Source organism: [Mycobacterium] manitobense (assembly GCF_025821665.1).
Lineage (GTDB): Bacteria > Actinomycetota > Actinomycetes > Mycobacteriales > Mycobacteriaceae > Mycobacterium > Mycobacterium arseniciresistens.
The window spans coordinates 1-54,808 of the sequence record NZ_JACKSJ010000257.1 but is presented as its reverse complement, the minus strand read 5'-3'; the positions used below and the strand labels follow the sequence as shown (position 1 = coordinate 54,808).

The window sequence follows — 54,808 nt, the reverse complement described above, 5'->3', positions numbered from 1 at the left end:
CTGCTCAGCGTCGCCGTCACCGGCCTGGTGCTGGCACTGATCGTCGCCGCGGTCGGCGTCACCTACCTGAAGGACCGCAGCGACGCGATCACCGTGACCGCCCAGTTCGACAGCGCGGCAGGGGTGTACGTCGGCAACTCGATCGCGGTGCTCGGGATGCCGGTGGGCAAGGTCACCGAGATCACCCCCAAGGGTGGCTACGTCGAGGTGCGCTTCACCGTGGACGGCGACGTCAAGGTGCCCGCGGACGCGATGGCCGTCACCGTGTCCAACTCGATCCTCACCGACCGCCAGATCGAGCTCACCCCGCCCTACCGCGACGGCCCCACCCTGCAGGACCACGACACCATCGGTCTGAACCGGACGAAGACGCCGGTGGAATTCGCGCGGGTGCTCGACGTCCTCGACAAGCTGTCCACCTCGCTGCGCGGCGACGGCCGCGGCGGCGGCCCGGTGGCCGACGTGGTGAACGCCAGTGCCGCGATCGCCGACGGCAACGGCCAGGACATGAAGACCGCGCTCGACGAACTGTCGAAGGCGTTGCGGCTCAGCGCCAGCGGCGGCGAACAGACGCGCGACCAGCTCACCACCATCGTGCGCAACGTCAGCTCGCTCCTCGACGCCGCCGCACGCAACGACGCGACCCTGCGCGACTTCGGCAGCACCATCGGTCAGCTCAGCCAGATCCTCGCCGACGAGAACCTCGGCACCGGCACCACCGGCCGTCAGCTCAACGAGGTGCTGAAACAGGCCGGCGAGGTGCTCGACACCCACCGGGACGCGATCAAGCAGATCGTGCGCAACGGCGACACGACCGTGACCACCGCCGTCGAACACCAGCGTGACCTCGCCGAGTTCCTCGACGTGGCGCCGATGACGCTGGACAACCTCTACAACACCGTCGACCAGGTCAACGGGTCGGTCCGCGTCCGCGTGATGACCGACCGGGTGTTGTTCGAGAGCGCGGCGATCAAAGAGGTCTGCAACATGATGGGCCTGCGACAACTCGGCTGCAGCACAGGAACACTGCAGGACTTCGGACCCGACTTCGGGCTGACCTACGTCCTCGACGGCCTGGCCGCGATGGGACAGAAGTGACCGCCGGCCGTCGCGGGTTCGTGGCGTCGCTGGCGCTGACGCTGTGCCTGAGCACCTCGGCGTGCGCGACCGAAGGGCTGGCCAGCCTGCCGCTGCCCGCGCCGGGTGTGACCTCCGGCGGCTGGACGCTGACGGCGGTGTTCACCAACGCGCTCAACCTGCCGGCCAACGCCAAGGTCAAGCTGGCCGGCGCCGACGTCGGACAGCTCGAGTCGATGGTCGCGCGCAACTACACCGCCGTGGCCACCCTGCGCATCATGGACGGCGTGCGGCTGCCGGTCGGCAGCACCGCCGAACTGCGGTCCGCCACACCGCTGGGCGACGTGTTCGTCGCGGTGAAGCCGCCCGGCGGGACAGGCGCCGGCGTGCCGCTGCTGAAGAACGGGGACACCATCGGCCTCGACGCCACCACGGCGGCCGCCACCGTCGAATCGGTGCTGAGTTCGGCCGCGATACTCGTCAACGGCGGCGCGGTGCGGAACTTCACCAACATCATCAACGGCCTCGGCAAGGCCACCGGCGACCAGGGCCAGGCGTTCGGCGACCTGATCAACCGGACCAACGGCGTTCTCGCCAAGCTCAATTCACGATCCGACCAGCTCTCCACCGCGATGACCGATCTGTCGGCGCTGGCCGACCAGCTCGACGCGAAGAACCAGACGATCACCGACGTGATGGCGGCGGCGGGGCCGGCGACCGAAACGCTCGCCGCACACACCACCCAGGTGGCCGACCTGGTGGCACAGGTCGGTGACACCACAGAGCAGCTCAGGAAGTTCCCGTCGATCGCCGGCACCGACACCAGCGGGCGCAGCGTCATCGGCGACGCCAACACCATCGCCAGGGCGTGGAACGACGTTGTGCTGACACCGGACGCCACCCTGCACTCGCTGAACCGGCTCATGCCGCCGCTGGTGAAATCCACGTCTAGCAATGCGATCTCGACCCGCGTCAGCATCGACCGGCTGGTGCTGGGATCGATCCCGGACATCGGCTTCGAGGGCGACGTCGGCCTGCACGGCCCGAAGCGGTACAACTGGCATCAGCTCGTCGGGACGTTCCAATACACGCTGTGGCGGCTGCAGGAGCGCATCGTGGGCAAGGGCCCTGGGGTGCCGCAGGTCCCGGTGATGCCCAGCCCGACCGAACCCGGCCAGATCGTGACAGTACCGCCACCGCCGCCGCCCGCCGGACCGGAGCCGCCGCGATGATCGGCGCGATCGCCGACCGCGCCGTGCGGCTGGTCCGCGCCGGCCACCGCCGCCGGGCATGGCTGTCCGCCGCGGCGCTCACTCTCACCCTGGTCATCGCCGGCGGCTACCTGCTGATCGGTGCGTTGCGGATCGACCCGCTCGCCTCGACCTACCGGCTCACCATCGAACTCCCGGAATCCGGCGGACTGCTGCCCGACCAGGACGTCACCCTGCGCGGCGTGCCGATCGGCCGGGTGGAACGACTGGACATCACCCCGGCGGGAGTCAATGCCGTGGTGGCGGTGAAGTCGACGGTGGACATCCCCTCGTCGAGCGATGTGCGGGTGTCCGGACTGTCGCCGGCGGGGGAGCAGTACATCGACTTCGCCGCCGACAGCGACAGCGGCCCGTACCTGCGCGACGGCGGTGTCATCGGCCACGCCACCGTTCCGGTCCCGCTCGCTCAACTGCTCGCCGATGCCGACGGCATGCTGGCACAGGTCGATCCGGGCAAGCTCGAGCTGATCCGCCGTGAGCTGAGCCTGAGCGACGAGGGCCCGCGCAAGCTCACCGACATCATCGACGGCGGCACGTTCCTGCTGTCGACGCTCGACTCGGTGCTGCCCGAGACCACCAGCATGCTGCGCAGCAGCCGGGTGGTGCTGACGCTGGCGGCCGACAAGAACGCCGGAATCGCCGTCGCGAACCAGAACCTCGCCAGCACGCTCGCAGGCATCGACCGGATGCGGGAGGGCTACCGGCGGCTCACCGAACAGGCGCCGCCCGCGCTGGCCAGCGTCGACAACCTGTTCGCCGACAACTCCGACACCATGGTGCAGCTGCTGGGCAACCTGACCACCACGTCGCAGCTGCTGTATCTGCGGGTGCCCGCGCTCAACGCGCTGTTCCCCGCGCATCGCGGATCGGTGCTCGACGCACTCGGCAGCGTGATGCACGACAACGGCATCTGGGCCACCGGCGACGCCTACCCGCGCTACGCCTGCGACTACGGCACGCCGCGCCGGCCACCGTCGGCGGCCGACTATCCCGAGCCGTTCATGTACACCTACTGCCGCGACGACCATCCCGGCGTCCTCGTGCGGGGCGCCAAGAACGCGCCGCGCCCGGCCGGCGACGACACCGCGGGCCCGCCACCGGGCGCCGACCTCGGCAGGACCACCGACCCGACACCCAAGGGCCGCTTCACGATTCCCACCCCGTACGGCGGTCCCGTGCTGCCCATAGAGCCGCCCCGTTGAACCCGACGAGAAGGAGGTCGACGTGACCGTGACGACCGACGGTGAATCCGATACCGAAGCCGACGAGGACACCACCGCCGACGAGGGCGCGGTCGACGAAGCCTCCGAGGCACCCGAACGGCGTTGGCGCAAGAAGCTGCTCGCCGGCGCGGCCGCGGCGGTCGTCGTCGCGTCGCTGGCCGGCTGCGGATACCTCGGCTGGACCGTGTGGCAGGACCGGGCGACGACCCGGGCGGGTGAGCAGGCCCGCGAGGCCGCCGTGGCGTACGCGCAGGTGCTCACCAGCATCGACGCGAACAAGGTGGACGAGAACTTCGACCAGGTGCTCGGCGGCGCCACCGGTGAGTTCAAGGACATGTACTCGCAGTCGAGCATGCAGCTGCGCCAACTGCTCATCGACAACAAGGCCACTGCGCACGGCGTCGTCCTGGAGTCGGCCGTCCAGTCACAGTCGAAGGACCGGGTGGTGGTGCTGCTCTTCGTCGACCAGTCGGTGACGAACACCAGCATGCCCGACCCGCGCATCGACCGGAGCCGCATCAAGATGACGATGGAGCATGTCGACGGCGCATGGCGCACAAGCAAAGTCGAACTCCCCTGACGGCCGTGAGACTCGGCGCACTCATCGGGGCGGCCGTCGCGGCGACCGCGGTCTTGACGGCGCCGGGCGCCGCGGCGTCGGCCGCTTCGTTCTGCGGCGAACTCGGCGGCGCGTGGACCGGACAGTACTGCCAGACCTCGGTGCTCTCCGAACGCAAGGCGGTCCGCGACATCAAGGTCGCCATCCCGGAGGAACTGGTCGCCGACCCCCTCGCGGGCCCCGTGATACGCGACTATCTGACCACCCTGGTGGACAACTGGCGGCGGGTCGGCGAGCACATGGCGGCCGACAGCTTCGGCGAGGGCAACTACCAGATCCTGCGCCGCGGCGACACGGTGTCGGCGGTGTTCCGCGAGACGTATCACGCCGACGGGCCCGACTTCAACAACGCCTACCGGACCTTCACCTTCGACACGGCAGGCGGCCGGCGACTGCAGCTGACGGATCTGGTGCGGCCGGGCGTCGACCCGCTCACCGCGATTCCGCCACTGGCGCAACCGTTCGTCGAACAGGCACTCGCGGTCGCCCCGCCACCACATCAAGCCGGCACGTACCCGTTCGTGGCCGACCGCTGGACGCCCGACAAGGTCTACTCGGGCGGATACAAGGCGTGGGCGCTGAGCGGCAGTGAACTGATCCTCTACATGCCCGATTACCCGGTCGCCCACGACACTCCGCTGAACTTCTCGCCCGGCCTGCCGCAGTGGGCGATGGACGGGGGCACGGTGCAGGCCCACATCCCGCTCGCCGCACTGGCGCCGATCCTGCGTCCCGAATACGGCGGTGCCTGAGCCGGCACGGTGGCCTTGAGGGCACTATGGGAACGTGCCCGACCTGGCTGACGTCCTCGACCGCCTGCACGTCGTCGCGCTGCCGATGCGAGTGCGGTTCCGCGGCATCACGGTGCGGGAGGTGGCGCTGATCGACGGCCCCGCGGGGTGGGGTGAGTTCGGCGCCTTCCCGGAATACGAGCCGCCGGAGGCTGCCGCCTGGCTGTCCGCGGCGCTCGAGGCCGCCTACGGCGACCGGCCGGCGCTGCGGCGGTCGTCCATCCCGATCAACGCGACGGTGCCCGCGGTCGATGCGGCGCAGGTGCCCGAGGTGCTCGCCCGGTTCCCGGGTGCGCGCACCGCGAAGGTGAAAGTGGCCGAGCCAGGCCAGGTTCTGGCCGACGACGTGGCGCGGGTGAACGCGGTGCGGGCGTCGGTGCCCACGGTGCGCGTCGACGCCAACGGCGGATGGACCGTGGACGAAGCGGTGGCCGCCGCGGCGGCCCTCACCGCAGACGGATTGCTGGAGTACCTCGAACAGCCCTGTGCCACAGTGCCCGAACTCGCCGAGCTACGGCGCCGTATCGACGTCGCGGTCGCGGCCGACGAGAGCATCCGTAAGGCCGACGACCCGCTGAGGGTGGTGCGCGCCGACGCCGCGGACATCGCCGTCGTCAAGGTCGCCCCGCTGGGCGGCGTGCGCCGGATGCTCGACATCGCCGGGCAACTCGGGATACCGGTCGTGGTGTCGAGCGCCCTGGACTCCGCGGTCGGCATCTCCCGCGGTCTGCTGGCCGCCGCGGCGTTGCCGACGCTCACACACGCCTGCGGGCTGGGAACCGGCGGCCTGTTCGTCGAAGACGTGGCCGAAGCACTGATCCCGGTCGACGGCCGGCTGCCTGCCCGTCCCGTCGATCCCGAGTCCGCGCGGCTGGCGGCGCTGGCCGCGTCGCCCGAGCGGCGGGACTGGTGGATCCGCCGGATCACCGAATGCCTACCGCTCACCCGCTGACGCCTCACCGCCCCGACGAGCAGGTACGGCAACGCGGCCCAGACGGCCACCTCGATCAGCCTGCCGATGCTCACCTCGAGGGCGAGAAACCGACGCAACATGTCGAGGACCGGGATGATGTTAACGCTCGTTCGTCGTCGCCGTGTGGGATCAGCACCGGTGAGGTGTGATTCGCGCAGCACTAACCTGATGACTGTTCTGCCGGCGGCGACCGGCGGATAGGGTGCTTTCATGCCTCCCGCCGCCGGAGTCCGCGCGGACCGCCGCAAGCGACCCAAGGACCGGAAGCAGCAGATCGCCGGTGTGTCGGCGGAGGCCTTCAGTGAACTCGGCTACCACGGCGTCAGCATGGAGGACATCGCCGGCCGCGTCGGCGTCACCGCGGCCTCGCTCTACCGGCACTACTCCCGCAAGTACGACCTGTTCCGCGCGGCGGTCCTGGGCCTCGGCGAGCAACTCGACGAGTGCACCGCGTTCATCGACTCCGACACCACCGGGCCGCCGGAGCGCACATGGGACCGCGCGGTGGAGGCCCTGGTGGACACCACGCTGAAGAACCGGACCAGCGGCGGCCTGTACCGCTGGGAGGGCCGCTACCTCGAACCGCACGACCAACTGACGCTCAACAGCCAGATCAAGCTGGTGAACCGCCGCCTGCAGCAACCACTTTCGTCGCTGCGACCGGAACTGGACTCACGTCAGCGCTGGGTACTGTCCTCCGCGGTGCTCAGCGTCATCGGCAGCATCACCGACCATCGCGCGCGACTGCCGAACGAACGGGTGCGCGCGACGCTGGCCGCGATCACCCGCGCGGTGCGCGACGCGGAACTGCCCGCCGAGGCACCGGTACCCGCGGCGGCGCCGGCAAGGACGGTGGGCGCCGCCGCAGGCGAATACGAGCAGATCCTGCACGCGGCGATGCTGCTCTTCAACGACCGCGGCTACCGCGACACCGGCATGGACGACATCGCCGAGGCGACGGGACTGGCGACGTCGGCCATCTACCGGTTCTTCACCGGCAAGAGCGCGATCCTGGCCGCGGCCTACCGCCGCGCGGCCGACCGGGTCTCCGGCGACGTGTCCGCCGTCCTCGCCGCGGCGGTCGACTGTCACGACGCGGTCGGCGGTCTGGTGGACGCCTACGTGCGCCGGTCGTTCGCCAGTCCCGAGGTGGCCTACGTCTACTACGCGGAGCGGGTGAACGTGCCTGCGTCCGACCGGGTGGCGCTGCACAACATGCAGCGCGCCACCGTGGAGGCCTGGGTCCGCCAGCTGACCGCCGCACGGCCCGACCTCGCCGAGGGTGAGGCGCGATTCGCGGTCCACGCGGCGTTCGCCCTGGTGGTGGATCTCGGCCGCCTCGTGCAGTATGTCGAGTCCGAGTCGTCCCAGGCGGTGGTGCGGGAACTGGTGCTCACCACCCTGCTCGGTTCCGCCGCCAGTCGCCGCTGATCCATCCGGAACGATCATTCACCTGTAGAGTTCGGTGCATGGTCGGGTGGACTGGACATCTGTTGTCAGCAAGAAGTTCTGAGCGATATTGGTTCGGCGGCGGCGGCCGCACTAGGGCGGAATCACCATGCACATCTCGGTGACGACGATCGGCATCGGCCAGTTGCGCAGCGACACCCGTTGCTACCTCGATCGCGCCGAGTCCGGCGAGGTGTTCGAGGTGCTCCGGCGGGGCAAGCCCGTCGCCCGACTGCGCAAGGTCGACCACTCGCAGCACGTGCACGGCAACAAGGTCTCGTTGGCAGACCTGCGCGCCTGCGCCGGTCGCCTACTCGGCCGGGTCGCGGCGGGCGAGACCATCACGATCGAGCACCACGGCCGTCCGGTCGCCGCCCTGCAACCGTGGGCGCTGCCGGAGCGCGTCGAGCCGAGCCGGATCCAAGCCGGGTACGGGCACACCGCCGTGTCCTGAAGTGTGGGATGCATGGCGTAGACGCCACGCGCCGGGTGCTCGACACTGAGGAGCATGCGGCGGTCGGTGGTGCTCCTCGGGTTCACGGGCGTGCAGGCGCTCGACCTGGTGGGACCGTTCGAGGTGTTCACCGGCGCGACGCTGGCACTGGCCGCCGAAGGGCGGGACGAGGACGGCTACGACGTCGTGGTCGTCTCGGTGGATGGTGAACCGGTGACGACGGGCACCGGCCTGGCCTTCGCCGCGCAACCGCTGCCCGACGCGCGCCACCCTGTCGACACCGTGGTGCTGCCCGGCGGGTGGGGGACGACGTCGCTGAAGCAAGGCAGCGCCGCCGTCGCCTGGGTCCGCGCCTCGGCCGAACACGCACGCCGCGTCGTCAGCGTCTGCACGGGCGCGTTCATCGCCGCGGAGGCGGGACTGCTCGACGGCTGCCCGGCCACCACGCATTGGGCGTTCGCGGCACAGCTGGCACGCGAATACCCCGCTGTCGCCGTGGATCCGGAGCCGATCTTCGTGCGCAGCTCCGAGCGCGTGTGGACGGCCGCGGGGGTGACGGCGGGGATCGACCTGGCGCTGTCGCTGGTCGAGGACGACTACGGCACCGACATCGCGCAGACGGTGGCCCGCTGGCTGGTGCTCTACCTACGCAGGCCCGGCGGGCAGACACAGTTCGCCGCGCCGGTGTGGATGCCGCGGGCGAGGCGGACGCCCATCCGCGAGGTGCAGGACGCCATCGACGCCGAACCCGGTGCCGCGCATCGCATCGCGGACATGGCGCGGCGGGCGGCCATGAGTCCTAGGCACTTCACCCGGGTCTTCACCGACGAGGTCGGCGTGCCGCCAAGCACCTATGTCGAGCGGATCCGAACCGACGCGGCCCGCCGTCAACTCGAGGAGACCGACGACACCGTCACCGCCATCGCCGCCCGCTGTGGGTTCGGCACCGCGGAGACCATGCGCCGCAACTTCGTCCGGCGCCTCGGCGTCTCGCCCGACCACTACCGCAGAACATTCGCCTGAGAAGAGAAGGAATCACCATGCCGCAGATCGCGATCGTCGTCTATCCCGGTTTCACCGCACTGGACTTCATCGGACCCTACGAGGTCTTGCGCAGCCTGCCCGACGCCGAGGTGCGCTTCGTGTGGCACGAGCCCGGACCGATCACCGCCGACAGCGGCGTGCTCGTCGTGGGCGCCACCCACTCGTTCGACGAGACACCGTCGCCCGACATCCTGCTGGTGCCCGGTGGCATGACGTCGGTGGAGCACGCCCGCGACGAGAAGCTGCTGGACTGGATCCGCCGCGCGCACGAGACGACGGCCTGGACCACGTCGGTGTGCTCGGGTTCGCTCATCCTTGCGGCAGCCGGTGTGCTGGAGGGCCTTCGGGCGACCTCGCACTGGATGATCGTGCCGATGCTCAAGACCTTCGGGGTGATCCCCGTCTCCGACGAGCGCGTCGTCCGCGAGGGCAAGGTGGTCACCGCGGCCGGTGTCTCGGCGGGCATCGACTTGGCGATGTGGCTGGCCGGTGAGATCGCCGGAGAGGCGCACGCCAAGGTCACCCAGCTGATCATCGAGTACGACCCCCAGCCGCCGTTCGACAGCGGTCACATGTCCAAAGCGTCGGCGTCGACCAAGGCCGCCGCGGCGGCGGAACTGGCCAAGGACACCGTGTTCACCCACCGCCAGCTCGGCCAGTCGACGATGCTGCTGTGGGACCGCGCGCTGGCCGCAGTCCGGTCCCGCCGCTCCAAGTCGGCGACTTCGGCGCGCTGACCGCCGCGGAGCGAACGAAACCGCGCCGAAATCACCGCCGCGCGCGCACCCGCGCAGGGATCGGGCCGTCGGCCACGGTGGTGAACGGCACGGCGAGCGGGAAATCGTCTCCGGTGGAGGTGATCTCGACGTCCCGCAGCACCGTCGCGACCGCGAGGACCAGTTCGAGCATCGCGAAGTGGTCGCCGATGCAGGTGCGCGTCCCGCCGCCGAACGGGATGTACTGCCAGCGGTCGAGGCGCCCGAAGTTCTGCGCGCTGAACCGCTCCGGGTCGAATCGCAGCGGGTCGTCCCACAGATCCGGGTCGCGCTGCATGCCGTAGATGCCCACCAGCACCATGCTGCCCGCCTCGACCCGGCAGCCCGCGACCTCGATGTCGCGCATGGCCGTCCGGCCGGCCACCGACACCGGCGGGCACAGCCGCAGCGCCTCGTGCACCACCTGTGTGGTGTAGGGCAGCCGGCCGACGTCGTCGGCGGTCAGGGTGCGGTCACCGAGCGCGGCGGCCTCGGCGGCCACCCGGTCGGCGATGTCGCGGTGGTGGCCCAGCGCCCACAGCGCGTAGGCGATGGTGGTGGCCGTGGTGTCGTGGCCCGCGACGATGAACGCGATCAGGTCGTTGCAGATGTCGTCGTCGGACAGCGTCTTCCCGGTCTCCGGGTCGGTCGCGCCGATCAGCGCGTGCACCAGCGGTGCGTCGATGTCCGGGTCGGCGCGGCACGCCGCGAGGATGTCCTCCGCGAGGCGGTGCATCGAGCTGTAGGCGGCGACGGCGCGCCGCCGCGACGGAAGCGGCAGCCAGCGTGGCGGATTGATCGGGCGCATCCCGCGGTCGGCGATGTGCGACAGCGCGATGTTGAGGGGCTCGGCCAACGCATAGGAACGCTCGTCGAGGTCGATGCCGAGCACAGAGCGGCCCAGCGCCCGCATCGTGAGCCGGCGGCTGTCGGCGTCCAGGTCGACCTCCGCCCCGTCGCCGGAACCCGCGGCGGCGGCGAGCCAGCCGTCGGCCACCATCGCGGCGGCCTGCGACATGTGGTCGCCGAAGCGGCGCACGTACTGCTTGGTGAACAGCGGCTGCAGCGTGCGCTTGCGGGGCAGCCACGGCTCGTTGGGCAGATCGGCGAGGTTGTCGCCCATCAGCATTCGCATCTCGTGGTGCACGGCCGTCCGGTCACACGCACCGTCCTTGCGGCTCAGCACGTCCCGCGCACCGGCGGGCGACATCACCCAGACGATCGGCGGCGCGAACCACTTCGGGCCGAGCGTCACCCGGGTGACCTGACCGCCCGCCTCGCGGAACGTCACCTGACACGTGTGGGTCTTGCGCACCTCGTCGAGGCGCTGCTTGAGCGGTAGTGGATTCGCCGGCACCAGCGGCAGCGCGGCGACGTCGTTCTCCTCGGTGGTGACCATTTCCCCTCCGGCCCTTGGCGCAACGCCTCGAAGCGTAGTTCGGTGCGGCCGTTCCTCGCCTACGATGCCCCGGTGGGTATCCCCGAAGTCGATCCGACGGCAGGTTCGCCGATGCTGCGTATCGGCGCGCGGCTGACCAGTCCCAAGCCCGTGCGCTGGGCACTCAAGCACGTCGCGCACCGCATCGACCGGCCGCTGCTCCGGCTGTCCAACGGGCGGCTGTCCTCGGCGATGGTGACGCCCGAGGTGCTGCTGATCCACACCGGCGCCAGGACGGGCAAGCGGCGGACCACGCCGCTCACCTACTTCACCGACAGCGGCCGGGTCATCGTGATCGCATCGAATTACGGCGGCTCCCGCCACCCGGCCTGGTACTTCAACATCACGGCCAACCCGCGGGTGACGCTGTCGGCCGGCGGCCACACCGGCGACTACGTCGCCGAGGAGGTCACCGGTGAGGAGCGCGCCCGGCTGTGGCGGCTGGCATGCGAGTTCATCCCCAGCTACGCCGGCTACGAGCAGCTCGCGGGCGACCGGACCATCCCGGTGATCGCCTTCACCCCCGCCCCCTAGCGAGTTGTGGAGTCTCGGCCGCGCACACCGCGGCTGATGTTCCACAGATCGCCAGGCGGTAGCGTCGTCGGCGTGAATCTGGCTTACGACGATCGTGGCAAGGGACAGCCGGTGCTGTTCATCGCCGGTCACGGCGGCGCCGGACGGACCTGGCATCTGCACCAGGTGCCGGCATTCGCCCGGGCCGGCTACCGGACCATCACCTTTGACAACCGCGGCATCGGCGCGACCTCGAACGCCGAGGGCTTCGGTACCGAGCAGATGGTCGCCGACACCGCGGCCCTGATCGAGAAGCTCGACCTGGCGCCGGTACGCCTGGTCGGTGTGTCGATGGGCTCCTACATCGCCCAGGAGCTGATGCTGGCGCGCCCGGAGCTGGTCGACAGCGCGGTGCTGATGGCCACCCGCGGTCGCCACGACAAGGCCCGCGAGCTGTTCCGCCGCGCCGAGCTGGATCTCGAGGCCTCGGGCATCGAGCTGCCCGCCGCCTACGACGCCAAGATCCGGCTGATCGAGAACTTCTCCCCGAAGACGCTGAACAACGACCGGGTGGTGCAGGACTGGTTCGAGATGTTCACCATGTGGCCGAACAGGTCGACGCCCGGGACGCGCAGCCAGTTCAACGCCTCCCCGACCACCAACCGGTTGCCGGCCTACGGGGCGATCCGGCAGCGCACGCTGGTGATCGGCTTCGCCGACGACGTCCTGCTGCCCGCCCACCTCAGCCGCGAGGTCGCCGACGCGCTGCCCAACGGCCGCTACCTGGAGATTCCGGACACCGGCCACCTCGGCTTCCTCGAGCAGCCCGACGCCGTCAACAAAGCGGCGCTCGATTTCTTCGCCGATAAGCTGTAGCGATGAACCCCTCGACGACGCAGGCCCGTGTCGTCGTCGACGAACTGATTCGCGGCGGCGTCCGTGACGTCGTGCTGTGCCCGGGGTCGCGCAACGCGCCGCTGGCCTTCGCGCTGAACGACGCCGACCGCGCGGGCCGGCTGCGTCTGCACGTGCGGATCGACGAACGCACCGCCGGCTTCCTGGCGATCGGCCTTGCCGTCGCGGAGCGCGCGCCGGTGTGCGTGGCGATGACGTCGGGCACCGCGGTCGCCAACCTCGGTCCCGCGGTCGTCGAGGCGAACTACGCCCGGGTGCCGCTGATCGTGCTGAGCGCCAACCGGCCCTACGAGCTGCTGGGCACCGGCGCCAACCAGACCTTCGAGCAGCTCGGCTACTTCGGCACGCAGGTGCGGGCGATGATCAGCCTCGGCCTCGCCGAGGACAACCCGGAACGGATGGACTCGCTCAACGCCCAGTGGCGGTCAGCGACGTGCCGCGTGCTGGTGGCGGCCACCGGCGCGCGCAGCGCCAACGCCGGTCCGGTGCAGTTCGACATCCCGCTGCGCGAGCCGCTGGTGCCCGACGCCCACGATGGAAGCCCGGTCCCGCCCGGCCGCCCGGACGGCAGGCCGTGGACACACACGCCGCCGGTGTCGTTCGACCAGCCGGTCGACATCGACCTCGCCCCCGACACCGTCGTCATCGCCGGCCACGGCGCCGGTGTGCAGGAGAACCTCGCCGGCCTGCCGACGGTAGCCGAACCCACTGCTCCGCCTGCGGCCAACCCGCTGCACCCGCTTGCCCTGCGGCTCCTGCGGCCCAAGCAGGTGATCATGCTCGGCCGGCCGACGCTGCACCGGCCGGTGTCGGCCCTGCTGGCCGACCCGTCGGTGCCGGTGTACGCGCTGACCACCGGGCCGCGCTGGCCCGACGTCTCCGGCAACTCGCAGGCCACCGGCACCCGGGCGGTCATCTCCGGCGCCTCTGACCCGGCCTGGCTGCGGCGGTGCGCCGACGCCCACCGGCACGCGGTCGACGCGGTCCGCGACCAGCTCGCGGCCCACCCGCTGACCACCGGCCTGCATGTGGCCGCCGCGGTCACCGACGCGCTGCGGCCCGGCGACCAGCTGGTGCTCGGCGCGTCGAACCCGGTGCGCGACGCCGCGCTGGTCGGGCTGACCCCGCGCGGGGTGACGGTGCGGTCGAACCGCGGGGTGGCGGGTATCGACGGCACGGTGTCGACGGCCATCGGCGCCGCGCTGGCGCACGAGCAGACCGGAAGCGGCGACGAGGTGCCGCGGACGATCGCCCTGCTCGGGGACCTGACGTTCGTGCACGACAGTTCCGGCCTGCTCATCGGGCCCACCGAGCCCACGCCGCGGGACCTGACGATCGTGGTGTCCAACGACAACGGCGGCGGCATCTTCGAACTCCTCGAGCAGGGCGACCCGCGGTTCTCCGACGTGTCGGCGCGCGTCTTCGGCACCCCGCACGACGTCGACGTCGGCGCGCTGTGCCGGGCGTACCACGTGGACAGCCGCCAGATCGAGGTCGACGACCTGGCCGGGGTGCTCGACGAACCGCACGACGGGATGCGGGTGCTGGAGGTGAAGGCCGACCGGTCGTCGTTGCGGGCGCTGCACGCGTCGATCAGGGCCGCCCTGTGACGCTGCCCCCAGCGCTGCACCGTCTGATCGAGCGGCTGAAAGTGTTGTGGCGCATCGCGATTCCACACCTGTACGGCGACGGCACCGAGACCCGCGCCGAGCGGGTGATCCGGCGGGTCCGCATCGGAGTGGTGATCGCCGCCTGCCTGGTCACGCTGCAGTCGACGTTGATGGTGCTCGGCGCGTGGCGCAACGACCGGCAGATCGAAGGCCACATGGGTGTCGCCGAGGCGAACGTCCTCAGCGCGGGCCCGCGCCGGTCGACCATCGAGTTCGTCACACCCGACCGGGTGACCTACCGTCCCGAACTCGGTGTGCTGTACCCGTCGGAGCTGGAGGCGGGCATGCGGATCTATGTCGAGTACGACGTGAACAACCCCGACCTGGTCCGGGTGCAGGACCGCGACGCGTCGCTGTCCATCATCCCGGCCGGCTCGATCGCGGTCGTCGGCTGGCTGGCGGCCGGGGCGGCGCTGCTCGGGCTGGCATACCTGCAGAAACGGCTGCACGTGGAGCAGGCCGGCGAGGCCCGCCCCGAAGTGGCGGATCAGCCGCGCGTCGGCTGACCGCGGCGCCTCGAGCGGACGATCGCACCCGCGGTCAGCGCGACGACGGCGACGAACCCGTTGACGGCCACGAGCGCGACCAGCGCCAGCCCGGTGATGTCGCCCCGGTCGCGGTGCCGGTAGATCACCTCCTGGAACGGGGTGTCGGCCGACGCCTGGACGAACACGTAGTCGCCGTCGATCGCGGACGGATCGTCGATGGTGTTCTTCCACCGGGTGAGGAACGCCGCCTCGCCCGCGTATTCGGCGAGCGCGGGCGGCAGCGCCTCGATCCGGCCGGCGAAGGCGAGCGACGGGTCGTCGCCGGCCACGGGGACCTCTGACGGGTCCATCCGGTGATCGGCCAGCACGGTCAGGTCGACGGTCTGCGGCGTCGTCGCCGACTGTGACAACCGCATCGGGTACACCACCTCGTCGGAGCGGAACGACAGCCGCAGCGGCTGCAGGTCACCGGTCAGCGACTCGCCGGCGGCGCCAGGAACCAGCTGCACCGCCACGATCTCCCAGCCGTCCCGCACATAGGGCGCAAGGTTGCGATCCAGGCCTGGCGGGTGCGGAAATCCCCGGCCCGCAAGCCAATCGGCCAGGGCGGCCGGATCGCCTGCGGTCAGCCGGGTCACGTCGAACGGTCCGATGCGCTGCCGGGCGAGCACGCTGACACCGGTCGGGGCCTGCGCGCCGGCGGTGTCGGGCGCCTCGCTCGCGAAGCCCTTCATCCAGTCGAACGTGGGCCACCACGAGTCGCGGTACTCGATGCGCGGCGCGGTGAGCAGGTCGATCTCGTCGAACACCTCCGGCTCGCCGAGGGTGACCCGCGCCGCCGACGGCACCGGCATCACCCAGGCCGCGGACGCCGAACTGCCTTGCACGTCGAAGGACATCAGCACGTCCTCGCTGGTGCCGTCCCAGGCGACCAGCGCGCGCTCGTCGGTCACGGCCGGACCCTCCTGCGCGGGGATGTAGGCGCCGCAGCCGCAGGCCCGCGCCGGCGCGGCCACGCCGGCGGACAGCGCCAGCACGCACGTCGCGAGCACCACGGCGGCCGACCGCATCATGGGCGTCATCGTATTGCCCGCGCGCCGTTTGGCCGCTCCCTTCGCGGGTATCGCGACCCGTCGACGGCATCGGAAGGGGACGGGCGATGAGTGCACTGGACACCGCGAAGAAGCAGGCGGCCGAGGTGGCCGGGAAGCTGGCCGACCAGCTGCCGCAACGAACGGCCACGCAGTCGGTGACGATCGCCGTTCCGCTGGAGCGCGTCGAGCAGTTCTGGCGCAACCCCGACGAGCTCTCGGTGGTGCTCGGCGACGTCGGCGAGGTCGAGGTCACCGGCCCCGACCGGTACCGGTGGCGGCTGCAGGCCGGCCCGGTGAAGACGACGTGGGAATCGCGGCTGCAGGAGGACATCGCCGGTGTCCGGTTCGTCGGCACCGAGGACGACCGCAACGAGCTCGTCGTCACCTATCGCGAGGCGCCCCGCGGCCTGGGAACCGAGGTGACCGTGCACGCGAAGAGTCCGGCTCCCGGCCTGCTCACCGGCGCACTGGCGTTCAAGGTGCTCTACCGGGTGCGGGCGCTGCTGCAGACCGGTGAGGTGCCGACCATCCGATGCAATCCGAGCGCGCGCGACTCCGCGCGCTGACGAAAGGCCAACCATGCGTGCACTGTGCTGGAACGGTGTCAACAACCTGTCGGTCGAGACCGTCGACGACCCGGAACTGCTCAACCCCCACGACGTGATACTCGCGGTGAAGCTGACCACCACCTGCGGCTCGGACCTGCATTTCATCGACGGCTACCTGCCGGGGATGCGGGAAGGCGACGTGTTCGGCCACGAATTCATGGGTGAGGTCATCGAGACCGGTCGCGAGGTGACCAAGATCAAGGTCGGCGACCGGGTGGTGGTGCCGTCGTTCATCGGATGCGACCGGTGCTGGTACTGCGAGCACGAGCTGTACGCCTGCTGCGACACCACCAATCCGAATGCCGAACTGCAGCAACCGGTGCTTGGCTATCCGTCCGGTGGAATCTACGGCTACACCCACGAATTCGGCGGCTACGCCGGATCGCACGCCCAGTACATCCGGGTGCCGTTCGGTGACACCAACTGTTTCCCGATTCCCGGCGACGTCACCGACGAGCAGGCGTTGTTCCTCTCCGACGCGGTCCCGACCGGGTTCATGGGCGCCGACTTCTGCGACGTCTCCGGCGGCGACACCGTCGCGGTGTGGGGTGCGGGCGGCGTCGGGCTGATGGCGGCCCGCAGTGCCCTGCTGCTTGGCGCCGAGCGAGCGATCGTGATCGACCGCTATCCCGAACGACTGGCGCTGGCGCGCGACGGCTTCGGTCTCGAGACGATCGACTACAGCTCCGTCGACAGCGTGCAGGAGATGCTGCGTGAGATGACCGGCGGCCGTGGACCCGACGCGTGCATCGACGCGGTGGGCATGGAGGGCCACAGCACCGGTGTGCAGCAGGTCTACGACCGCGCCAAGCAGCTGCTGCGGATGGAGACCGACCGGGCGAGCGCGCTGCGTCAGGCGATCCTGGCCTGCCGCAAGGGCGGCGTCGTCTCGGTGCTCGGCGTCTACGGGCTCACCGACAAGTTCCCGATGGGTGTGCTGACCAACAAGGGGCTGACGCTGCGGACATCTCAGCAGCACGGGCAGCGATACATGAAGCGGCTGTTCGACTACGTCGAGCAGGGCGACCTCGACCCAGCGAAGCTGATCACCCACGACCTGCCGCTGGAAGAGGGCGTGCGGGCCTACGACATGTTCAAGAACAAGCAGGACAACTGCATCCGGGTCGCGCTTCGGCCGTGATGCTCACACCGAGGACAGCAGCTTCGCCAGCCAGTTGTCGTCGTAGATGTCGAGCTTCTCGTCGTTGACGAGGTCGTACACCGTGGGTGTGCCCGCGTCGAGCGGGTCGATCTCCCAGAGGAATTCGGTGTTCAGCGCGGTCATCTCCGCGGTGTCGACGGCCTCGCTGCCAGCGGAGATCTCGCCGGCCCGCTCGCCGCCGATGCCGCTGTCGGTCGCGAGCTTCGCCAGGGCGGCGTTCGACGGCGCCTCCGGTGAATCCTGTTGCGCCCAAAGCTGTTCGACGAAGTTCTGGAAGTCGGGGGCCGACGTGCCGGGGCCGGCGGCCAGGAACATCGCATTGCTCACCCGGGCGCTGTGGTCGTTGCCGTCCTGGTCGAAGAACGTCACCGGACGGTAGGTCACCGCCAGCTGGCCCATGTCGACGTACCGCTCGAAGTCGGCGCCGAAGTCGGCCTGCAGGTCCGCGCAGTGCGGGCACTGCGGCTCGGTGAACACCTCGATGCGCACCGGCGCCTCGGGAAAGCCGATCACGATGCCGTAGCCGTCCTCGGTGACGGCGGTCCCCGGCTCGACGGGATCACGCTTGGCGGCGCCGGCGATGTCGCGGCTGCAGCCGGCGGTGAACAGCAGCAGCACCGCCAGCCCGAGCGCCACCATTTTCCTGCTCGCGGTCATGGAGGCGACGGTACCGCGCACTCGACTTCGGGCGATCCCGGGTTTTCGTGTCGCGTATGCCTGCACGCAACCTGCGGGAAAGCGCACGCTGAAACGATCACGACGTGCGCGTTGCTATCGTCGCCGAGTCCTTTCTGCCGAACATCAACGGTGTCACCAACTCCGTGCTTCGGGTGGTCGAGCACCTCCGCCGCACCGGACACGAGGTGCTCATCATCGCCCCCGACACCCCGCGCGGCGAACCGCCCGCCGACCGGGTGCACGACGGCGTCCGGGTACACCGGGTGCCGTCGCGGATGTTCCCGAAGATCAACTCACTGCCGCTCGGCATGCCGCGGCCCCGGATCGTCCAGGTGCTGCGCGGCTTCGATCCCGACGTGGTGCACCTGGCGTCGCCGGCGCTGCTCGGGTGGGGCGGCGTGCACGCGGCCCGCTATCTCGGGGTGCCGACGGTCGCGGTGTTCCAGACCGACGTCGCCGGCTTCGCCGAGAGCTACGGTGTCGGCGTGCTGTCGCGGGCGTCCTGGGCGTGGACCCGCAGGCTGCACAGCAAGGCCGACCGCACGCTGGCGCCGTCGACCTCGGCGATGGAGAATCTCGCCGCGCACCGGATCCCGCGGGTACACCGCTGGGCCCGCGGCGTCGACATCACCGGCTTCGCGCCGTCGGCCCGCGACAACGCGCTGCGGCAGCGGTGGTCGCCGGACGGCAGGCCGGTCGTCGGCTTCGTCGGCCGGCTGGCGCCTGAGAAGCACGTCGAGCGCCTGGCCGTACTGGCCGCCCGCGACGATCTGCAGCTCGTCGTCGTCGGCGACGGCGTCGACCGCGCGAAATTGCAGGCGGTGCTGCCGTCGGCGTTGTTCACCGGGGCGCTGTACGGCCAGGAGCTGGCGACCGCCTACGCCAGCATGGACGTGTTCGTCCACCCCGGTGAGCACGAGACGTTCTGCCAGGCGGTGCAGGAGGCGATGGCCTCGGGCCTGCCGGTCGTCGCGCCCGATGCGGGCGGTCCGCGCGACCTCGTCGCGCCCTACCGCACCGGCTTGCTGCTGCCCGTCGCCGAGTTCGAGGCCAAGCTCGCCGACTCGGTCGGCCACCTGATCGCCGAGCGGCAGCGCTACTCGGTGGCCGCCCGCCGCAGTGTGCTGGGCCGCACCTGGCCCGCCATCTGCGACGAGCTGCTCGGGCACTACGAAGCGGTGCAGGGCCTGCGCCGGTTGAAAGCCGCCTGACCGCCTAGTACCGCGGGACTCTAGCCGCCGGCTTCGACGGCGACGGGCTGCCACTCCTCCCACGTCGCGAGGCGGCTCTCGTAGTCGGCCCTGGCCAGTTGCAGCGGCAGCTCGCCGAAGAACACCCGCAGTGGCGGCTTCTCGGCGTCGACGATCTTGAGCACCGCGGCGGCCGACGCCTTCGGGTCGCCGGACTTCGCCGTGCGCTTGCTGCGGGCGGCGTCGGCTTGGGCGTGCGCCTCCTCGTAGGCGAGCAGCGGGGTCGCGCGCTTGGCCGACGAACCGGCCCAATCGGTGTCGAAGCCGCCCGGTTCGATGAGGGTGACGTGGATGCCGAACGACTCGACCTCCTGCGCCAGCGCCTGCGAGAACCCCTCCAGCGCCCACTTCGACGCGTGGTAGATGCCGACGTTCTGGAACGCCGTGATCCCGCCGATCGACGACACCTGGAGGATGTGGCCGCTGCGTTGGGCCCGCAGATAGGGGAGCGCCGCCTGGGTGACCCACAGTGCGCCGAAGACGTTCGTTTCGATTTGGTCGCGCGCTTCCTGCTCGGACAGTTCCTCGACGAAGCCGAACTGGCCGTAGCCGGCGTTGTTGACCACGATGTCGAGCCGCCCGAAGTGGTCGTGGGCCTGCTTGACGGCCGCGAAGTCGGCGTCGCGGTCGGTGACGTCGAGGCGGATCGGCAGCAGGGCGTCGCCGTACTTCCCGACCAGGTCGTCGAGCGTCGAGGTGTCGCGGGCGGTGGCGGCCACGCGGTCGCCGCGGTCGAGGGCGGCGATCGTCCACTCGCGCCCGAAGCCGCGCGACGTGCCGGTGATGAACCAGACTTTTGCACTCATGTCGCCGTATAAGCGCCGTCGCGGCGCCATCATTCCCGGCCTCCACGGACGCACAGGTAGCGTCGGCATCGTGAGCCGGGCGTCGTTGGAGAAGAATCCGCACGAGGTGGCGTCGATGTTCGACGGCGTCGCCCGCCGCTACGACCTGACCAACACGGTGCTCTCGCTGGGGCAGGACCGGTTCTGGCGCCGGGCCACCCGCGCGGCCTTGCAGATCGGCCCCGGTGACAAGGTGCTCGACCTGGCCGCGGGCACGGCCGTCTCGACCGTCGAGCTCGCGGCGTCCGGCGCGTGGTGTGTGGCGGCGGACTTCTCGGTCGGCATGCTGGGCGCCGGTGCGCGCCGCGATGTCCCCAAGGTGGCGGGCGACGCGACCCGGCTGCCGTTCGACGACGGTGTGTTCGACGCGGTCACCATAAGCTTCGGGCTGCGCAACGTCGTCGACCACGCCGCGGGGCTCCGCGAGATGGCGCGGGTGACGCGGCCGGGCGGGCGACTGGTGGTGTGCGAGTTCTCCACTCCGACATACGGGCCGTTCGCGACGCTGTACAAGGAGTATCTGATGCAGGCGCTGCCGAGGATGGCCCGCACGGTGTCGTCGAACCCGGACGCGTACGTCTACCTCGCCGAGTCGATCCGGGCCTGGCCCGACCAGCCCGCGTTGGCTCAGCGGATCGAGGACAACGGGTGGTCACAGGTGCGGTGGCGCAACCTCAGCGGCGGCATCGTCGCCCTGCACGCCGCGGTCAAACCTGGTACTTAGCCCGGCTTCTCAGCCGAGCGGGCCGCCGGTGCCCTGCGGCAGGATCGGCGTGTCAGGGTGGCCCTGGCGTGGCGGCGTGGTGTCCCGCTCGCTGATCGGTTCGCACTTCCCGACGTAGGTGACGTCCCCGCACGGACCCATCGGCTTCGCGGCGACGGGGGCGCTGAGCCCGAGCGCCATCACGGCTGATGCGGTGGCGACCCAGAGCAGGCGGGCCGGCCTGTGCGATGCGATCATTCGCGGATCTCCTCGCTGTCAGAGTGAACAACCCGCGTGGACTCCAGAGTAGTCCCGTTGCAGGCCCGGCGGGATAGCATTCACGCGTCCATCCGGGCGACGAGGAGATTGGCGATGCAGACGTTCTGGCGCTACGTCCAGATCCAGCTCGTGGTGTTCGTGTTCGGCATCGTCGGGCCGATCTTCCTGATTCTGTTCTTCACCACACGGCCCGATCCGACGATGAAGTGGGCCTACTGGGCGGGCCTGATCATCGTCTTCTTCGAGGTGCTGATCGCGCTGGGGCTGACCAAGCGGAGCATGACCGAGCAGAAGCCGAAATTGTCCACCGCGCAACTCATCGAGCAGGCCAGCGCACGGCGCAGGAGCGCCTCGCGCGATTCCGACGAGGAGTTCAGCTCGTCAGAGTGACCGCCGCGTCACTCGCAGAAGAAGCAGCGGGCGGTCACGGCGGGCAGCGCCGTATGGCAGACGGGGCAGACCTCGACGCGCCGCTCCTCGGGCGTGCGGGTCTTCCTCGGCGGCGCACTGTCGATCGGCGGCGGAGGCTTCGGCAGCTCGTGTTCGACAACGGCCATGCCGTCGAAGATAACCGGCCGAACTGAATGGCAGACGACGGCCCGGCAGCGGAAAGACGTCCGCAGCAAACATTTCCGGCCAATGCTCAGCTGAACGGCTTGCGCGCGTCCAATTTCCGCGACGCCAATCCGCCGGCCCGCCACACCCGCGCGATCCGGTCCTCGTCCTCGTCGGTCACGAGATTCCCCATCACCCGTACCGCGATCCGCATCAGCGTCGTCGACCGCATCGCTACCGGACCGGCCAGGGGCAGGAAGCGCGGCAGCGTCAACAGCAGCGCCAGCCGCCGCGCCACCGAGAATCCGCGCGCATAGTGCTCCCGCAGCACCGCCGGCCACACCGTCGACAGGTCCGCCGCACCGAGGAGCTCGGCGGCCAGCCGGCCGGTCTCCAGGCCGTAGTCGATGCCCTCACCGTTGAGCGGGTTGACGCAGGCGGCGGCGTCGCCGATGAGCATCCAGTTGGGTCCGGCGACGCCCGAGACCGCCCCACCCATCGGCAGCAGGGCGGACAGCGGCGCGCGTGGCTCGCCGTCGAAGCCCCACTCCTCGCGGCGCAGCGAGGTGTAGTACGACATCAGCGGCCGCAACGCCGCGTCGGAGGGCCTCTTCGCAGTGGCCAGCGCGCCGACGCCGATGTTCACCTCGCCGTTGCCGAGCGGGAAGATCCACCCGTAGCCGGGCAGCACCTTGCCTTCCGGTGAGCGCAGTTCCAGGTGCGAGGTGATCCACGGCTCGTGACTGCGCGGGCTCGCGAGGTATCCCCGCACGGCGACGCCGTACACCGTCTCCTGATGCCACTGCCTGCCCAGCACGCGGCCGAGGGTGGACCGGGCTCCGTCGGCGACGATCAGGGTGCCCACGCCGACCTCGTCGCCGTTGTCGAGCACCACCGCCTCGACGGCGCCCGACGAAGCATGGCGTACCGCAACGGCTTTCACGCCGAGCAGCATCTTTGCGCCGTCGTCGGCCGCGACCGACCGGATGCGGTCGTCGAGTTCGGTGCGCGCCACCGCGCTGCCGGTGGGCGGGAACGACGGCCCGGGCCACGGCACCTCGACGTCGGCGCCGAAGCCGGACATCCGCAGCCCGCGGTGCCGGATCCGGCCGTCCAGCCACGGCCCGAGGCCCAGCCGCTCCAGCTCGGCGACCGCGCGCGGGGTGAGGCCGTCGCCGCAGGCCTTGTCGCGGGGGAACTGCGCGGAATCGATCACCAGCACGTCGCGGCCGTCGCGGGCGGCCCACGCCGCGGCCGCGGACCCCGCGGGTCCGGCGCCCACCACAACCACGTCTGCCCTGGTTCTCATCGTCCCCAGTATGTTGGAGAGGTGAGGACACCGGCGACCGTGGTGGCAGGCGTGGATTTCGGCGATGCGACGTTCGCGTCCGACGTCCGCGACGGCGTGGCCCGCATCGAGGAGCTGATGTCCTCTGAGCTGGGCAGAGCCGACGAGTTGATGGCCGAGGCCGTGCAGCATCTCTTCCAGGCCGGCGGCAAGCGGTTCCGTCCGCTGTTCACCGTGCTCTCGGCGCAGCTGGGGCCCGAACCCGACGGCTGGCAGGTCTCGGTGGCCGGCGCCGTCATCGAGCTGGTGCACCTGGCGACGCTGTACCACGACGACGTGATGGACGAGGCGCAGATGCGCCGCGGCGCGCCGTCGGCCAACGCCCGGTGGGGCAACAACATCGCGATCCTGGCGGGCGACTACCTGTTCGCGACGGCGTCACGGCTGGTCTCGCGGCTCGGCCCGGACGCCGTGCGGGTGATCGCGGACACCTTCGCCCAGCTGGTCACCGGCCAGATGCGGGAGACGCGGGGCGCCGCCGAGGGCGTCGACGAGATCGATCACTACCTCAAGGTCGTGTACGAGAAGACGGCCTGCCTGATCGCCGCCTCCGGCCGGTTCGGTGCGACGTTCTCCGGCGCCGACGACGAGCAGATCGAGCGGCTCAGCCGGCTCGGCGGCATCGTCGGCACGGCGTTCCAGATCTCCGACGACATCATCGACATCGACAGCGACCCCGACGAGTCGGGCAAGGTGCCGGGCACCGACCTGCGGGAAGGCGTGCACACGCTGCCGGTGCTCTACGCCCTGAGGGAAACCGGCGCCGACGCCGACCGGCTGCGGGAACTGCTCGCCGCCCCGATCGACAACGACGACGACCTGGCCGAGGCGCTGCGGCTGCTGCGTCGCTCACCAGGGATGACGGCGGCCAAGGAGACGGTGGCGCGCTACGCCGCGCAGGCCCGCGACGAGCTCGATCAGCTGCCCGACGGGCCCGGCCGGTATGCGATGGCGTCGCTGGTCGACTACACCGTGAACCGGCACGGCTGAGATCACGGAACCCGGACGGCGGTCCGGAGCGTTCAACCGGCGAAGACCTCTCAGATCTGCGACAGGAGGAAGTCCGCGATGAGCTGGAACCCACACGCCAACAGGTTCAAGACGTTCCTGTTGCTGGTGTGCATGTCCGCGCTGATCGTGTTCGTCGGTGCGCTGTTCGGCCGGTCGATCATGTTCCTGGCGGTGCTGTTCGCCGTCGGCATGAACGTCTACGTCTACTTCAACAGCGACAAGCTGGCACTGAAGGCCATGCACGCCCAGCCGGTCAACGAGATGCAGGCGCCGGCGATGTACCGCATCGTGCGCGAGCTCGCGACCGCGGCCCGTCAGCCGATGCCGCGGCTCTACATCTCCGACACCGCCAACCCGAACGCGTTCGCGACCGGGCGCAACCCGCGCAACGCCGCGGTCTGCTGCACCACCGGGATCCTGCACATCCTCAGCGAGCGGGAGCTGCGCGCGGTCCTCGGCCACGAGCTGTCGCACGTCTACAACCGCGACATCCTGATCTCGTGTGTGGCCGGCGCGATGGCGTCGGTGATCACCGCGCTGGCCAACATCGCGATGTTCGCGTCGATGTTCGGCGGCAACCGCGACGGTGCCAATCCCTTTGCGCTGCTTCTGGTCTCGTTACTGGGGCCGATCGCCGCGACGGTGGTGCGGCTGGCGGTGTCCCGGTCGCGGGAGTACCAGGCCGACCAGTCGGGCGCCGAGCTGACCGGTGATCCGCTGGCGCTGGCGTCGGCGCTGCGCAAGATCGCCGGCGGGGTCGAGGCGGCCCCGCTGCCGCCCCAGCCGCAACTGGCCGACCAGGCGCACCTGATGATCGCCAGCCCGTTCCGGGCAGGGGAGAAGATGGGCAAGCTGTTCTCGACGCACCCGCCGATCGAGGAGCGGATCCGCCGGCTCGAGGACATGGCAGGCCGCGGCCCCGGCCGGTACTGACGGCCATCGGTGCCCGCCGGCTCACGCGAGTTCTACGCGAGGGCTGTGACCGCGGCGCATTTGCGACCCTCCTGTAGAACTCGGCATCCCGGGCCGGTACTGACGGCCATCGGTACCCGCCGGCTGCGCAACCACGTTAGGGTGATCGCGTGCTGAGCAGAATGCTGATCGGCGCGGCCAGTGCCGTGGGGGCGGTCTTCGTCGGAATGCCGGGGACCGCGGCAGCCCAACCACCTGCGCCGCCGCCGCCACCCCCGTTGCCCAACGTCAACGCCTGGGCCCCGGCCAAGCTGCCGGACTACGCCGTGACGGACGGCAGCTGGTACGCCTTCGCCACGCCTGAGGGCATCACCTGTGTGTTGCAGCGCAACGGCGGCTACGGCTGCAGCGGCGCACTGCCTGGTGCGCCCGGCGGCGCGAACCTGGTGAGCGGCGGCCCCGGGGCGCCGGGGTTCTCGAGCACCTCGGCGCCGCTGTATGTGGCGACTGAAGCACCCAAGCCGCTGCCCCCGAACACCCGGCTCAGCTTCCAGACGGTCAGCTGCGGCACCGACGGCACCATCACGTCGTGCGTCGACACCCGGACCCAGAACGGCTTCGTCATCAGCCCCACGGCCAGTTGGGTCGTCGGCGGCAACCCGCTGGTCGACCGCCCCGAGGGCACCAGCCCGTACTTCAACTGACGTCAGAAGCCCTGGCCGTGCACCTCGTGGCCGGGCTTCTCCGCGGCCAGCCCGCGATAGGCCTGCTCGACGGATGAGCCGTGATTGATCACGCCGTCCACCTCGCGGGCGATCGGCATGTTCAGGCCGTACTCGTCGGCGAACTCCATGATCACCTTCGAGGCCTTGACGCCCTCGGCGACCTGGTTCATCGACGCGATGATCTCGTCGATCGACTTGCCTGAGCCGAGCTGTTCGCCGACGTGGCGGTTGCGGCTCCGTTGGCTGGTGCAGGTGACGATGAGGTCGCCCATGCCTGCCAGTCCCGCGAAGGTGTCGCGGTGCCCGCCGAGCGCCTCGCCCATCTTCGACATCTCTCGCACCGCGCGGGCGATCACCATCGCGCGGGTGTTCTCGCCGATGCCCAGCGAGTAGCCCATGCCCACGGCGATCGCATAGACGTTCTTCAGCGCACCCGCCATCTCCACACCCACCACGTCGTCGGTGGTGTACGTGCGGAATCGCTTGGTACGGAACAATTCCGCGAGCCGTGCCGCCAGGTGCTGGTCGGGCATGGCGAGCACCGCGGCGGCGGCGTAGCCGTCGGCGACCTCACGGGCGATGTTCGGCCCGGCCAGGATTCCGGCGGGGTGGCCGGGCAGCACCTCGCCGACGATCTGGCTCATCCGCATGTTGGTGCCCTGCTCGAGTCCCTTGACCAGTGACACCACCGGGACCCACGGCCGCAGCTCGCCGGCCAGTTCCTCGAGCACGCCGCGGAATCCGTGCGACGGCACGCCCATCACGACGACGTCGGCCTGGTTGGCGGCCTCGGCGAAGTCGGTGGTGGCGCGCAGCGATTCGGTCAGGGCGACCTCGTCGCCGAGATACTTGGTGTTGCGGTGGTTCGCGTTGATGTCCTTGGCCGTCTCCTCCGAGCGCACCCACTGCAGTGTCGGTCCGCGCCTGGCGCAGATGGAAGCGACGGTGGTGCCCCAGGAGCCTCCGCCGAGGACGACGACATTGGGTTCGCGCTGAGCCGGTGCCATCCGATCAGGGTAGGGCGGACGTCTCTGATCGGAGGGCAATTCACGGTTGAAACCGTCCCCGTCGGGACCGCCGCATGCACCGCAGCGGCGGCATTGGGTGTACGGTCGAATGAGTTGGGTAACCAGCCAGTCCGGGAAGGGTCGGCCGTCTCACCGCCGATCACCCGAGCAATCGCTCACGCCGGACACGCCGGTGGCAACCGCAAAGCCGGGATCACCTTGACCGTTTCGTCCGTTTTTCGCACCTCGACTTTCGACAATGCAGCGCAGTCGTTCCCGCGTCCCAGTGTCGGAATCCTCAGTACTTACCCACCGACCAGATGTGGCCTGGCCACCTTCACCGCGGCGCTTGCCGACGGCCTGAGTGAGCACGGCTCGGACATCAACATCGTGCGGGTCGCCGGCGACCCGTCCACCTCGAGTCCGAGAGTCATCGGCGAGGTCGTCAACGGCTCGGCGTCCTCGGTGCGCGCCGGGGCCGGACTGCTGAACCAGAGCGACGTGGCAGTCATCCAGCACGAGTACGGCCTCTACGGCGGTGCCGACGGCGACGAAGTCGTCGACATCGTCGGTGAACTCGACATCCCGTCCATCGTGGTGACGCACACGGTCCTCAAAAGACCTACGGCGCATCAACGTTGGGTCCTGGAACGGCTCGCGACACTGGCCGATCGGGTGGTCGTGATGTCGGATGCCGCCAAGGTCCGTCTGTGTCAGGGATTCGACGTCGACAGTCGCAAGGTCATCACGATCCCGCATGGCGCGCGGATCCCGCAGCAGGTGTCGACCAAGCGTTCCGGCAGACCGACGCTGCTCACCTGGGGTCTGATCGGTCCCGGCAAGGGCATCGAGCGGGTGATCGAGGCCATGCGGTCACTGCACGACCTCACAGGTCAACCGCGGTATCTGGTTGCCGGTGGAACCCACCCCAAGGTACTGGCGAACGACGGCGAGGCCTACCGCGATGCACGGCGCGAGCAGGCCAGGCGACACGGTCTGGCGGGTTCGGTGTCATTCGACGACGACTACCGGAACGCGGCATCGCTGACCACGCTGGTGCAGTCGGCGGCCGCCGTGGTGCTGCCCTACGACTCCACCGATCAGGTCACCTCCGGGGTTCTGGTCGACGCCATCGCGCACGGCCGTCCGGTCGTGGCCACCGCATTCCCGCACGCCGTCGAACTCCTGGGTACCGGGGCGGGCATCATCGTCGACCACGGTGACCCCGACGCACTGACATCAGCCCTGCGGCGGGTGCTGACCGAACCGAGGCTCGCTGGGTCGATGGCCGCTGAGGCGCGCAGGCTGGCGCCGACGATGTCGTGGTCCATCGTGGCGGATGCGTATCTCACACTGGCTCAACGACTTCTCCATGAACGGATGGCCGCTGCATGAACACCGAGACACCCGTCCCGCTGTTCGACCATCTGCGCCGGATGACGGACAGTCGCGGCACTTTCGAGCACGCCTGCCTGGATGCTCCGCGGCCCGAACACGGCTACTGCACCGATGACATGGCGCGGGTGATCGTAGTGATCGTCCGGCAACCCGAGGTGGACCGCACGCTCAACGGTCTGGCCGGGCTCGCGCTGCGCTTCCTCGGCGAGGCGCAGACGCTGACCGGCCCCTGCCGCAACCGGATGGACAGCAGCGGCCGCTGGACCGACGAGCCAGGTCTCGACGACCCATGGGGCCGATGCGTCTGGGCCACGGGAACGGCGGCGGCGCACAGTCCGGTCGCATGGGCGAAGCAGTCCGCCCTCATGCAGTTCGAGCGTGCCGTTCAGGCGCGGTCGACATCACCTCGAGCGATGGCCTTCGCGGCCCTGGGTGCGGCCGAACTGCTCAGTGTCCAACCCGATCACGCAGCGGCCCGCAGATTGCTGACCGACTATCGGGAATCCCTTCCCGCACCGAGCGGTGATCCGGCCTGGCCGTGGCCGGAGGCTCGACTGGCCTACGCCAATGCCGTTCTCGCCGAGGCGATGATCGCGACGGGCGACGCGCTCGACGACTCCGGGCTTCGCCGACGCGGACTCGATCTGCTTGCCTGGCTGGTCGATTACGAGACGGTGGACGGTCACTTCTCACCCACACCGGTGGGCGGCCGGGACAACAGCGATGCGCGGCCCGGGTTCGACCAGCAGCCCATCGAGGTCTCGACACTCGCCGACGCGTGCGCGCGCGCCGCTACCGTCGACCCCGACGCGGCGTGGCCCGACGGCGTCCGCCGCGCGGCGGCCTGGTTCGAGGGCGACAACGACTCGGCGCAGGTGATGTGGGACCCCGCGACCGGTGGCGGTTATGACGGTCTGCACGCCGACGGGGTGAACCTCAACAGAGGCGCCGAGTCGACACTGGCGGTGCTCTCGACGTTCCAACACGCTCGCCGGCTCGCGACCGTGCCCCAATGACCTCGGTGGCGAGTCCGCTCGCCACTCGGAGTCCGGTACGACTCACGCCGGACAGGTCACGGGTGATCACCCAGTTGTTCGTGCCGGGCCAGGAGGGGTTCGAACATCAGGAGTCCCGAGCGGGAGTGGTGCTGCGCCGGATCCTCGCGCTGGACGAGGACGAGGTCCGGTCGACCCTCGACGATGTGCTGACCCGCTTCCAGGGACGGCACCGAGACATGGTCGGGACATTCCGCCGGCACGCCCGGGAACTCGCTGACCGCCTTGATCGCGACGTGGAACTCACCCCGGAGCGGGTGCTGCTCGTCGGTGCGGCGTTCACCAGCGAGTACGCCATCGAAGGGGCGGCGCTGTGCAACCCGAGCATGGTCGCGCACCCCGATCAGACCGATGTGCCCGCGGGCAGCCTGCGATTCGTGATGAGTGTCCGCGGCATCGGCGAGGGGCACCGGTCCTCGATCGGGTTCCGCACCGGGACTGTCGACGCCGCGGGCGGGGTGCTGCTCGACGCCCCGCCGGCCTACGCTTCCGTCGGCATCACCGACGCCACCCTGCTCGAGTCCGCCGTGTTCCGCAGCGAGCTGACCCGGCTCGACGAGGCCGGTGAGGCCGCCGACTACGTCCTCGATGCGCTCGGCGACAGCTTCACCCGTGCCGATCTGAGCGAGCGTCTGGATCGGCTGAACACGCATCTGAGCACACGCGGGCATGCACGCAAGACGATCGACGCCATCCAGGTCATCGCCGAACGCACGTACGGGATCCGATTCTCCGACGAGGTGCCTCTCAGCGAGCGGGTGCTCGTCCCGGCGATGGGCGCCGAGGCGGGCGGTATGGAGGACGCGCGGTTCCTCCGCTTCGTCGACGAGGACGGCTCCGTCACCTACTACGCCTCCTACACGGCCTACAGCGGCACGTTGATCAGCCAACAGTTGCTCGCGACAACGGATTTCCAGACTTTCACCTCCACGCCGATGGTCGGTGCCGCCGCAGCGAACAAGGGCCTCGGCCTGTTTCCCCGGCGCATCGCCGGCCGCTACGCGGCGATGTCGCGGTCGGACCGGGAGACCAACTCGATCGCCTTCTCCGACCATCGGTGTGTGTGGACCGACGCGTCACCATGCCAGGTGCCCGAGCAGGCCTGGGAGGTGCTGCAACTCGGCAATTGCGGCCCGCCGGTCGAGACCCCTGACGGGTGGCTGGTGCTCACCCACGGCGTCGGTCCGATGCGCACGTACCGTATCGGGGCGCTGTTGCTCGATCTGGACGACCCGACCCGGGTCATCGGTCGGCTCCGCCATCCGTTGCTGAGCCCGAGCGCCGACGAGCAGGACGGCTACGTGCCCAACGTCGTCTACTCGTGCGGCGCGCTCGTGCACGGCGAGACGCTGGTCATCCCCTACGGGATCGGGGACTCGGCCATCGGATTCGCCGCCGTCCCGCTTCCCGCACTCCTGGACGCCCTGCGAGAGTCTGCGCCGACGCCCGGATAATCGACTCCCGTGATGGTGCGAACTCTGCTCGCAGGTCTGGCGTCGACGGCGCTGTTGGTGGCGTGCCAGGCGCCGCAGGCCGAGCCGGAGATCAGTGGGCCGATGCTTGCCTTCCGGGCCGCCGGCGAGATCGGGCTGGCGCAGGGGGGCACGGTACTCGCGACCGAGCCCGGCGACTTCGCCGCCACCGGTGAGCCGATCCTCACCGAGGACGGCCGGTTCGTGTTCGCCCGCAACGACGGCCGGCTTGCGGTGCTCGACACGGAGAGCACGTATCCGCGGACCATCGAGGTGCCGGTCGGCCCGTGGGTGGGCAACGGTGGTGGCAGCACCGTCGTGTGGGTCGAGGAGCCGGACCGGCTGATGCAACTCGACCTGGCCGTGGCGAACCCGGTGCCAACGCTGCGCCGGACGCTCGACCTGCCGGCAACGGTGGCCCCGTCCGGTCCGCCGCTGCTGGTCGCGTCGCGCGGGGACACCGCGGTGGTGGCACGGGCCGAGGCGCAGCCGCCGCCCTCGAACGGCCCGCACATCTTGTATTCGGTCCGTGCCGGCCGACCGCCGAAGCCGCTGGGTGATACGAACGCGAACACGCCGATAGAGCGGGCGGTGATCAGCCCGGACGGCAACAGCCTTGCCTACGCGGTGTTCCGCGAGTCGGGCGGCGGCTGCGGTTCGGCGACGCTGACCATCGTCTCGCTGGAGGACGCGGCGCCGCGCACGATCAATGTGGGTTCGCGCGACCCCATGGTGGGCGACCGGGTGCTGTACCTGTGGTGGACGGGCATCACGCCGGAACTCAGCCACGTCGAGTGGAACTGCGCCGACCCGGAGATCCGAAGGTTCCCGGCGGTGTCGGAGGTCCGCGGGCTGAGCCTTTACCCGACGCTGCAGGGTGCCGCGCTGCAGATCCTCGACGTGGGGCCGGGTGTCACCGCGACGCTGGAGCCGTCGGCGTTCGAAGCCGGCGAGCCCGTCGGCCTGCTCATCGTCGACGACAAGGGAGAGAAGACGCCGGTGCACACCGACGTCAGCGCCGTCGCACCGGTCAGCTGAGCAGTTCGACCAGCGTCTGCGCGGCGTGCCGGCACTGCTCGGCAGTCACGTCCAGGTGGGTGACGGCGCGCACGGTCCGCGGACCGAACGCGTTGAGCAGCACGCCGCGGTCGCGGGCCCGGCTCACCAGCCCGGCGGCGTCGAGCTCCACGGCGGCGGGCAGACGGAAGACGACGATGTTCGTCTGCACCGTCTTCAGGTCGATGGGGATGACGCCGGCCAGGGTCTCGGCCAGCGCGCGGGCGTTCGCGTGGTCGTCGGCGAGCCGGTAGAGGTGGTGGTCGAGGCCGTGCAGCGCGGCGGCGGCGAAGATGCCGTTCTGCCGCATCGCCCCGCCCATTCGCCTGCGGTGGCGGTCGGCGCGGGCGATGAGGTCGGCGCTGCCGGCGAGCAGTGACCCGCCGGGCGCGCCGAGACCTTTCGAGAACGCGACGGACACCAGGTCGAAGGGCGCGGCCAGCTCACCGGGCGTGGCGCCGGTGGCGACGGCGGCGTTCCACAGCCGGGCGCCGTCGAGGAATGTCGCCAGGCCTCGCTCGCGGGCCAGCGTGCACAGCTCGACCACGTCGGCCTGCGGGAACACGACGCCGCCGGCGCGGTTGTGGGTGTTCTCGATCTGCAGCAGCGTGGTGATCGGGAACACCGGCAGCCCCGAGGGCTTGATCGCGGCCTGCATCTCGTCGGCGGTGAAGGCGCCTCGGCTGCCGATCTCGACGATCTGCACACCCGCGTTGAGCGCGGCGCCGCCTGCCTCGTGCCACGCGGCGTGCGACTCCACGGCGGCGATCACCTCGTCGCCGGGGCGCGTCAGCACCCGCAGCGCCACCTGGTTGGCCATCGTGCCGGACGGCAGCCACAGCGCCGCCTCCATGCCGAGCAGCTCGGCGAGCCTGGCCTGCAGCCGATTGGTGGTCGGGTCCTCGCCGTACTGGTCGTCGCCGACCTCGGCGTCGGCCATCGCCGCACGCATCGCCGCGGTGGGCCGGGTGACGGTGTCGGAGCGCAGGTCGACGGGCACGCGCCGCGTCAGCGGTAGTTGACGAACTGCAGCGCGACGTCGAGGTCGGCGCCCTTGAGCAGCGCCTGGACGGCCTGAAGGTCGTCACGCTTCTTCGAGCTGACCCGGATCTCGTCGCCCTGGATCTGCGCCTTGACGCCCTTGGGGCCCTCGTCGCGGATGAGCTTGGTGATCTTCTTGGCCTGCTCGCTGGTGATGCCCTCCTTGATCGAGCCGGACACCTTGTAGGTCTTGCCGCTGGCCTGCGGTTCACCGGCGTCGAAGGCCTTCATCGAGATGTCGCGGCGGATGAGCTTCTCCTTGAAGACGTCGACGGCGGCCTTCACGCGTTCCTCGGTGGAGCTGACGATCTCGACGGCCTCCTCGCCCTTCCACGCGATGGTGGTGTCGGTGCCGCGGAAGTCGAAGCGGGTGGACAGCTCCTTGGCGGCCTGGTTGAGCGCGTTGTCGGCCTCCTGGCGGTCGACCTTGCTGACGATGTCGAAGCTGGAATCCGCCATGGACTTGCTCCCTCCCTGAAGTGTTCGGCCCGTTTTCGTTGTTGGCCCATCCTCGTTGTACCCTGCTACTCGCACCAAATTCCAGGGTGCGACCACCCCGGCAGGTTGCCCGAGCGGCCAATGGGAGCGGACTGTAAATCCGTCGGCTTACGCCTACGCAGGTTCGAATCCTGCACCTGCCACGCTGTTCAGCCCCACTTTCGAGTGGGGCTGTTTGCGTTCGTGGGGCCGGAGTTGTCACGGATTGTCACAACCCGCGCGGAACTCGGCGCGGAAGGCCTCCGAAGCCTCATGCAAAGGAACCTGGAACATAGTAGAAACATGTAAAGAATTCGATAGAATCTTTACATGTCAGTGGAAAGTCTGTCATCGTGTGTGTCGTGACGAACTGGGATCCGGAACGGCCGTACAACGAGCTGCCCCCGCCTCCGAGCGCCGAGGATCTGGAGACCAGGCGTGTGCTCAAGGCTGCCATAGGCGCGAACGCCGCACTGGCGCAACTTGATCAGGCGGTTGTGTCTATCCCGAATCCCACGGTGCTGATCAACTCCATTCCGATACTTGAAGCGCAGGCGAGCTCCGAGATTGAAAACATCGTTACGACCACCGACGAGCTGTTCCGGCACCTGGACGACGACGCTAACGCTGATCCCGCAACGCGAGAGACCCTGCGATATCGCACAGCCCTCAGGGCAGGCTTCGATCACACCCTCGAGCGAGGGCTAACCACGTCCACCGCCTCGGCAGTCTGCAGCATCATCAAGGGTCGCGAAATGAAGGTTCGCGCGCTGCCTGGTACAAGAATCGGCCGGCCCGGAGCCGGTGAGGTTATCTACAGCCCCCCCGAGGGGCGCGATGTCATCAACGAGAAGCTCGCCGAATGGGAGCGGTTCATCCATGCGGATGATGGGCTCGACCCACTCGTGAGGATGGCTGCCGCGCACTATCAGTTCGAAGCGATCCATCCGTTCACAGATGGCAACGGCCGAACCGGACGCATCTTGAATGTGCTGATGCTCATGGATGCTGAGTTGCTGCGGTTGCCGGTGCTGTATCTGTCGCGGTACATCATCGACACGAAGAATGACTACTACCGATTGCTTCTCGCAGTCACCGCTGAGTCCGCCTGGGAAGAGTGGGTGCTCTACGTCTTGGCCGGGATCGAAGTGACGTCTCGATACACACTGCGGAAGATCGGTGCGATCCGCGCGTTGCAAGATGATTTTCATCAGCGGGCACGGGCGGCGTCACGGGGTGGAGCAGACTCGGAGTTTCAATCGGTGCTCTTCGAACAGCCCTACTGCCGTATAGCTACCGTGATGGCGCGATGCGACGTTTCGCGACCGACCGCTACTTCGTGGTTGAACGCCCTTGCGGATGCGAAGATGCTTCAGACCGTGAAGATTGGGCGCGACCGTCTCTTCATCAACCGAGAGTTCCTGCAGCTACTGACCCGACGGGAGCCACTTGGCGAACCGGATCCGTATGGAAAGAAACTTCCTACGAAGTAGAAACCTGTTAGAAAACACTCCGATTGTTAACATCAAAGTGTGATCCAGGTCACATTAACCAGTCGGGCGTTCAGTGGGGCGCGAGGTCGTCGACTCTAGGTCACGAATTAGCCAACTGGTGGGCGAGTCGGCCGAAGCTTTGGGCCGCCAGCATCAAGGCTTCCGGCTGAGAGTGGACGTAGGTCTGCATCGTGAACGCCTTCGACGCGTGTCCCAGCCACGCGGAGATCAGCGCGATGGGCACGTTCTCGAGGTGCATCAGCGTCCCGCAGGTGTGGCGGGCGTCGTGCAACCGGATGTGGCGCACGCCTGCTGCTTTCAGCATCCGGGACCACCGTGACGTCAGCGCGTGCGGACTCAGGGCCTCGCCGGCCTCGTTGACGACGACGTATCCGCTGGCCTGGTACGTCTCGCCGAGGGCCAGGCGGTCGGTGGCCTGGATCGCGCGCGCCGACCGCAGCGCCGCGGCCAGGTGGTCGGGCAGCGGCAGGGTCCGGCGGCTGGCACCGGACTTCGGCGTCTCCTCCACGAGGTTGGCTCCGAACCGCAACCGGGTCCCGGCGATCGTCATCGTCCGGCCCTCGAGGTCGACATCACTCCACCGGAGGCCGGCCACTTCGCCGCGGCGCAGTCCGGTGAGCGCGAGCTGCCACGCCACGGCGTACCGGTCGCCGGTGATGTGGTCGAGCACCTTCTGCAACTCCAGCGACGTGAACGTGTCCGGGGCCTTCGCGTCGGCGGGGATCCGGTCGACGAGCTCGGCGACGCTGCGCACGACATGGCCCTGACGCATCTGATCTTTCAGCACCGCGGTGAGCAAGCCGAGCATGTAATTCACCGACCGCGGCGACCACGCCTTGCGCACCTTGCCGGTGGGGGAGGGCAGGCCGCCGGTGCGCAGCGCGGTGACGAGGTCGTCGATGTGGCGTTTCGTCAGGTGCTGCACTTCGACGTTGCCGAGGACGTCGATGGCGGCGGCCAGGTTCACGCGGTGACCGTGCAGCGTCGACGCCTTCAACCCGTGCTTCGCCGCCAGCCAGTCCTCGCACGCCTGGGCCAGCGTCACCTTCGATGGCTGGACGTACGTGCCGCGGGCGACCTCGCCGCGGATCTCATCGAGCGCGCGCCGCGCCGCGGCCTCCGTCGGGTACCGCTTCCGGAACTGCTTGCGCTTCCCGTCGACCAGGCCGACGTCGACCGTCAGCTGGTAGCGCACCACCGGGCGGCCACCGGCGCGCTGCGCCAGCTCGACGCGCTTGATCTGCGGCGGCAACTGCCGACGGGACGCGTGAGTCATCAGGCGCTGGTTTCGACTACGGCGCGGTAGCTACCAGACATTGACAACAGCATCACTAAAATCCTCTTGGTAGATCGCACGGCACTCGAAACTGCTCCTGATCATCGCCGCATAGGTGTTTTGCGAATCTACTTTGCCGACGATCGAGTAAACCGCTGTCACACCAGACGGCTTGAACTTAGGAAACTGGCTCTTCATGTGGGTGATGTCCGCATCGGAGAGTTCTACTTGCCATACGGTGACATCCCCGAATTCGGCGCTCGACGGAGATACCAATCTGTCGGCTACGTACCGCAGACAACGTTCTCTAGCGTCCTCGCGCTGGTCGCCCTCCGCGTCGCAACCTGAAGCGCATAACCCTAAGACGATGGCGGCGAAGCAACCGCCGAGCGTTTTGCTACGAAGTGATACCCCCATAGCGTGAGGGTAAGCGAGGACAGCCAGTTCGCTGGTCATAAGCGGGAACTGGAAACATGGAGACGTCGCAACCGGTTCACCGTGACCGGTGCATACGCCAACGCGGCCTCCCGGGTAAGTAGACGGTTCAGCAGCTGGTAGTACCGCACCGCCTTCAGCCCGAGCTGCTCGTCGATCGCAGCCTCCTTGCCGCCGGGCGGCTCGGTATCTGATGGCTGACCGCACCGTCTACGGCCGGGCGGTGCGCCTGCGGACCGACTCCCTGGCGCACGGCTTGCACCGCGTTCGACCAGGTCTGTTGCTGATCCGGTTCTCGGGGGTCTTCGGATGGCCGTTCGGGCAGAAGCCTTCGGGAACGACCCGCTGCCCAGAGTTGTACAGGGCCTGCCGTTCACGTCGGCATGCCAGGCAGGTTCGCCTGTTGCCGTTGGCGCGGGTGGTGTCATCGCCGTGCTGCTGGGTGTTCTCGGGGGTTAGCTTATGGCCGCGCTTGCAGTGAGTGAGGCCAGGCGCACGTAAAGGTGTCGCGGCCGAACCGCTCGACGAGCCGGGTGCTGCAGGTGCGGTTGAGCCCGGAGGAGATGGAGGCGCTCGAGCGGATCGCCAAGCGCCGTAAGGTTCCGGTGTCGACGGTGGCGCGCGAACAGCTGCTCGGCCTGATCGCCGAGGAAGCAGCTTCTGCCAGCGACCTTCACTCGTCGGCGATGCTCTTCACCGTGAACAGTCTGGTCGCACTATCGAGTCACTTGCAGGAAATGGTGACTCACACGCTCGAGTCGTCGACCACGGTGGTCGACATGTCCTTTCCACCGGCGCTTGACGTGGCAGAAGCCAACCGCCCCAATTGATAACGCGGTCTATGGATAAGTGGGAGTCGGCGATTCGCGAGGAACTGTCAAAAGATGTTGCGGGAGTGCGAAGCGCCAGTTGGTGAGTACCCGAAGCGGCCGATCGATGGCAGGTCTCCAGGAACGGTGTAAAGGCGGTGGGACGGACCCAACAGGCGTCAATTCTTGATCGCGCAACCAATAGCACTGTCGCGGAGAAGGTTTCCCCACCGTACGGACCTTGATCTGGGCATAATCGCCGAACCGGGGGAACTGTTGGGGAGGCGCGATTCACAGATGCCGAATAGCGATGATGAGAATGCTGCGTTGCGGAGTTTTTTAGAAGCACAACAGATGATTGAGGAACACCGAAGGCGTGAAACCCGGCAAAACTGGGGCATCGTAGCCTTCGTAGTGGGCCTCGGTGCGTTCCTCTTGTGGGCATATGTCGCCTCTCGCCCGGCTGAAGCGCCACCCAGCCCAAGAACCACCTACCCCACCGGTCAGTATCAGACGCCAGCTCGAACGCAGGACCCGAGGGCAAACGATAGCGACGGCGACGGAATCTCGAATATTGCGGATCCGCACCCGTCCGACGCTGACTGGGACGACGACGGCGTAAAGGACGGTATCGACCCTTCAGTACCCGACCCTTATCCCGGCAGCCAGACCAATGATGAGCGTCCGTGATCGCCGGATAATTCGGGGCTTACGTTCAACCAAGCAGGTTTGAGTTCGTACAGCGGGTCCATTGAGTCGAACAGCGGATCAGGCCCGCAGTTGACCGAGCACATCGCAGTTCGGGCAAACTCCACCACTTCGTCGGGGTCTTGAGCGTGGGTCAGCTCGCGTGGCGCGGTTTGCTTCGGCGGACACGCAGGACGTCCGAGAGGCGCATCATGCCGTCGCCGCGTTCGTTGCGGGCGTCGGCCAGGCCCGCCCTCGCCGACGCACGCCGCACGAACCACGGCGACCACGCGCAAGTCCTGGTCGACATCCTCTACGCTGCGGCTCATCGTCCCGGGTTCGCCGCCCGCTCGACTTGGCCGACACATTGGTACACCGCGGCGTTGTACTGCCCCCAGGCCGGGTCGATGTCCCGGCCGTCAGGCAGCAGTGTGCGCCGCCGAGCGTCCGAAGTGATCGCGAACACCGCGCCGTTGCTGACCAACCAGGTGTCCTGGCTGGACGCCTTCGTGCCGTCCGCACCGAAGATGTTCCCCCCGACGTACGTCGTCGCGTCCGGCGCGTTCACCGCCTGAGTGTGCTCGAGTTGTTCTCCGTCGGTGAACGCCGCGTTGATCATGTCGACGATCGCGGTGGGCGCCTCAGTGCAGTTGGCCGCCGGCGATACGGTCGTCACCGGCTGCTCGATAGCCGGTTCGGTGACGAGCGGTGCGCCATAGGAGACGGTCGTTGACTTGGGCGGCCGATCCGGTCCGCCGCACCCCGCGATGACGAGTACTGCGGCGATCGCCGCGAAGATCCTCCCCATGCCGAAATCGTAGCTGCGGCTGCACGAGTTCATGGGCAGAGGTGGGTGGTGGCGGCATCGACGATGATTGGCGCGCTCACCGGAGACGGCATCAAACCCTCGCCGTTGCTCAGCCAATCCACCACGAGATCCCGGGGCTTCCCGACCTGGCGCACTTGTTCGCACACCCAGTTCCCGGTCTGCAGGGCAGACGGGCCGTCGTCGAACTGTCCGAAACAACGGCCATCCGCTCGGCAGTGGTACGGGTCGTCGTCGTGGTCGATGAGTTCGGCCGCGTCGAGCGCACGGACGTAGGTCTCAACGTCGGCGCTGGCCGGCGCCGCCATCGCGACGCCGACCGCGAGTATTCCCACCCAGATGGTCAACCACCGTCTCACATCCCCCATGCGGCGATCGTATCCGCGAGGGTCGACTACCAGACGCGGATTGTCACGCGATTGTCACAACGCGTGCGACTCGCGGCGGCACACGCTGACACACAGTGACACGGTTGCTGCAGCTCAAGTCCCCGATCCGACATGCGGTGACACGCCCAGACTCACTATCTGGCGGACTGTAAATCCGTCGGCTTACGCCTACGCAGGTTCGAATCCTGCACCTGCCACGCTGATCAGGCCCCCTTTCTTCGAGGGGGCCTGACCCTTCTCGGGGCGTTGTCGGCGGTGTTCGCCTACTTCGCCCAGGGAAAGAACCGCGACACCGCGATGGCGATGAGGCGCTGGTAGCCGGGGCCGATGACGCGACTCAGCACATCGAGGGCCTTCGCATCCCAGCCGACCACCACTCGGGCACGGCCCTTGGCAACAGCTTTGATGATCGTCTCCGCAGCCATTTCCGGCGTATGGAGCGCCATGTGCTTGTCGAAGAACTCGGCGAAGCTCTGGGCGTTTTGGCCCTCGGCGACAGCGGCGTTGCGGGCGACGGCAGTCTTGATGCCGCCGGGGTGTACACAGGTGACCTTGACCGGGTGCTTGGCGACCAGCATCTCTTGGCGCACAGCCTCGGTGAATCCCCGAACGGCGAATTTGGCGGCATTGTAGGCATTCTGGCCGGGCACCGCGATCAGCCCGAACACGCTGGAGATGTTGACGATGTGTCCGTCCCCGGAGGCGATCACGTGGGGCAGGAACGCCTTGGTCCCGTTGACGACGCCCCAGAAGTCGATGTCCATGATCCGCTCGATGTCCTTGAACTCGGACCTCTCCAGGTCACCGTTGTAGGCGACACCGGCGTTGTTGTACACCTGGTGGACCGCACCGAAGTGCGCCATGACGTCGTCGGCGTAGGCCAGCACGGCCTCCCGTTCGGCAACGTCGAGCCGGTCGGCTCTCACCGTGGCGCCCAGCGCCTCGGCCTCTCGGGCTGTGCCGGCGAGTCCTTCGGTGTCGATGTCCGAGAGCGCGAGCTTGGCGCCCTTCGCCGCGAGATCAACGGCCAACGCACGGCCGATGCCGGATCCGGCTCCGGTGATGACGGCGACTTTGCCTTCGAATCGGTTCATTTCCCTGCGACCCCCGCGTCGGCGTCCGATGACGACCGGACATGCGAGCGCAGCTTCGCGCCGAGATCGGCGATCGCCTCCCGTGCCTCGGGTAGCACGCTGACCTGGAGGTGGAAGACGTGCCACAGCCCGTCGAACACGCGATGGTCGACGATCCCTGTCCCGAGCGCGGATACCGCGGTGGCGATGTCACGCGAATCGCCGCGGATCGGATCGTCGCCCGCGGTCTGGATGACAATCGGTGGCAAGTCAGCCATGTGGCCGTAGACCGGCGAGATTCCGGGAGTCATCGGATCGGCACTGCCCACGTAGCGGGGAGCCCATTCGGCCGTCATGGAGGGCAGGATCAGCGGATCCCGCAGTGTGGGTCGCAACCGATCGATGTCGATGGCGAGGTTCGCCCACGGGCAGATCAAGCCGAGCGCCGCCGGCGCCGGGATCCCGCGGTCACGCAGCGCCATGGCCAGCGCCAGCGTCAAGCCGCCGCCGGCCGAATCGCCCGCGATGACCGTGCTTCGTGGATCGAGCCCGTCGTCGAGCAACTGCGAGTACATCGCGACCATCTCTTCGAGTGCCACCGGATACCGGGCCTCCGGTGCCCGCGAATAGTCGGGGATGATCGCCGTCATGTGGGCCGCGCCGGCCAGGTGCGCGACCATCCCGCGGTACCCGGTGGCACTGCCCAGCGCGTAGGCGCCGCCGTGCAGGTAGATCAGGGTTCCAGCGGCTGCCCCCGTCGGCGGTGTGACCCGTTCGACCGGCACGCCGGCGATGGTGCTGCGCTCGAACCGGCTCCCCTTCGGTGCGCGGGCGGCGCGGGTCAGCGTCTCGAACAGGGCGCGCTTCCCCTCGACCGAGATGCGCTCGGAGGCGAAGAGTGGTCGGGATGCTCTCAGCCCGGCCCGGACGACGTGTCTGGTGATGCTCATGATGGACCTTTCAGGAAGTTGTTGGTGCTGGAAAAAACTGCGAGGCAACGGGTTCAGACCGCCACCGCCTCCGCGGCCGTGGTGCTGAACTGCAGCAGGTGGTCATCGACGGGATCCTGGAGCAGCATCTTGGAGTCCTTGCCGTAGTGCATGAGCACCTTCCAGGGATTCTTCGAGCCCTGCCGCGGCCAGAGGTCCTTGGAGCGCTGCACGTAGCCGGACTCCAGCTGGTCCACCATGCCGATGTCCATCGCCGAACCCTCGACGTCGCGCGGGGTCGCCACCGTGTGGTTGTGGTCGTCCATGTGCTTCAACAGGCGGCACAGGTAGGCGCCGGCGATGTCGGACTTCAGCGTCCACGGTGCGTTGGTGTAGCCGAACACCCACGCCAGATTGGGGATGTTCTCGACGAGCACGCCCTTGTAGGTCATCTGGCTGTGGAACTCCCGCGTCTCCCCGTCGACGGAGAGCTCCATCCCGCCCAGCATCTGGATCTCCAGGCCGGTCGCGGTGACGATGATGTCCGCCTCCAGTTCGCGACCGGACTTCAGCAGGATGCCGGTCTCGGTGATGGTCTCGATGTGATCGGTCACGATCGACGCCTCGCCGGAGGCGAGTGCCTTGAACAGGTCGCCGTTGGGAACGGCGCACAACCGCTCGTCCCAGGGCATGTACTTCGGGGTGAAGTGCCGCATGTCGACGGACGGGCCGAGGTGCCGCTGAACCTGCCAGAGCAGGAACCGGCGCATCTGGCGCGGCCAGCGCTTGCAGGCCAGGTAGAGGTAGCGCTGAAAGGCGATGTTGCGCTTGCGCGCGAACCGGTACACCAAATCGTCGGGGAGGAAGCGACCGAGGATCTCGGAGATCTTGTCGAACGCGGGGATCGAGAAGATGTACGACGGAGAGCGCTGCAGCATGGTCACGTGCTCGGCATCCGGGGCCATCGTCGGAACCAGGGTGACAGCCGTTGCACCACTGCCGATCACAACGACCTTCTTGCCCGTGTAGTCGAGGTCCTCCGGCCAGTGCTGGGGATGGACGGTGCGGCCCGTGAACCGGTCGATGCCGGGGAAGGCGGGCAGGTGGCCCTTGTCGTGGTTGAAATATCCGGTGCAGCTGATCAGGAAGCCGGCGGTGTAGGTGCGCGTCTCGCCGGTGGCCTCGTGCAGCGCCGTCACCGTCCAGCGGCCCGCGCTGGTGGAGAAGTCAGCGGTGACGATCTTCAGGCCGTAGCGGATCATCTTGTCGATGCCGAACTGGGCTGCGGTGTCGGCGATGTACTCGCGGATCGACGGTCCGTCGGCCAGGACTTTCAGCTCCTGCCAGGGCCGGAACCTGTAGCCGAAGCTGTACATGTCCGAGTCCGAACGGATTCCGGGATAGCGGAACAGGTCCCAGGTGCCGCCGAGGCGTTCGCGTCGCTCGAGCACGGCGATGCTCTTGTGCGGGTGCTCGGCGCGCAACTGACAGGCGGTGCCGATGCCGGAGAGCCCGGCGCCGATGATCAGGACGTCGAAATGTTGTGCATTCATGGCTTCCTCGGGGCTTTTGCCTGCTGTGATCGCAGGACGCTGTAGAAACAGAATCGTCGAGGGAGCCGCCGCGGGTCTTGACACTTTCCGACGTACTTTTAGCATTTCCCGACACGGGGAGTTGATCGGATGACAAGCCTGATCCGGGCCACCAATCTGTGGGGGTACGCCGACCTGATCAGGGAGTTCGGTGCCGACCCGGAGCCGTTCCTCTCGCGGTTCGGCATCCCGGCGGGTATCGAGCACGAGGACGACGCCTTCGTCTCGTTCTCCGCCGTCGCACGCATGCTGGAGGCCAGCGCCGAAGAGTTGAACTGCCCGGACTTCGGTCTGCGTCTGTCGCACTGGCAGGGTCTGGACATCCTCGGGCCGATCGCGGTGATCGCGCGGAACGCCCAGACCGTGCTCGGGGGCCTGGAGTCGATCGCGAGCTACCTCTATGTCCATTGCCCGGCGTTGAAGCTCAGTGTCGCCGCCGCCGCCGCAGACACCGACGTCAGGTTCACCTTCGAGGTGGTCGAGTCCGGCTTGCCGTACATGCTGCAGGCGTACGAACTGAGCATGGCGAACGGCGCACGGATGATCCGCCTGATGGGTGGGTCGCAGGCGCGGGCGCGCTCGATGTCCTTCATGCACGAACAGCGGGGTCCAGACGCCGCGTACCGCGAAGCGCTGGGCTGCCCCGTGCGCTTCGGGCGGACGTGGTGTGGGTTCGATCTGCCCCGCCCGTTGGCAGGCAGACGCATCGAGAGCGCGGATCCCGAGACCAGGCGCATCGCCACCAAGTACCTTGAGGCCCACTATCTCCCGAGCACCGCGACACTGTCCGAACGGGTGGCGGCGTTGGCCCGCCGGCTGCTACCGACGGGACAGTGCAGCGTGGAAGCGATCGGCAATGAACTGGCTTTGCATCCCCGGACGCTGCAACGGAACCTGGCGCTGGAAGGCGTGCGCTGCCAGGACCTCATCGAACGGGAACGCCGCGATCAGGCGGCGAGATACCTCGCCGAACCGAGGTTCCACCTGAGTCAGATCGCCTCTCTGCTCGGTTACACCGAACAGAGCACCTTCAACCGCTCGTGTCGCCGCTGGTTCGGCCAGACACCGCGGCAGTACCGAGCCGATCAGCTGGGCTCGTTGCGGCTGCCGCGGTGACCGTGCCTTGAGGCCCGCCCGCTCGCTTGGCTCAGCGGCGTTTGGTCTTCACCGCTTTCAGCAGACCGACCTGGATTTCCAGCTCCCCTCGGAGCGCCTGCGCCAGCACGTCGACATCGGGTACCAGCCCGCTGTCGACGGTGAGTCCGACGTGCAGATGGTCGAGGTAACTCAGAAGCGTGAAATTCAACGCCATTCCGTCGACGATCGTCGAGACGGGATAGTTGGCGAGGACGCGAGAACCGCTACAGTACAGGGGTTTCCGGGGGCCGGGAACGTTCGAGATGATGACATTCGCCGCAGGACGGACCGATTTCGCACTCGCGAGCCGCAGCACCGTCCGCATCGCAGGACCGAACACGACTGGCGGTACCAGGTCGTTGGCGTGCTGCATGAGGTTGGGCGGCTGGGTCTTGTGCTGCTGCTTGGCGTCCAGCAGCGCGTCGCGGCACGCACGGATGCGGCCGACCGGCTCTGCCACATCGGTGGGTAGTGGCACGACCATGGTCGCGACCTTGTTGCCGAACGTGCCACGTTCGTCGGCTTCTCGAGTCGAGATCGGGACCATCGCGAGCAGTCGCTCGTCAGGCAACTCGGACTTGGTGGTGAGCCAGGTACGCAGCGCCCCGGCGCACAGGGCGACCACGACGTCGTTCACGGTGGCGCCGTGCGCTTGTTTGACGGCCAGCACGTCGACGAGCGGAAGGCTGATAAGGGCCAACCGGCGATGCGGCGTGATGCGGGCATTGAATGCGGTGCGCGGAGCAACCAGTGGCGCCGAGTCGGATCGCTTTCCCGGCGTGAGCCTTCCCGCCCAGCCGGCGACCGCCGTCACTCCGGGCAGCGACCGGATCGTGGCGACCTTGTCCAGGTGAGTCAGCGTGGGTCGGGCCGCGCCGACCGCAGCGAGCTGCTGGCGGGGGATGTCGGCGACGCCTCGCATCAGCATATTCAGTCGATTCGGAACGGCTTCGGTCCGCACCGTGGTGGCGGGCGGGACGTCGCGGCCCTGCGGTGCGTCGTCGAGCAGAACGCTCAGGATGTCGCCGCCCGACACCCCGTCAACGGCGGCGTGATGCAACTTCAACAGCAGCGCGACTCGATCATCGGAAAGTCCGTGGATCAGGTATGCCTCCCAGAGCGGACGCGAACGGTTCATCGGTTCGGCTGCCAGTCGCGCCACCAGCTCGGTGAGCGCGGTGTCGTCACCGCGTGTCGGCAGCGTGGTTTCCCGGATGTGGAAATCGAGGTCGACCTCGCCGTCGACCCATGACGGGTGGCCGACGCCGAACGGGACCTCCGCCAGCTGCCAGCGCAGTGGTGGGAGCAGATGGAGCCGCTGTGCGAACAGCGATGTGACCGCATGGCGGGTCAGGCGCCGGCCGTTCGCACGCTTGCGTTCGAGGATCACGAGGGCGGATACGTTCGCGACGGTGCGCTGGTCCTCGGTGGCGAGAAAGAATGCGTCGAGGCTGGTGAGGCGCCGCATGGTGGTGTCCTTCGGGTTGAGTTCGGCAGGAGTCGCCGGGTCGGCGACGACAGTGCGGGGACTCAGGAGCAGTCGCCAACGCTGTTGTCCCGCAACCATGCCTGGTACGCGCCCGGCAGGTCTTGCCTCAAGCCGACAGCTTTTTAGCTATTTGCGACTGTCGGTCAACAGCGGATCGGGTTGTCCGCGTGGTGTTAGTGGCGATGCGATGACGCAAATCAGCCCCACTTTCGAGTGGGGCTGATTTGCGTTCGGGGACCGTGGTTGTTTCGCCGTTCAGCGCCAGGCGCGATCGAAGGGCATTTTGTCCAGGCTGTCGATCCAGCCGTCCCCGTCGGAGTCCGCCGGGGTGGTCTCGAACATGTCGTTGATGATCGCGTTCTGACCTTCTCGCGCGATGGGGTGCAGCGGGGCGGGTGCCGGTCGCATGGCGGGCGGCATGTCCGTACAGACACCGGCCGTGTCGGTCGGGTACCAGCCGGGGTCACACGCCGCCGCGGTCGGGGCGGTGGCGATGATGACGCCGGTTCCGGCAGCGCCCAGGACAAGAGCGAGAAGCGAGGTTGTACGTGAGAACATTGCTGCACTTTCGGTCGTGGTGAATCTCGGGCAGGGCCGTGCCGCTGATCCGTACCCGATCTGCTCTCAGGTTCTTCTCAGTCAGCGGAAGCCTAGAGGCAGCCGCGGCGCCACAACAGCGAAGACTGGGGGTACCGCGAAGCCTTGTCAACGGTGCAAGTAGTCGATCTTGTTCCGGTCGTCAGCAAACGGCCGATGCTGCAGGTCACGCAATGCCGCGTGCGCTTTGGCCGCCGAAACCCGGTCGCCAGAAATAATGCGTAACCACTCTGTTACGCTTTGTCCGTGGACGAGATCGCCGGGGCCGTCGCCGACCCCGTGCGCCGCGACATCCTCGAGTCCTTGCGCGATCGGCCGATGCCGGTCGGCGAGATCTGCGCGCTGTTCCCGATCAGCCGACCGGCAGTGAGTCGTCACCTGCGAGTACTGCGGGACAGTGGCCTCGTGACGGCTGAAGTCGTTGGCAGGCAGCGGATCTACACCCTCGACCCGGAGGCTCTGACGCCCCTGATGACGTGGCTGGCCGGCCTCGCGACTCCGGTGACGTGGGAAGCGCACCTCGACGCGCTCGAAACGGAGGTCCACCGCACGCGCCGCGAACGGCGCGGAGATCCGACGACAAGGGAGGCCACCGCATGAAACCGCCATCACCGACAGCCCGGCTCTTCTCCACCTCCGCTGGGTACGACCTCACCTTCACCCGGACGTTTCGCGCATCCGCCGACGACGTGTGGGCGAGCGTGACCGAACCCGACCGGACTGCGAGATGGTTCGGAATCTGGAAAGGCGACGGCGCGCCCGGTTTGACCATCGAAGTCCAATTGGGCTTCGAAGAAGGCGCGCCGTGGTGTGACATGCGGATCGAGGCATGCGATCCGCCGCGCCGTCTCGCCCTCACGATGATCGACGAATCGGGCTCGTGGCACCTCGCGCTGTTCCTCGAAGAGTCGGGCGGAACAACCGAACTGCGGTTGATCCAGCGTCTGGAGAAGGTGCGCGGGATCGAGGACGTCGGACCCGGCTGGGAGTACTACCTCGACAACCTGGTGGCCGCCAGGGACCAGGCGCCACTACCGGACTTCGATGCCTATTACCCGTCGATGAAACCGTATTTCGAAGCGCTCGAGGCTACGCCGGCTCACCACCCGGGTGGAGTCGGCTCCAGAGCCGAATGACTTAGCGCTATCCGCGCCTCGTCAGGGTGAACGTTCCGGGCCTGTTGGGTCCCTGCGGCACGCCCTCGCAGTTCACGGGTGCGCTGGTGCTCGTGCCCCCGGCCAGTGTCGCGCTGTCCCAGGTGTAGGTCGTGGTGCCGGGTAGCCGGCGTTCGTCGGGGCAGATGACGGCGTCCGGCCTGTTGATCGTCATCGCCCACTGGTTGCCGGTCAGCCGCGCGTTGCCGCTGTACGGCACGAGTATCTCGACGGCCGCCGTGACATTGGCGCATCCGGGCCCGCACGGAGCGACCGTCCAGGTTCCGGTGAGGACCTGACCGGAGGCCCGGGTGTACCGCAGGTCATAGACGCCCTGGAACGGCTCACCGCCCGCCGCAGTCGGGTTCGGAGGAACCGGGACAACCTGTGTGGGCCCGCCCGCCCAGCCGGTGCCCGCCGATCCGACAGCCACGCCGGCGGCGATGATGAGGGCTGCCGGCAGCCCGCGAGTGATGGTCATGACGCTTCTCCCTTGATGTCGATTCTCGCGGCGCGGGTCAGCCCGCTGCCGCATGTCACTTCGTCGGTGCCGCAACGGACGCATACACCTCCTCGTAGCCGGCGACCATGCGCTCGATACCGAAGAATTCCTGGACGTGGGAGCGACACACGTCGGGATCGATGTCGCCGACAGCCTCGAGGGCGGCTGCTAGCTCTGACGGATCGTTGCAGACGTATCCGGTCTTGCCGTCGACCACGATCTCGTCAACCGACCCGGCCCGCAGCGCCACGACGGGTGTGCCGGTCACCATCGCCTCGATCATCACCAGCCCGAAGGGCTCCTCCCAACGGATCGGGAACACCAGGCACCGCGCTGCGGCGAGAAGATCACGCTTCGCCAGGCCGCCAACGCGCCCGATCACCCTGTCGCCGTCGGTCATTCGGGGCATGACCTCCTGCTCGAAATAGCCGCGGTCGCCGGGTTCGACGCACGCTCCGGCGAGGACCAGCGGGATGCCCGCGGAGTGAGCGGCATCCAACGCAAAGTGCGGCCCCTTCTCCGGACAGAACCGACCCAGGAACAGCGCGAAGTCGTCCTTGGTCGCGCGGAAGGGCCAATCGGTGACCCGGAGGCCGTGGTGCACGGTCCCCACCCAGTTGAGATCCGGTGATGAGCTTCGTTGACGATGGCTGACGGCCACCAGCCCGAGGTCCTGATCGAGAGCCGCGTAGTAGCGACGCATGTCGACGTCGATCGTGGCGTGCACGGTGGACACCGTCTTGACGCCCAGGCTGCCGTAGCTCGACGCGTTGAGGGCGCCGGACATGGTGTGATCGTGGACGATGTCCACGCCTTCCCGGCGCGCCAGCCGCGCGATCGCCCGGCGTACCTCGATGGCGTGCACGATCTCGGGACGAACCTGACCCAGTCGCTCGGGGACGGCCTCAGGTGAGATCGCGACGAAGCGCGCGTCGGTCCTGGAATGCCCAGCGCCCAGGACGAACACGGTGTGGCCGCGCGCGACGAGGCCATCGGCCAGGTCCGCGATGACGGCCTCGGTTCCGCCGTAATCCTTAGGCGGAACCTCGAAGTACGGCGGCGCGACGAGAACCACTCTGAGGTGTTCGGACGTCACATCGTTCGCTCTTCTACAGGAGGATCGGACCTGGCGATGCCGTCGTTCAGCGAGCCGAGCAGTGTCCTCCACGGATCCGTCGGGAACAGCGACTCCACGGCCTGGCGATTGCGCTTCAGGCCGGCGATCAGCTCCGCATCGCGCCGAGCGAACCCGGCCAGCACATCGACGAACTCCACCGCCGCCTCGGTCATACCCGTCCCGTCGGTCTCGAACGTCGTGCAGCTGAGGCCTGCGGCACCGTAGACCTCGTCGAAGGCGTTGTATCGAGTCGACACGGCGGGAATCTCTGCGGCAGCAGCCAGACCGGCACCCAGGCCCACCGTCTCGAAATCGCTGACGCTGGGCGTGAAGACAACCCCGCCGTGGGTCGCTCGCGCGAGCCGCAGAAGGTCCACTTCGTCCAACCGCCAGTTTCCGTCGGCTTCTCGCACCGATTCGAGAGGGACGCCGCCGAGGAATCGGACGTACTTCTCCGTCGCGAGTTCGTCGCGCAGTGCGACGAGTTCGTCGCCGTAATCCGGATCTTCGTCGAGGTCGCCGAAGACGAGCAGGTAGGGCGGCGGAAGTGAACGGCGGAGGCACTCGGCCACGACTTCTGCGTGAAATCGCAGCGATTGATTCACGCCCTTCACCCGGTAGATCCGCACCGGGCTCAGCAGTATCGGTCGTTCCGGGCTCAACTCGAGTTGTCGCGCAAATTCGTGATGGCGGTCGTCGATTCCCGGTGGGATCACCGGAAGCAGGTTGGCGATGACCTTCGGTCGCGATGCGGTGTCATAGCTTTCCGCCTCTCGCGCGAGCCCCTTGGACACCACGATCCAGTTGACGTGTGCCGCCTCGGCCGGCAGCGGCGTCACGTCATTGGGAACGGACGGATAGAACCGTCGGTCAATTGCTATGTCCCAGCGCCCATTCGAGCCGCACAGATCGTGATCCCAGATCACCAGCCCGCCCCGGCGCCCGCGGTAGCGGCGTTCTGCGGCCATGTAGAGCGCGGACGTCACGCTCACCGCATGCGGGAGAGTGAGATTCACCGCGAAGACCCAGTCCGGGTCGTGGCGCTCCAGCCATGTCGCGAAGTGGTCGAAGTACACCTTCTGCAAAGTCTCGATCCGGTCGACCAGTGACTGCCGCTCGGCTTCTTCCAAGCCATCGAAGACGGCGACGCATCGACGGATGTCCTCGAGCTCTGCCGACAGCTCGGCTCGGTTCAGCCCCGCAATCGAGTCGTTGACCGTCGGCCTGAGCCACGGCGGATAGGGGTGTGGATCCGGTCCGTTCGGAAAGAACCGCGTCTTGTCCGACCGCCACGAGTAGCCGAGGTCGGCGGCGACCGTGTGGTCGAAGACGCCCATCGACCGTCCGAGGTGGTAGACGCTGCGGAACACGGTCAACAGTCCCGAGACCGGGAGGCCGTCGCCGCAGATCAGGCCGATCTTCACGTCACCAGCGGGCGGTAGTCGCCGGCCGAGAAGTACTCCTCACACCCTCCGATGCGGCGCACATCCCAGGTGGCGCAGTGCAGAGATCCGCCGAACTCGAAGACATTCCGGAACGGGATGGTGAACACCTCGAAGCCGAGCCCGGACAGCAGATCCTGCAGCGGACGCTCCTGTTCCTCACAGACGACCTTGGTCGGCGAGATGCTCAGTACGTTCATCGACAGCCACTTCGACGACTGGCAGTAGTCAGGCATCTCGGAGTTGCTCGATGTGGGCCGCGGGGCCGAGACGAACTCCCAGTCATCGGTCAGGAAGAGTTTCTCCTCGCCGGCACGCAGCGGCCGGTCGGGGTTGGTGAGTATGAGTCCGGGGCGTAAGGGAACGAACGTGCAATCGATGTGCGACGGAAAGAAGTCGAGCGGGAAGTGCACAGGGTGCACGCGGAAGCCCTTGGGTTCGAGATGCCTCTTCAGCCAGTTGATGCCCGCCCGGTTCGATGTCATCGACTCCTGGACCACCAGGTCTCGGCCGAATCTGCTGATGTCAGCCGCGTCGAAGACCACCTCGTCTTGCGACACGCAGAACTCGAAGGCGTGCATCTCGGAATGCCGCTTCTCGTCGGACCAGTCCCAGAAGCCCTCGCGGTACATACCGTCGCCCATCGACGGCTTCGGCGCGGTCGTCCAGACCACGCGTGGGTCGGCCTTCCAGTATTCGTAGACGAGGTCGCGGTAGGCGGTGAACTCGAAGTATCGCGACCGGCGTGACATCGGTGCTTCGATGATCTCGCTCCCGATCGTGATCATCACGTCGCGCGGGCACACCGCGCAATACTGGTTCGCGACCGAGAAGTGCGGAGTGGCGACACTTCTGCTGAAGTCGTGTGGCGTGGGCCTGCGGACCTTGACTCCGTGCGACTCGAGGAGGGCCTGAAGCCCGGCCAGCTCCTCATTCGCACGTTCGATGGCTTCAGGTGGCTTCGGTCCCTTGGGAAAAGGCGTGCCACGGCACGCATTACGGATCTGCGGGCGACTGCCGGGCTCGGTGGGCTCGAAACACGCGCCGTCTGCGGAGCCGACGACGACCTCCTCGAGCGGATCCCACTCGTTCCAGGAGTTCACCACCGCGGACAAGGTACTCATGGCGAACAGCCTTTCGGACCGATGATTCCGCCTTCCGGAAATCCCGCCCGGTGATGTTCTCTGCCGTCGGAAAGGATTTGATCTTCATCGTTCATGCCCGTGCAGTGCCGGTCCAAGATGTAGCACACAACAGAGTGGCCATGGGTCACATTGACGGCAGCGCAAAAGGGCCGCGCGGTGCGCCACCGGGCTTACTCGCCGGAGCGGAAGCGGTCCTGCATCGTGTACGTGTAGCCGCTGATCGTGAGGTACGGCGTCATGACATACGCCAGCCCGATCGACGCGATTCCCAGGATCGACACCGCCGCCACCACGTTGGGCCAGAACGGCGCGGCCATGCCGAGCGCGAACAGCGGGATGGCCAACGCCCAGCCGCCCCAGTAGACGCGGCGGCCGAGTTCGGGCTTGTGGGTGAGCGCACGGCCGGCGATGAAGGCGACGACCATGGCCAGGAACGCGCCGATGATCAGCGCGGTCGAGATCTCGTCGGACACCACCTCAGCTTAGGTGTGCGTGTCAGCGCGTCAGAGCGCGCGTAGCCGGCGCAGCCGGTCGGCGACTGCGCGACGGGATACGTCCGCGTCGGTGACGATCATCTCGAAACCGTGCGGGCAGCCCGGGTGGACGTGCAGTTCGGCGGGAACACCGGCGGCGGCGAGCCGGTGCGCGTAGTCGACGATCTCCGCCCGGAAGATGTCGAGGTCGCCGGTGTCGAGGTAGGCGGGCGGCAGCCCGGCCAGGTTCTCCTCGCGGGCGGGCGCCGCGTAGACGGGCACGTCCGGTCCGCCTGCGCGGTCGCCGAGCAGGGCGCCCCAGCCGGTGACGTTGTCGTCGTAACTCCACACCATGCCCTCGGCGGGGATCTGCGGGTCGGGTGTGGTGTTGCGGTCGTCGAGCATCGGGTAGATCAGCAGCTGCAGGGCGAGCGCGGGGCCGCCGCGGTCGCGGGCCAGCAGTGCCACGCCTGCAGCGAGCCCGCCGCCGGCGCTGTCACCCATCACCGCGAGCCGCCCGGCATCCACCCCGAGATCGGCGGCGTGCTCGGCCAACCACTGCAGCGCGGCGTAGCAGTCCTCCACCGGCGTGGGGTGCGGGTGCTCGGGTGCCGCGCGGTAGTCCACCATCAGCAGCGGCACGCCCGACTCGGCCACGTAGCGGCGCACGATCGCGTCGTAACCGCAGCCGGTCTCCTCGAGACTGAGGATCATCCCGCCGCCGTGCAGATACAGTGCGGCGCTGCCGTTTTCGGGCACGCCGACCGGGCGGTACCACCACAGCGGCAGCTCCGCGCCGTCGGCGGTGGTGAGCGCGTGCCGGTTGACATCGACGCCGTCAACGGCCGGGACCATCTCGGCGATCAGGTCGAAGGTCGCCGTGGTGTTCCGCCGTCGGGTGGCGACGTCACCCACCCGCGGGGGTGTCGGGTCGGCTGGCTGGGGCGCAGCGAGCAGCGCGGCGAGGATCTCCGGATCGAATGACAGCGGCACGCCCCGAGAGTATCCGGTGTTCGCGCAACGGCATCGTCGCGGCGGGGCGCCGTACAGCCGGCGGTCACCGGCAGGACAACCGGGTCGCAGACACTGCGCCGTGTCCCAACTGAGCCGCAGGGCCGTGCTGCGGGGAGCGGTCGCGCTCGGGGTGTTGCCGTTCGCCGGCTGCGCCGTCGCGCGCAGCACCAACCTGGTGCCCGCCGACCCGTTCACCCTCGGCGTGGCATCCGGCGACCCGGCGCCCGACGGAGTGGTGATCTGGACGCGGCTGGCGCCGGACCCGTTGGCCGAAGACGGATTCGGCGGTATGCCCGCCCGACCGGTGGACGTGGAGTGGGAGGTCGCGGCCGACGAGCGGTTCACTCGCGTCGAGCAGCGCGGTGTCGCCACGGCGACGCCCGATGCCGGGCACAGCGTGCATGTGGAGCTGCGGGGACTGCGGCCGGGCGCCGAGTACTTCTACCGGTTCCGCGCCGCGGGGTACCTGTCGCCGACGGGCAGGACCCTCACCGCGCCGCCGCCCGATGCCCTCGCGACGGCCCTGACGATGTGCGTGGCGTCGTGTTCGCATTACGAACAGGGCTGGTTCACCGCCTATCGGCGACTGGCCGGGGAACAGCCCGATCTCGTTGTGCACCTGGGTGATTACCAGTACGAATACGAGGCGAGGCCGGGCGGGGTGCGCAGGCACGCCGGGCCGGAGACCGTCACGCTGGCCAACTACCGGCAGCGGTACGCGCAGTACAAGACCGACCCCGACCTGCAGGGCGCGCACGCCGTCGCGCCGTGGCTGGCGGTCTACGACGATCACGAGCTGGACAACAACTGGGCCGACGAGACTCCGGAGAAGCCGCAACCCGAGTTCCTCGCCCGGCGGGCGGCGGCGATGCGGGCGTACTACGAGAACATGCCGCTGCGACGGTTCTCGCAACCGCGCGGTGTCGACATGCAGCTGTACCGGCGGATCGGCTGGGGCGCGCTGGCCACGTTCCACCTGCTCGACACCCGGCAGTACCGCACCGATCAGCCGTGCCGCGACGAATACCGCACCGACTGTGCCGAGCGGTTCAACCCGTTCGCCACACTGACGGGCGCCGAGCAGGAACGCTGGCTGCTCGACGGTTTCCAGCGGTCGCGAGCGCGCTGGGACGTGCTGGGACAGCAGGTCTTTCTCTCCCAGGTGGAGCTGACCCCGGGCCCGGGCCTCGGTGTGAACCCCGATGCGTGGGACGGCTACCCCGCCAACCGCGACCGCATCGTCGCGGGGCTGAAGGGCCCCGCGGTGCGCAACGCGGTGGTGCTGACCGGCGACGTGCACAGCCACTGGGCGGCTGAGGTGCACGAGCGCCCAGGCGACGTGTCGTCACCGGTGGTGGCGACCGAACTGGTGACGACGTCGATCAGCTCCGGCGGAGACGGATCGGACAGCAGGGCAGACGTTGACGCGGTGCTGCCGGAGAACCCGCACATCCGGTACTTCAACAATCGGCGCGGGTACGTCCGCGCCCGTGTGACGGCCGACGAGATGCGGGTCGACTTCCGGGTGCTGCCGTACGTGTCGCGACCGGGTGCACCGGTACGCACCGGCGCGTCGTTCGCGGTGCCGGATCGGGCGGCGGCGCTGAACCGGCTCTGACGCGGCTCTGACACCGTGCCGTCAGCCGGCCGTCAACACATGTTGACGGCCGCCGGCGGTTGGTGTGACTTACGGCGCCGGGATGCTCGCGCAGGGCAGCCCGGGGATGCAGCCGGACGCGCCCTGCGGTCCGGCCGATCCGACGGGTCCGCCCGGGATGCCGCCGGTGGCGCCCTGCGGGCCTGCCACGCCCCCGGGTCCACCCGGGATGGCGCCGGACGCGCCCTGCGGGCC

The 54,808-nt window shown here is 68.5% G+C and carries 59 protein-coding genes and 2 tRNA genes (1 of these 61 cut by a window edge); 35 read left to right on the top strand and 26 right to left on the bottom strand.

Going from position 1 to position 54,808, the window contains the following annotated elements:
* The 10 genes from H7I41_RS28860 to H7I41_RS28815 all read left to right on the top strand — a co-directional run.
* Window positions 1-1,098 carry the 3' portion of an MlaD family protein gene (locus H7I41_RS28860; RefSeq protein ID WP_264016083.1) on the top strand. The gene continues 18 nt to the left of window position 1, outside the view, so only the last 1,098 of its 1,116 coding nucleotides appear in the window; the start codon falls outside the window, past its left edge; the stop codon is at window positions 1,096-1,098.
* Entirely contained in the window at window positions 1,095-2,309 is a 1,215-nt protein-coding gene (locus tag H7I41_RS28855; protein ID WP_264016082.1) for an MlaD family protein, read from the top strand. Before H7I41_RS28860 ends, H7I41_RS28855 begins: the two co-directional genes overlap by 4 nt.
* On the top strand, window positions 2,306-3,550 hold the full coding sequence (locus H7I41_RS28850) for an MlaD family protein (protein ID WP_264016081.1): 1,245 nt from the start codon (window positions 2,306-2,308) through the stop codon (window positions 3,548-3,550). Before H7I41_RS28855 ends, H7I41_RS28850 begins: the two co-directional genes overlap by 4 nt.
* A 22-nt stretch (window positions 3,551-3,572) precedes the next feature.
* Entirely contained in the window at window positions 3,573-4,151 is a 579-nt protein-coding gene (locus H7I41_RS28845) for an Rv1363c family protein (RefSeq protein ID WP_264016080.1), read from the top strand.
* Window positions 4,121-4,942: a mannan-binding lectin gene (locus H7I41_RS28840; protein WP_264016079.1), complete on the top strand. Its 822-nt coding sequence runs from the start codon at window positions 4,121-4,123 to the stop codon at window positions 4,940-4,942. Before H7I41_RS28845 ends, H7I41_RS28840 begins: the two co-directional genes overlap by 31 nt.
* A 34-nt stretch (window positions 4,943-4,976) precedes the next feature.
* Window positions 4,977-5,933, top strand: coding sequence for an o-succinylbenzoate synthase (locus H7I41_RS28835; protein WP_264016078.1), 957 nt, complete (start codon window positions 4,977-4,979; stop codon window positions 5,931-5,933).
* Window positions 5,934-6,164: 231 nt separating this feature from the next.
* Complete coding sequence (locus H7I41_RS28830; RefSeq protein WP_264016077.1) at window positions 6,165-7,385, top strand: TetR/AcrR family transcriptional regulator; 1,221 nt, start codon at window positions 6,165-6,167, stop codon at window positions 7,383-7,385.
* Between the two features lie 127 nt (window positions 7,386-7,512).
* Window positions 7,513-7,857: a type II toxin-antitoxin system Phd/YefM family antitoxin gene (locus tag H7I41_RS28825; RefSeq protein ID WP_264016076.1), complete on the top strand. Its 345-nt coding sequence runs from the start codon at window positions 7,513-7,515 to the stop codon at window positions 7,855-7,857.
* Between the two features lie 54 nt (window positions 7,858-7,911).
* Window positions 7,912-8,880, top strand: a complete 969-nt coding sequence (locus H7I41_RS28820) for a GlxA family transcriptional regulator (protein ID WP_264016075.1) — start codon at window positions 7,912-7,914, stop codon at window positions 8,878-8,880.
* Window positions 8,881-8,897: 17 nt separating this feature from the next.
* Complete coding sequence (locus tag H7I41_RS28815; protein ID WP_264016074.1) at window positions 8,898-9,638, top strand: DJ-1/PfpI family protein; 741 nt, start codon at window positions 8,898-8,900, stop codon at window positions 9,636-9,638.
* Window positions 9,639-9,669: 31 nt separating this feature from the next.
* On the opposite strand, the gene H7I41_RS28810 is transcribed toward H7I41_RS28815, so the two are convergent.
* The gene (locus H7I41_RS28810) at window positions 9,670-11,055 is read right to left on the bottom strand and encodes a cytochrome P450 (RefSeq protein ID WP_264016073.1); all 1,386 of its coding nucleotides are present in this window, start codon (window positions 11,053-11,055) and stop codon (window positions 9,670-9,672) included.
* Between the two features lie 72 nt (window positions 11,056-11,127).
* Here H7I41_RS28810 and H7I41_RS28805 point away from each other — a divergent pair, with 72 nt between their 5' ends.
* The 4 genes from H7I41_RS28805 to H7I41_RS28790 all read left to right on the top strand — a co-directional run bounded on the left by H7I41_RS28805 (window position 11,128) and on the right by H7I41_RS28790 (window position 14,698).
* Entirely contained in the window at window positions 11,128-11,628 is a 501-nt protein-coding gene (locus tag H7I41_RS28805) for a nitroreductase family deazaflavin-dependent oxidoreductase (protein WP_264016072.1), read from the top strand.
* Between the two features lie 72 nt (window positions 11,629-11,700).
* Window positions 11,701-12,483 (top strand): alpha/beta fold hydrolase, encoded by a 783-nt coding sequence (locus H7I41_RS28800; protein WP_264016071.1) that lies wholly within the window; start codon window positions 11,701-11,703, stop codon window positions 12,481-12,483.
* 2 nt (window positions 12,484-12,485) lie between these two features.
* Window positions 12,486-14,132, top strand: a complete 1,647-nt coding sequence (gene menD / locus H7I41_RS28795) for a 2-succinyl-5-enolpyruvyl-6-hydroxy-3-cyclohexene-1-carboxylic-acid synthase (protein ID WP_264016070.1) — start codon at window positions 12,486-12,488, stop codon at window positions 14,130-14,132.
* Window positions 14,129-14,698 carry a DUF3592 domain-containing protein gene (locus H7I41_RS28790; protein WP_264016069.1) on the top strand — a complete coding sequence of 190 codons (570 nt, stop codon included), beginning with the start codon at window positions 14,129-14,131 and terminating at the stop codon, window positions 14,696-14,698. Before menD ends, H7I41_RS28790 begins: the two co-directional genes overlap by 4 nt.
* Here the strand turns inward: H7I41_RS28790 and H7I41_RS28785 are convergent.
* Window positions 14,680-15,753 carry a DUF2330 domain-containing protein gene (locus H7I41_RS28785; RefSeq protein ID WP_264016068.1) on the bottom strand — a complete coding sequence of 358 codons (1,074 nt, stop codon included), beginning with the start codon at window positions 15,751-15,753 and terminating at the stop codon, window positions 14,680-14,682. The genes H7I41_RS28790 and H7I41_RS28785 overlap by 19 nt on opposite strands.
* An 86-nt stretch (window positions 15,754-15,839) precedes the next feature.
* On the opposite strand from H7I41_RS28785, the gene H7I41_RS28780 reads away from it, so the two are divergent.
* Window positions 15,840-16,340 carry an SRPBCC family protein gene (locus tag H7I41_RS28780; RefSeq protein ID WP_264016067.1) on the top strand — a complete coding sequence of 167 codons (501 nt, stop codon included), beginning with the start codon at window positions 15,840-15,842 and terminating at the stop codon, window positions 16,338-16,340.
* A gap of 13 nt (window positions 16,341-16,353) precedes the next feature.
* Complete coding sequence (locus tag H7I41_RS28775; RefSeq protein WP_264016066.1) at window positions 16,354-17,523, top strand: zinc-dependent alcohol dehydrogenase; 1,170 nt, start codon at window positions 16,354-16,356, stop codon at window positions 17,521-17,523.
* 3 nt (window positions 17,524-17,526) lie between these two features.
* On the opposite strand, the gene H7I41_RS28770 is transcribed toward H7I41_RS28775, so the two are convergent.
* Window positions 17,527-18,201, bottom strand: coding sequence for a DsbA family protein (locus tag H7I41_RS28770; RefSeq protein ID WP_264016065.1), 675 nt, complete (start codon window positions 18,199-18,201; stop codon window positions 17,527-17,529).
* Between the two features lie 104 nt (window positions 18,202-18,305).
* Between H7I41_RS28770 and H7I41_RS28765 the strand changes: the two genes are divergently transcribed.
* Window positions 18,306-19,433 carry a glycosyltransferase family 4 protein gene (locus tag H7I41_RS28765; RefSeq protein WP_264016064.1) on the top strand — a complete coding sequence of 376 codons (1,128 nt, stop codon included), beginning with the start codon at window positions 18,306-18,308 and terminating at the stop codon, window positions 19,431-19,433.
* A gap of 20 nt (window positions 19,434-19,453) precedes the next feature.
* Here H7I41_RS28765 and H7I41_RS28760 read toward each other — a convergent pair whose 3' ends face one another.
* A complete protein-coding gene (locus H7I41_RS28760) occupies window positions 19,454-20,278 on the bottom strand; it encodes an SDR family oxidoreductase (RefSeq protein WP_264016063.1) in 825 nt (274 codons plus the stop codon).
* A gap of 70 nt (window positions 20,279-20,348) precedes the next feature.
* On the opposite strand from H7I41_RS28760, the gene H7I41_RS28755 reads away from it, so the two are divergent.
* Window positions 20,349-21,041 (top strand): demethylmenaquinone methyltransferase, encoded by a 693-nt coding sequence (locus H7I41_RS28755; RefSeq protein ID WP_264016062.1) that lies wholly within the window; start codon window positions 20,349-20,351, stop codon window positions 21,039-21,041.
* 9 nt (window positions 21,042-21,050) lie between these two features.
* Here H7I41_RS28755 and H7I41_RS28750 read toward each other — a convergent pair whose 3' ends face one another.
* Complete coding sequence (locus H7I41_RS28750; RefSeq protein WP_264016061.1) at window positions 21,051-21,278, bottom strand: hypothetical protein; 228 nt, start codon at window positions 21,276-21,278, stop codon at window positions 21,051-21,053.
* A gap of 114 nt (window positions 21,279-21,392) precedes the next feature.
* Between H7I41_RS28750 and H7I41_RS28745 the strand changes: the two genes are divergently transcribed.
* Window positions 21,393-21,689, top strand: coding sequence for a hypothetical protein (locus H7I41_RS28745; protein WP_264016060.1), 297 nt, complete (start codon window positions 21,393-21,395; stop codon window positions 21,687-21,689).
* 8 nt (window positions 21,690-21,697) lie between these two features.
* Here the strand turns inward: H7I41_RS28745 and H7I41_RS28740 are convergent, their stop codons facing one another.
* Complete coding sequence (locus tag H7I41_RS28740) at window positions 21,698-21,856, bottom strand: hypothetical protein (protein WP_264016059.1); 159 nt, start codon at window positions 21,854-21,856, stop codon at window positions 21,698-21,700.
* An 86-nt stretch (window positions 21,857-21,942) separates the two neighbouring features.
* Window positions 21,943-23,163, bottom strand: coding sequence for a menaquinone reductase MenJ (gene menJ, locus H7I41_RS28735; RefSeq protein WP_264016058.1), 1,221 nt, complete (start codon window positions 23,161-23,163; stop codon window positions 21,943-21,945).
* Window positions 23,164-23,184: 21 nt separating this feature from the next.
* Between menJ and grcC1 the strand changes: the two genes are divergently transcribed.
* The 3 genes from grcC1 to H7I41_RS28720 all read left to right on the top strand — a co-directional run bounded on the left by grcC1 (window position 23,185) and on the right by H7I41_RS28720 (window position 25,829).
* Window positions 23,185-24,192, top strand: a complete 1,008-nt coding sequence (gene grcC1 / locus H7I41_RS28730; protein WP_264016057.1) for a nonaprenyl/(2E,6E)-farnesyl/geranylgeranyl diphosphat synthase — start codon at window positions 23,185-23,187, stop codon at window positions 24,190-24,192.
* A gap of 78 nt (window positions 24,193-24,270) precedes the next feature.
* Window positions 24,271-25,146, top strand: coding sequence for a zinc metalloprotease HtpX (gene htpX, locus H7I41_RS28725; protein WP_264016056.1), 876 nt, complete (start codon window positions 24,271-24,273; stop codon window positions 25,144-25,146).
* Between the two features lie 161 nt (window positions 25,147-25,307).
* On the top strand, window positions 25,308-25,829 hold the full coding sequence (locus H7I41_RS28720; RefSeq protein WP_276009915.1) for a hypothetical protein: 522 nt from the start codon (window positions 25,308-25,310) through the stop codon (window positions 25,827-25,829).
* A 2-nt stretch (window positions 25,830-25,831) separates the two neighbouring features.
* Here the strand turns inward: H7I41_RS28720 and H7I41_RS28715 are convergent, their stop codons facing one another.
* Window positions 25,832-26,857 (bottom strand): NAD(P)H-dependent glycerol-3-phosphate dehydrogenase, encoded by a 1,026-nt coding sequence (locus tag H7I41_RS28715; protein WP_264016054.1) that lies wholly within the window; start codon window positions 26,855-26,857, stop codon window positions 25,832-25,834.
* 294 nt (window positions 26,858-27,151) lie between these two features.
* On the opposite strand from H7I41_RS28715, the gene H7I41_RS28710 reads away from it, so the two are divergent.
* From H7I41_RS28710 to H7I41_RS28695, 4 genes are read left to right on the top strand one after another with little or no spacing between them, the layout of a single operon-like run.
* The gene (locus H7I41_RS28710; RefSeq protein WP_264016086.1) at window positions 27,152-28,252 is read left to right on the top strand and encodes a glycosyltransferase; all 1,101 of its coding nucleotides are present in this window, start codon (window positions 27,152-27,154) and stop codon (window positions 28,250-28,252) included.
* On the top strand, window positions 28,249-29,271 hold the full coding sequence (locus H7I41_RS28705) for a glycosyltransferase (RefSeq protein ID WP_264016053.1): 1,023 nt from the start codon (window positions 28,249-28,251) through the stop codon (window positions 29,269-29,271). The genes H7I41_RS28710 and H7I41_RS28705 overlap by 4 nt, the downstream gene beginning before the upstream one ends.
* Entirely contained in the window at window positions 29,268-30,764 is a 1,497-nt protein-coding gene (locus H7I41_RS28700; protein WP_264016052.1) for a glycoside hydrolase family 130 protein, read from the top strand. Before H7I41_RS28705 ends, H7I41_RS28700 begins: the two co-directional genes overlap by 4 nt.
* A 12-nt stretch (window positions 30,765-30,776) precedes the next feature.
* Window positions 30,777-31,820, top strand: a complete 1,044-nt coding sequence (locus H7I41_RS28695; protein WP_264016051.1) for a TolB-like translocation protein — start codon at window positions 30,777-30,779, stop codon at window positions 31,818-31,820.
* Here the strand turns inward: H7I41_RS28695 and H7I41_RS28690 are convergent.
* Together H7I41_RS28690 and H7I41_RS28685 are read right to left on the bottom strand one after the other, a co-directional pair.
* Entirely contained in the window at window positions 31,813-32,838 is a 1,026-nt protein-coding gene (locus H7I41_RS28690) for a threonine aldolase family protein (protein WP_264016050.1), read from the bottom strand. The two genes, H7I41_RS28695 and H7I41_RS28690, sit on opposite strands and share 8 nt — an antisense overlap.
* An 8-nt stretch (window positions 32,839-32,846) precedes the next feature.
* Entirely contained in the window at window positions 32,847-33,338 is a 492-nt protein-coding gene (locus H7I41_RS28685; protein ID WP_264016049.1) for a YajQ family cyclic di-GMP-binding protein, read from the bottom strand.
* Window positions 33,339-33,437: 99 nt separating this feature from the next.
* Between H7I41_RS28685 and H7I41_RS28680 the strand changes: the two genes are divergently transcribed.
* Together H7I41_RS28680 and H7I41_RS28675 are read left to right on the top strand one after the other, a co-directional pair.
* A tRNA-Tyr gene (locus tag H7I41_RS28680) sits at window positions 33,438-33,520 on the top strand.
* A 198-nt stretch (window positions 33,521-33,718) separates the two neighbouring features.
* Window positions 33,719-34,849, top strand: a complete 1,131-nt coding sequence (locus H7I41_RS28675) for a Fic family protein (RefSeq protein WP_264016048.1) — start codon at window positions 33,719-33,721, stop codon at window positions 34,847-34,849.
* A gap of 100 nt (window positions 34,850-34,949) precedes the next feature.
* Here H7I41_RS28675 and H7I41_RS28670 read toward each other — a convergent pair whose 3' ends face one another.
* The 3 genes from H7I41_RS28670 to H7I41_RS30445 are packed head-to-tail and all read right to left on the bottom strand — an operon-like array spanning window position 34,950 to window position 37,009.
* On the bottom strand, window positions 34,950-36,146 hold the full coding sequence (locus H7I41_RS28670) for a site-specific integrase (protein WP_264016047.1): 1,197 nt from the start codon (window positions 36,144-36,146) through the stop codon (window positions 34,950-34,952).
* A gap of 30 nt (window positions 36,147-36,176) precedes the next feature.
* Complete coding sequence (locus H7I41_RS28665) at window positions 36,177-36,602, bottom strand: hypothetical protein (protein ID WP_264016046.1); 426 nt, start codon at window positions 36,600-36,602, stop codon at window positions 36,177-36,179.
* On the bottom strand, window positions 36,599-37,009 hold the full coding sequence (locus H7I41_RS30445; protein WP_372503821.1) for a DUF3263 domain-containing protein: 411 nt from the start codon (window positions 37,007-37,009) through the stop codon (window positions 36,599-36,601). Before H7I41_RS30445 ends, H7I41_RS28665 begins: the two co-directional genes overlap by 4 nt.
* Window positions 37,010-37,084: 75 nt before the next feature.
* On the opposite strand from H7I41_RS30445, the gene H7I41_RS28655 reads away from it, so the two are divergent.
* Together H7I41_RS28655 and H7I41_RS28650 are read left to right on the top strand one after the other, a co-directional pair.
* Window positions 37,085-37,411, top strand: a complete 327-nt coding sequence (locus H7I41_RS28655; protein WP_264016045.1) for a hypothetical protein — start codon at window positions 37,085-37,087, stop codon at window positions 37,409-37,411.
* 276 nt (window positions 37,412-37,687) lie between these two features.
* Window positions 37,688-38,080 (top strand): hypothetical protein, encoded by a 393-nt coding sequence (locus H7I41_RS28650; RefSeq protein ID WP_264016044.1) that lies wholly within the window; start codon window positions 37,688-37,690, stop codon window positions 38,078-38,080.
* A gap of 322 nt (window positions 38,081-38,402) precedes the next feature.
* Here the strand turns inward: H7I41_RS28650 and H7I41_RS28645 are convergent, their stop codons facing one another.
* Entirely contained in the window at window positions 38,403-38,885 is a 483-nt protein-coding gene (locus H7I41_RS28645; RefSeq protein WP_264016043.1) for a hypothetical protein, read from the bottom strand.
* 29 nt (window positions 38,886-38,914) lie between these two features.
* Window positions 38,915-39,271: a DUF732 domain-containing protein gene (locus tag H7I41_RS28640; protein ID WP_264016042.1), complete on the bottom strand. Its 357-nt coding sequence runs from the start codon at window positions 39,269-39,271 to the stop codon at window positions 38,915-38,917.
* A 97-nt stretch (window positions 39,272-39,368) separates the two neighbouring features.
* Here H7I41_RS28640 and H7I41_RS28635 point away from each other — a divergent pair.
* Window positions 39,369-39,489 (top strand) — tRNA-OTHER (locus H7I41_RS28635).
* A gap of 66 nt (window positions 39,490-39,555) precedes the next feature.
* On the opposite strand, the gene H7I41_RS28630 is transcribed toward H7I41_RS28635, so the two are convergent.
* From H7I41_RS28630 to H7I41_RS28620, 3 genes are read right to left on the bottom strand one after another with little or no spacing between them, the layout of a single operon-like run.
* Window positions 39,556-40,386 carry an SDR family NAD(P)-dependent oxidoreductase gene (locus H7I41_RS28630; RefSeq protein WP_264016041.1) on the bottom strand — a complete coding sequence of 277 codons (831 nt, stop codon included), beginning with the start codon at window positions 40,384-40,386 and terminating at the stop codon, window positions 39,556-39,558.
* Entirely contained in the window at window positions 40,383-41,315 is a 933-nt protein-coding gene (locus tag H7I41_RS28625) for an alpha/beta hydrolase (protein ID WP_264016040.1), read from the bottom strand. The genes H7I41_RS28630 and H7I41_RS28625 overlap by 4 nt, the downstream gene beginning before the upstream one ends.
* 53 nt (window positions 41,316-41,368) lie before the next feature.
* Window positions 41,369-42,847 carry a flavin-containing monooxygenase gene (locus H7I41_RS28620; RefSeq protein WP_264016039.1) on the bottom strand — a complete coding sequence of 493 codons (1,479 nt, stop codon included), beginning with the start codon at window positions 42,845-42,847 and terminating at the stop codon, window positions 41,369-41,371.
* A gap of 129 nt (window positions 42,848-42,976) precedes the next feature.
* Between H7I41_RS28620 and H7I41_RS28615 the strand changes: the two genes are divergently transcribed.
* Entirely contained in the window at window positions 42,977-44,002 is a 1,026-nt protein-coding gene (locus tag H7I41_RS28615) for an AraC family transcriptional regulator (RefSeq protein ID WP_264016038.1), read from the top strand.
* 31 nt (window positions 44,003-44,033) lie between these two features.
* Here H7I41_RS28615 and H7I41_RS28610 read toward each other — a convergent pair whose 3' ends face one another.
* Both H7I41_RS28610 and H7I41_RS28605 read right to left on the bottom strand, forming a co-directional pair.
* Window positions 44,034-45,590, bottom strand: coding sequence for a WS/DGAT/MGAT family O-acyltransferase (locus tag H7I41_RS28610; RefSeq protein ID WP_264016037.1), 1,557 nt, complete (start codon window positions 45,588-45,590; stop codon window positions 44,034-44,036).
* Window positions 45,591-45,767: 177 nt separating this feature from the next.
* Window positions 45,768-46,070 carry a hypothetical protein gene (locus tag H7I41_RS28605; protein ID WP_264016036.1) on the bottom strand — a complete coding sequence of 101 codons (303 nt, stop codon included), beginning with the start codon at window positions 46,068-46,070 and terminating at the stop codon, window positions 45,768-45,770.
* Window positions 46,071-46,355: 285 nt separating this feature from the next.
* Here H7I41_RS28605 and H7I41_RS28600 point away from each other — a divergent pair, with 285 nt between their 5' ends.
* Window positions 46,356-46,709 carry an ArsR/SmtB family transcription factor gene (locus H7I41_RS28600; protein WP_264016035.1) on the top strand — a complete coding sequence of 118 codons (354 nt, stop codon included), beginning with the start codon at window positions 46,356-46,358 and terminating at the stop codon, window positions 46,707-46,709.
* Window positions 46,706-47,245, top strand: a complete 540-nt coding sequence (locus tag H7I41_RS28595) for an SRPBCC family protein (protein ID WP_264016034.1) — start codon at window positions 46,706-46,708, stop codon at window positions 47,243-47,245. The genes H7I41_RS28600 and H7I41_RS28595 overlap by 4 nt, the downstream gene beginning before the upstream one ends.
* 7 nt (window positions 47,246-47,252) lie before the next feature.
* On the opposite strand, the gene H7I41_RS28590 is transcribed toward H7I41_RS28595, so the two are convergent.
* The 6 genes from H7I41_RS28590 to H7I41_RS28565 form a co-directional block, all read right to left on the bottom strand.
* The gene (locus H7I41_RS28590) at window positions 47,253-47,744 is read right to left on the bottom strand and encodes a hypothetical protein (RefSeq protein ID WP_264016033.1); all 492 of its coding nucleotides are present in this window, start codon (window positions 47,742-47,744) and stop codon (window positions 47,253-47,255) included.
* A gap of 55 nt (window positions 47,745-47,799) precedes the next feature.
* Complete coding sequence (locus H7I41_RS28585; RefSeq protein ID WP_264016032.1) at window positions 47,800-48,861, bottom strand: glycosyltransferase family 4 protein; 1,062 nt, start codon at window positions 48,859-48,861, stop codon at window positions 47,800-47,802.
* A complete protein-coding gene (locus H7I41_RS30375; protein WP_264016031.1) occupies window positions 48,858-49,958 on the bottom strand; it encodes a glycosyltransferase family protein in 1,101 nt (366 codons plus the stop codon). Before H7I41_RS30375 ends, H7I41_RS28585 begins: the two co-directional genes overlap by 4 nt.
* A gap of 344 nt (window positions 49,959-50,302) precedes the next feature.
* The gene (locus H7I41_RS28575) at window positions 50,303-51,448 is read right to left on the bottom strand and encodes a serine/threonine protein kinase (protein ID WP_264016030.1); all 1,146 of its coding nucleotides are present in this window, start codon (window positions 51,446-51,448) and stop codon (window positions 50,303-50,305) included.
* Window positions 51,449-51,639: 191 nt separating this feature from the next.
* Window positions 51,640-51,942 carry a hypothetical protein gene (locus H7I41_RS28570; RefSeq protein WP_264016029.1) on the bottom strand — a complete coding sequence of 101 codons (303 nt, stop codon included), beginning with the start codon at window positions 51,940-51,942 and terminating at the stop codon, window positions 51,640-51,642.
* A gap of 30 nt (window positions 51,943-51,972) precedes the next feature.
* On the bottom strand, window positions 51,973-52,935 hold the full coding sequence (locus tag H7I41_RS28565) for an alpha/beta hydrolase (protein WP_264016028.1): 963 nt from the start codon (window positions 52,933-52,935) through the stop codon (window positions 51,973-51,975).
* 100 nt (window positions 52,936-53,035) lie between these two features.
* Between H7I41_RS28565 and H7I41_RS28560 the strand changes: the two genes are divergently transcribed.
* Window positions 53,036-54,574 (top strand): alkaline phosphatase D family protein, encoded by a 1,539-nt coding sequence (locus H7I41_RS28560; protein WP_264016027.1) that lies wholly within the window; start codon window positions 53,036-53,038, stop codon window positions 54,572-54,574.
* Window positions 54,575-54,808 lie beyond the last annotated feature (234 nt).

What these genes read in the sequence shown, in the direction of transcription:
- H7I41_RS28715 (WP_264016054.1), bottom strand. Translation starts at nt 26,857, where the DNA reads ATGGCACCGGCTCAGCGCGAACCCAATGTCGTCGTCCTCGGCGGAGGC.
- H7I41_RS28785 (WP_264016068.1), bottom strand. Translation starts at nt 15,753, where the DNA reads ATGATGCGGTCGGCCGCCGTGGTGCTCGCGACGTGCGTGCTGGCGCTG.
- H7I41_RS28760 (WP_264016063.1), bottom strand. Translation starts at nt 20,278, where the DNA reads ATGAGTGCAAAAGTCTGGTTCATCACCGGCACGTCGCGCGGCTTCGGG.
- menD (WP_264016070.1), top strand. Translation starts at nt 12,486, where the DNA reads ATGAACCCCTCGACGACGCAGGCCCGTGTCGTCGTCGACGAACTGATT.
- H7I41_RS28720 (WP_276009915.1), top strand. Translation starts at nt 25,308, where the DNA reads ATGCTGATCGGCGCGGCCAGTGCCGTGGGGGCGGTCTTCGTCGGAATG.
- H7I41_RS28575 (WP_264016030.1), bottom strand. Translation starts at nt 51,448, where the DNA reads ATGAGTACCTTGTCCGCGGTGGTGAACTCCTGGAACGAGTGGGATCCG.
- H7I41_RS28610 (WP_264016037.1), bottom strand. Translation starts at nt 45,590, where the DNA reads ATGGTTGCGGGACAACAGCGTTGGCGACTGCTCCTGAGTCCCCGCACT.
- menJ (WP_264016058.1), bottom strand. Translation starts at nt 23,163, where the DNA reads ATGAGAACCAGGGCAGACGTGGTTGTGGTGGGCGCCGGACCCGCGGGG.
- H7I41_RS28700 (WP_264016052.1), top strand. Translation starts at nt 29,268, where the DNA reads ATGACCTCGGTGGCGAGTCCGCTCGCCACTCGGAGTCCGGTACGACTC.
- H7I41_RS28695 (WP_264016051.1), top strand. Translation starts at nt 30,777, where the DNA reads ATGGTGCGAACTCTGCTCGCAGGTCTGGCGTCGACGGCGCTGTTGGTG.
- H7I41_RS28775 (WP_264016066.1), top strand. Translation starts at nt 16,354, where the DNA reads ATGCGTGCACTGTGCTGGAACGGTGTCAACAACCTGTCGGTCGAGACC.
- H7I41_RS28620 (WP_264016039.1), bottom strand. Translation starts at nt 42,847, where the DNA reads ATGAATGCACAACATTTCGACGTCCTGATCATCGGCGCCGGGCTCTCC.
- H7I41_RS28830 (WP_264016077.1), top strand. Translation starts at nt 6,165, where the DNA reads ATGCCTCCCGCCGCCGGAGTCCGCGCGGACCGCCGCAAGCGACCCAAG.
- H7I41_RS28780 (WP_264016067.1), top strand. Translation starts at nt 15,840, where the DNA reads ATGAGTGCACTGGACACCGCGAAGAAGCAGGCGGCCGAGGTGGCCGGG.
- H7I41_RS28820 (WP_264016075.1), top strand. Translation starts at nt 7,912, where the DNA reads ATGCGGCGGTCGGTGGTGCTCCTCGGGTTCACGGGCGTGCAGGCGCTC.
- H7I41_RS28815 (WP_264016074.1), top strand. Translation starts at nt 8,898, where the DNA reads ATGCCGCAGATCGCGATCGTCGTCTATCCCGGTTTCACCGCACTGGAC.
- H7I41_RS28625 (WP_264016040.1), bottom strand. Translation starts at nt 41,315, where the DNA reads ATGAGCATCACCAGACACGTCGTCCGGGCCGGGCTGAGAGCATCCCGA.
- H7I41_RS28615 (WP_264016038.1), top strand. Translation starts at nt 42,977, where the DNA reads ATGACAAGCCTGATCCGGGCCACCAATCTGTGGGGGTACGCCGACCTG.
- H7I41_RS28685 (WP_264016049.1), bottom strand. Translation starts at nt 33,338, where the DNA reads ATGGCGGATTCCAGCTTCGACATCGTCAGCAAGGTCGACCGCCAGGAG.
- H7I41_RS28745 (WP_264016060.1), top strand. Translation starts at nt 21,393, where the DNA reads ATGCAGACGTTCTGGCGCTACGTCCAGATCCAGCTCGTGGTGTTCGTG.
- H7I41_RS28840 (WP_264016079.1), top strand. Translation starts at nt 4,121, where the DNA reads ATGGCGCACAAGCAAAGTCGAACTCCCCTGACGGCCGTGAGACTCGGC.
- H7I41_RS28750 (WP_264016061.1), bottom strand. Translation starts at nt 21,278, where the DNA reads ATGATCGCATCGCACAGGCCGGCCCGCCTGCTCTGGGTCGCCACCGCA.
- H7I41_RS28670 (WP_264016047.1), bottom strand. Translation starts at nt 36,146, where the DNA reads ATGACTCACGCGTCCCGTCGGCAGTTGCCGCCGCAGATCAAGCGCGTC.
- H7I41_RS28810 (WP_264016073.1), bottom strand. Translation starts at nt 11,055, where the DNA reads ATGGTCACCACCGAGGAGAACGACGTCGCCGCGCTGCCGCTGGTGCCG.
- H7I41_RS28595 (WP_264016034.1), top strand. Translation starts at nt 46,706, where the DNA reads ATGAAACCGCCATCACCGACAGCCCGGCTCTTCTCCACCTCCGCTGGG.
- H7I41_RS28850 (WP_264016081.1), top strand. Translation starts at nt 2,306, where the DNA reads ATGATCGGCGCGATCGCCGACCGCGCCGTGCGGCTGGTCCGCGCCGGC.
- H7I41_RS28650 (WP_264016044.1), top strand. Translation starts at nt 37,688, where the DNA reads ATGCCGAATAGCGATGATGAGAATGCTGCGTTGCGGAGTTTTTTAGAA.
- H7I41_RS28630 (WP_264016041.1), bottom strand. Translation starts at nt 40,386, where the DNA reads ATGAACCGATTCGAAGGCAAAGTCGCCGTCATCACCGGAGCCGGATCC.
- H7I41_RS30445 (WP_372503821.1), bottom strand. Translation starts at nt 37,009, where the DNA reads ATGACACCACCCGCGCCAACGGCAACAGGCGAACCTGCCTGGCATGCC.
- H7I41_RS28705 (WP_264016053.1), top strand. Translation starts at nt 28,249, where the DNA reads ATGAACACCGAGACACCCGTCCCGCTGTTCGACCATCTGCGCCGGATG.
- H7I41_RS28590 (WP_264016033.1), bottom strand. Translation starts at nt 47,744, where the DNA reads ATGACCATCACTCGCGGGCTGCCGGCAGCCCTCATCATCGCCGCCGGC.
- H7I41_RS28665 (WP_264016046.1), bottom strand. Translation starts at nt 36,602, where the DNA reads ATGACCAGCGAACTGGCTGTCCTCGCTTACCCTCACGCTATGGGGGTA.
- htpX (WP_264016056.1), top strand. Translation starts at nt 24,271, where the DNA reads ATGAGCTGGAACCCACACGCCAACAGGTTCAAGACGTTCCTGTTGCTG.
- H7I41_RS28825 (WP_264016076.1), top strand. Translation starts at nt 7,513, where the DNA reads ATGCACATCTCGGTGACGACGATCGGCATCGGCCAGTTGCGCAGCGAC.
- H7I41_RS28645 (WP_264016043.1), bottom strand. Translation starts at nt 38,885, where the DNA reads ATGGGGAGGATCTTCGCGGCGATCGCCGCAGTACTCGTCATCGCGGGG.
- H7I41_RS28605 (WP_264016036.1), bottom strand. Translation starts at nt 46,070, where the DNA reads ATGTTCTCACGTACAACCTCGCTTCTCGCTCTTGTCCTGGGCGCTGCC.
- H7I41_RS28640 (WP_264016042.1), bottom strand. Translation starts at nt 39,271, where the DNA reads ATGGGGGATGTGAGACGGTGGTTGACCATCTGGGTGGGAATACTCGCG.
- H7I41_RS28770 (WP_264016065.1), bottom strand. Translation starts at nt 18,201, where the DNA reads ATGACCGCGAGCAGGAAAATGGTGGCGCTCGGGCTGGCGGTGCTGCTG.
- H7I41_RS28740 (WP_264016059.1), bottom strand. Translation starts at nt 21,856, where the DNA reads ATGGCCGTTGTCGAACACGAGCTGCCGAAGCCTCCGCCGCCGATCGAC.